Annotated in this window: 49 protein-coding genes and 1 pseudogene (1 of these 50 only partly in view); 26 read left to right on the top strand and 24 right to left on the bottom strand. The window is 69.8% G+C overall.

All coding sequences use genetic code 11. From position 1 onward, the window contains the following. Positions 1-143: 143 nt before the first annotated feature. Positions 144-1,325: an NAD(P)-binding domain-containing protein gene (locus AC3AGO_RS05925; RefSeq protein WP_487819054.1), complete on the bottom strand. Its 1,182-nt coding sequence runs from the start codon at positions 1,323-1,325 to the stop codon at positions 144-146. A gap of 96 nt (positions 1,326-1,421) precedes the next feature. Between AC3AGO_RS05925 and AC3AGO_RS05920 the strand changes: the two genes are divergently transcribed. After that, positions 1,422-1,856 (top strand): secondary thiamine-phosphate synthase enzyme YjbQ, encoded by a 435-nt coding sequence (locus AC3AGO_RS05920; protein WP_487819053.1) that lies wholly within the window; start codon positions 1,422-1,424, stop codon positions 1,854-1,856. Positions 1,857-1,887: 31 nt separating this feature from the next. On the opposite strand, the gene AC3AGO_RS05915 is transcribed toward AC3AGO_RS05920, so the two are convergent. Together AC3AGO_RS05915 and AC3AGO_RS05910 are read right to left on the bottom strand one after the other, a co-directional pair. Further along, entirely contained in the window at positions 1,888-5,877 is a 3,990-nt protein-coding gene (locus tag AC3AGO_RS05915) for a hypothetical protein (protein WP_487819052.1), read from the bottom strand. Between the two features lie 69 nt (positions 5,878-5,946). Further along, entirely contained in the window at positions 5,947-6,543 is a 597-nt protein-coding gene (locus AC3AGO_RS05910; RefSeq protein WP_487819051.1) for a sacsin N-terminal ATP-binding-like domain-containing protein, read from the bottom strand. Positions 6,544-7,603: 1,060 nt separating this feature from the next. Between AC3AGO_RS05910 and AC3AGO_RS05905 the strand changes: the two genes are divergently transcribed. The 3 genes from AC3AGO_RS05905 to AC3AGO_RS05895 all read left to right on the top strand — a co-directional run bounded on the left by AC3AGO_RS05905 (position 7,604) and on the right by AC3AGO_RS05895 (position 14,340). Continuing rightward, positions 7,604-11,038, top strand: coding sequence for an AAA domain-containing protein (locus AC3AGO_RS05905; protein WP_487824549.1), 3,435 nt, complete (start codon positions 7,604-7,606; stop codon positions 11,036-11,038). Next, the gene (locus AC3AGO_RS05900) at positions 11,022-12,416 is read left to right on the top strand and encodes a phospholipase D-like domain-containing protein (protein WP_487819050.1); all 1,395 of its coding nucleotides are present in this window, start codon (positions 11,022-11,024) and stop codon (positions 12,414-12,416) included. The genes AC3AGO_RS05905 and AC3AGO_RS05900 overlap by 17 nt, the downstream gene beginning before the upstream one ends. 268 nt (positions 12,417-12,684) lie before the next feature. Beyond that, positions 12,685-14,340 carry a helicase associated domain-containing protein gene (locus AC3AGO_RS05895; RefSeq protein ID WP_487819049.1) on the top strand — a complete coding sequence of 552 codons (1,656 nt, stop codon included), beginning with the start codon at positions 12,685-12,687 and terminating at the stop codon, positions 14,338-14,340. A 931-nt stretch (positions 14,341-15,271) separates the two neighbouring features. On the opposite strand, the gene AC3AGO_RS05890 is transcribed toward AC3AGO_RS05895, so the two are convergent. The 3 genes from AC3AGO_RS05890 to AC3AGO_RS05880 all read right to left on the bottom strand — a co-directional run bounded on the left by AC3AGO_RS05890 (position 15,272) and on the right by AC3AGO_RS05880 (position 18,320). After that, on the bottom strand, positions 15,272-16,300 hold the full coding sequence (locus tag AC3AGO_RS05890; protein WP_487819048.1) for a hypothetical protein: 1,029 nt from the start codon (positions 16,298-16,300) through the stop codon (positions 15,272-15,274). Between the two features lie 166 nt (positions 16,301-16,466). Continuing rightward, positions 16,467-16,868, bottom strand: a complete 402-nt coding sequence (locus tag AC3AGO_RS05885; protein ID WP_487819047.1) for a hypothetical protein — start codon at positions 16,866-16,868, stop codon at positions 16,467-16,469. A gap of 618 nt (positions 16,869-17,486) precedes the next feature. Continuing rightward, positions 17,487-18,320: a PIG-L family deacetylase gene (locus tag AC3AGO_RS05880; RefSeq protein WP_487819046.1), complete on the bottom strand. Its 834-nt coding sequence runs from the start codon at positions 18,318-18,320 to the stop codon at positions 17,487-17,489. Between the two features lie 623 nt (positions 18,321-18,943). Here AC3AGO_RS05880 and rutA point away from each other — a divergent pair. Together rutA and AC3AGO_RS05870 are read left to right on the top strand one after the other, a co-directional pair. Continuing rightward, on the top strand, positions 18,944-20,023 hold the full coding sequence (rutA, locus tag AC3AGO_RS05875; RefSeq protein WP_487819045.1) for a pyrimidine utilization protein A: 1,080 nt from the start codon (positions 18,944-18,946) through the stop codon (positions 20,021-20,023). 77 nt (positions 20,024-20,100) lie between these two features. Next, positions 20,101-20,664 (top strand): nuclear transport factor 2 family protein, encoded by a 564-nt coding sequence (locus AC3AGO_RS05870; RefSeq protein ID WP_487819044.1) that lies wholly within the window; start codon positions 20,101-20,103, stop codon positions 20,662-20,664. On the opposite strand, the gene AC3AGO_RS05865 is transcribed toward AC3AGO_RS05870, so the two are convergent. Continuing rightward, entirely contained in the window at positions 20,642-20,887 is a 246-nt protein-coding gene (locus AC3AGO_RS05865) for a hypothetical protein (RefSeq protein ID WP_487819043.1), read from the bottom strand. The genes AC3AGO_RS05870 and AC3AGO_RS05865 overlap by 23 nt on opposite strands. Positions 20,888-21,217: 330 nt before the next feature. On the opposite strand from AC3AGO_RS05865, the gene AC3AGO_RS05860 reads away from it, so the two are divergent. From AC3AGO_RS05860 to AC3AGO_RS05840, 5 genes and pseudogenes are all read left to right on the top strand, one after another. Next, positions 21,218-21,706, top strand: a complete 489-nt coding sequence (locus AC3AGO_RS05860) for a DedA family protein (RefSeq protein ID WP_487819042.1) — start codon at positions 21,218-21,220, stop codon at positions 21,704-21,706. Between the two features lie 138 nt (positions 21,707-21,844). Then, positions 21,845-22,684, top strand: coding sequence for a DUF8017 domain-containing protein (locus AC3AGO_RS05855; RefSeq protein WP_487819041.1), 840 nt, complete (start codon positions 21,845-21,847; stop codon positions 22,682-22,684). Beyond that, a pseudogene (locus tag AC3AGO_RS05850) lies at positions 22,681-23,417 on the top strand (DUF5829 family protein). The gene AC3AGO_RS05855 and the pseudogene AC3AGO_RS05850 overlap by 4 nt, the downstream one beginning before the upstream one ends. Before the next feature lie 328 nt (positions 23,418-23,745). Beyond that, entirely contained in the window at positions 23,746-25,470 is a 1,725-nt protein-coding gene (locus tag AC3AGO_RS05845) for a Glu/Leu/Phe/Val dehydrogenase dimerization domain-containing protein (protein ID WP_487819040.1), read from the top strand. A gap of 204 nt (positions 25,471-25,674) precedes the next feature. Further along, a complete protein-coding gene (locus AC3AGO_RS05840) occupies positions 25,675-27,129 on the top strand; it encodes a glyceraldehyde-3-phosphate dehydrogenase (protein ID WP_487819039.1) in 1,455 nt (484 codons plus the stop codon). 101 nt (positions 27,130-27,230) lie between these two features. On the opposite strand, the gene AC3AGO_RS05835 is transcribed toward AC3AGO_RS05840, so the two are convergent. Next, positions 27,231-27,626 carry a DUF5997 family protein gene (locus AC3AGO_RS05835; protein WP_487819038.1) on the bottom strand — a complete coding sequence of 132 codons (396 nt, stop codon included), beginning with the start codon at positions 27,624-27,626 and terminating at the stop codon, positions 27,231-27,233. A 57-nt stretch (positions 27,627-27,683) separates the two neighbouring features. Between AC3AGO_RS05835 and AC3AGO_RS05830 the strand changes: the two genes are divergently transcribed. Next, the gene (locus tag AC3AGO_RS05830; RefSeq protein WP_487819037.1) at positions 27,684-28,538 is read left to right on the top strand and encodes a LysR family substrate-binding domain-containing protein; all 855 of its coding nucleotides are present in this window, start codon (positions 27,684-27,686) and stop codon (positions 28,536-28,538) included. A 95-nt stretch (positions 28,539-28,633) separates the two neighbouring features. On the opposite strand, the gene AC3AGO_RS05825 is transcribed toward AC3AGO_RS05830, so the two are convergent. Continuing rightward, positions 28,634-29,314, bottom strand: coding sequence for an HAD family hydrolase (locus AC3AGO_RS05825; RefSeq protein ID WP_487819036.1), 681 nt, complete (start codon positions 29,312-29,314; stop codon positions 28,634-28,636). A gap of 147 nt (positions 29,315-29,461) precedes the next feature. Between AC3AGO_RS05825 and AC3AGO_RS05820 the strand changes: the two genes are divergently transcribed. Then, positions 29,462-30,991, top strand: coding sequence for an FUSC family protein (locus AC3AGO_RS05820; RefSeq protein WP_487824548.1), 1,530 nt, complete (start codon positions 29,462-29,464; stop codon positions 30,989-30,991). A 71-nt stretch (positions 30,992-31,062) separates the two neighbouring features. Then, a complete protein-coding gene (locus tag AC3AGO_RS05815; protein WP_487819035.1) occupies positions 31,063-32,130 on the top strand; it encodes a lactonase family protein in 1,068 nt (355 codons plus the stop codon). A 214-nt stretch (positions 32,131-32,344) separates the two neighbouring features. Here AC3AGO_RS05815 and AC3AGO_RS05810 read toward each other — a convergent pair whose 3' ends face one another. From AC3AGO_RS05810 to AC3AGO_RS05785, 6 genes are all read right to left on the bottom strand, one after another. Further along, positions 32,345-33,271, bottom strand: coding sequence for a sirohydrochlorin chelatase (locus AC3AGO_RS05810; RefSeq protein WP_487819034.1), 927 nt, complete (start codon positions 33,269-33,271; stop codon positions 32,345-32,347). A 110-nt stretch (positions 33,272-33,381) separates the two neighbouring features. Beyond that, the gene (locus tag AC3AGO_RS05805) at positions 33,382-34,422 is read right to left on the bottom strand and encodes an N-acetylglucosamine kinase (protein WP_487819033.1); all 1,041 of its coding nucleotides are present in this window, start codon (positions 34,420-34,422) and stop codon (positions 33,382-33,384) included. Continuing rightward, the gene (locus tag AC3AGO_RS05800; RefSeq protein WP_487819032.1) at positions 34,419-35,096 is read right to left on the bottom strand and encodes a uracil-DNA glycosylase; all 678 of its coding nucleotides are present in this window, start codon (positions 35,094-35,096) and stop codon (positions 34,419-34,421) included. Before AC3AGO_RS05800 ends, AC3AGO_RS05805 begins: the two co-directional genes overlap by 4 nt. A gap of 91 nt (positions 35,097-35,187) precedes the next feature. Beyond that, positions 35,188-36,297: a WD40/YVTN/BNR-like repeat-containing protein gene (locus AC3AGO_RS05795; RefSeq protein WP_487819031.1), complete on the bottom strand. Its 1,110-nt coding sequence runs from the start codon at positions 36,295-36,297 to the stop codon at positions 35,188-35,190. A gap of 131 nt (positions 36,298-36,428) precedes the next feature. Beyond that, positions 36,429-37,883, bottom strand: coding sequence for an FAD-dependent oxidoreductase (locus AC3AGO_RS05790; protein WP_487819030.1), 1,455 nt, complete (start codon positions 37,881-37,883; stop codon positions 36,429-36,431). 110 nt (positions 37,884-37,993) lie between these two features. Further along, a complete protein-coding gene (locus AC3AGO_RS05785) occupies positions 37,994-38,686 on the bottom strand; it encodes a DUF305 domain-containing protein (protein ID WP_487819029.1) in 693 nt (230 codons plus the stop codon). A gap of 233 nt (positions 38,687-38,919) precedes the next feature. Between AC3AGO_RS05785 and AC3AGO_RS05780 the strand changes: the two genes are divergently transcribed. Next, entirely contained in the window at positions 38,920-40,338 is a 1,419-nt protein-coding gene (locus AC3AGO_RS05780) for an LVIVD repeat-containing protein (protein WP_487824547.1), read from the top strand. On the opposite strand, the gene AC3AGO_RS05775 is transcribed toward AC3AGO_RS05780, so the two are convergent. From AC3AGO_RS05775 to AC3AGO_RS05750, 6 genes are all read right to left on the bottom strand, one after another. Next, on the bottom strand, positions 40,307-41,014 hold the full coding sequence (locus AC3AGO_RS05775; RefSeq protein ID WP_487819028.1) for a TetR/AcrR family transcriptional regulator: 708 nt from the start codon (positions 41,012-41,014) through the stop codon (positions 40,307-40,309). The two genes, AC3AGO_RS05780 and AC3AGO_RS05775, sit on opposite strands and share 32 nt — an antisense overlap. 205 nt (positions 41,015-41,219) lie before the next feature. Beyond that, positions 41,220-41,921 (bottom strand): HAD family hydrolase, encoded by a 702-nt coding sequence (locus AC3AGO_RS05770; RefSeq protein WP_487819027.1) that lies wholly within the window; start codon positions 41,919-41,921, stop codon positions 41,220-41,222. Continuing rightward, positions 41,918-42,634, bottom strand: a complete 717-nt coding sequence (locus AC3AGO_RS05765; RefSeq protein WP_487819026.1) for a phosphatase PAP2 family protein — start codon at positions 42,632-42,634, stop codon at positions 41,918-41,920. The genes AC3AGO_RS05770 and AC3AGO_RS05765 overlap by 4 nt, the downstream gene beginning before the upstream one ends. Before the next feature lie 33 nt (positions 42,635-42,667). Continuing rightward, entirely contained in the window at positions 42,668-43,606 is a 939-nt protein-coding gene (locus AC3AGO_RS05760; RefSeq protein ID WP_487819025.1) for a M56 family metallopeptidase, read from the bottom strand. A 157-nt stretch (positions 43,607-43,763) separates the two neighbouring features. Beyond that, entirely contained in the window at positions 43,764-44,393 is a 630-nt protein-coding gene (locus tag AC3AGO_RS05755; RefSeq protein WP_487819024.1) for a DUF5134 domain-containing protein, read from the bottom strand. 149 nt (positions 44,394-44,542) lie between these two features. Then, positions 44,543-44,935: a VOC family protein gene (locus AC3AGO_RS05750; RefSeq protein WP_487819023.1), complete on the bottom strand. Its 393-nt coding sequence runs from the start codon at positions 44,933-44,935 to the stop codon at positions 44,543-44,545. A gap of 86 nt (positions 44,936-45,021) precedes the next feature. Here AC3AGO_RS05750 and AC3AGO_RS05745 point away from each other — a divergent pair, with 86 nt between their 5' ends. Next, positions 45,022-45,555 (top strand): GNAT family N-acetyltransferase, encoded by a 534-nt coding sequence (locus AC3AGO_RS05745; protein ID WP_487819022.1) that lies wholly within the window; start codon positions 45,022-45,024, stop codon positions 45,553-45,555. Positions 45,556-45,695: 140 nt separating this feature from the next. On the opposite strand, the gene AC3AGO_RS05740 is transcribed toward AC3AGO_RS05745, so the two are convergent. Both AC3AGO_RS05740 and AC3AGO_RS05735 read right to left on the bottom strand, forming a co-directional pair. Continuing rightward, entirely contained in the window at positions 45,696-46,379 is a 684-nt protein-coding gene (locus tag AC3AGO_RS05740) for a glycerophosphodiester phosphodiesterase (protein ID WP_487819021.1), read from the bottom strand. Positions 46,380-46,591: 212 nt separating this feature from the next. Then, positions 46,592-47,254, bottom strand: coding sequence for a PadR family transcriptional regulator (locus tag AC3AGO_RS05735; RefSeq protein ID WP_487819020.1), 663 nt, complete (start codon positions 47,252-47,254; stop codon positions 46,592-46,594). A gap of 93 nt (positions 47,255-47,347) precedes the next feature. On the opposite strand from AC3AGO_RS05735, the gene AC3AGO_RS05730 reads away from it, so the two are divergent. From AC3AGO_RS05730 to AC3AGO_RS05710, 5 genes are all read left to right on the top strand, one after another. Next, the gene (locus AC3AGO_RS05730; RefSeq protein ID WP_487819019.1) at positions 47,348-48,526 is read left to right on the top strand and encodes an LLM class flavin-dependent oxidoreductase; all 1,179 of its coding nucleotides are present in this window, start codon (positions 47,348-47,350) and stop codon (positions 48,524-48,526) included. Beyond that, positions 48,523-49,530: an alpha/beta hydrolase gene (locus AC3AGO_RS05725; protein ID WP_487819018.1), complete on the top strand. Its 1,008-nt coding sequence runs from the start codon at positions 48,523-48,525 to the stop codon at positions 49,528-49,530. The genes AC3AGO_RS05730 and AC3AGO_RS05725 overlap by 4 nt, the downstream gene beginning before the upstream one ends. 81 nt (positions 49,531-49,611) lie before the next feature. Then, positions 49,612-51,009 carry a DUF6421 family protein gene (locus AC3AGO_RS05720; RefSeq protein WP_487819017.1) on the top strand — a complete coding sequence of 466 codons (1,398 nt, stop codon included), beginning with the start codon at positions 49,612-49,614 and terminating at the stop codon, positions 51,007-51,009. Positions 51,010-51,044: 35 nt separating this feature from the next. Further along, on the top strand, positions 51,045-51,821 hold the full coding sequence (locus AC3AGO_RS05715) for an SDR family NAD(P)-dependent oxidoreductase (protein ID WP_487819016.1): 777 nt from the start codon (positions 51,045-51,047) through the stop codon (positions 51,819-51,821). Further along, positions 51,800-52,891: a threonine aldolase family protein gene (locus tag AC3AGO_RS05710; RefSeq protein ID WP_487819015.1), complete on the top strand. Its 1,092-nt coding sequence runs from the start codon at positions 51,800-51,802 to the stop codon at positions 52,889-52,891. The genes AC3AGO_RS05715 and AC3AGO_RS05710 overlap by 22 nt, the downstream gene beginning before the upstream one ends. 58 nt (positions 52,892-52,949) lie before the next feature. Here the strand turns inward: AC3AGO_RS05710 and AC3AGO_RS05705 are convergent, their stop codons facing one another. Further along, on the bottom strand, positions 52,950-53,681 hold the full coding sequence (locus AC3AGO_RS05705) for a lysophospholipid acyltransferase family protein (RefSeq protein ID WP_487819014.1): 732 nt from the start codon (positions 53,679-53,681) through the stop codon (positions 52,950-52,952). A gap of 231 nt (positions 53,682-53,912) precedes the next feature. On the opposite strand from AC3AGO_RS05705, the gene AC3AGO_RS05700 reads away from it, so the two are divergent. The 5 genes from AC3AGO_RS05700 to AC3AGO_RS05680 form a co-directional block, all read left to right on the top strand. After that, positions 53,913-54,314, top strand: a complete 402-nt coding sequence (locus AC3AGO_RS05700; protein ID WP_487819013.1) for a TlpA family protein disulfide reductase — start codon at positions 53,913-53,915, stop codon at positions 54,312-54,314. Between the two features lie 100 nt (positions 54,315-54,414). Continuing rightward, positions 54,415-54,915, top strand: a complete 501-nt coding sequence (locus tag AC3AGO_RS05695; protein ID WP_487819012.1) for a flavin reductase family protein — start codon at positions 54,415-54,417, stop codon at positions 54,913-54,915. A gap of 190 nt (positions 54,916-55,105) precedes the next feature. Next, positions 55,106-55,891: an electron transfer flavoprotein subunit beta/FixA family protein gene (locus AC3AGO_RS05690; protein ID WP_487819011.1), complete on the top strand. Its 786-nt coding sequence runs from the start codon at positions 55,106-55,108 to the stop codon at positions 55,889-55,891. A gap of 84 nt (positions 55,892-55,975) precedes the next feature. Next, positions 55,976-56,938 carry an electron transfer flavoprotein subunit alpha/FixB family protein gene (locus AC3AGO_RS05685; protein ID WP_487819010.1) on the top strand — a complete coding sequence of 321 codons (963 nt, stop codon included), beginning with the start codon at positions 55,976-55,978 and terminating at the stop codon, positions 56,936-56,938. Positions 56,939-57,204: 266 nt separating this feature from the next. Continuing rightward, positions 57,205-57,671: the start of a DUF6986 family protein gene (locus AC3AGO_RS05680; protein ID WP_487819009.1), read on the top strand. 814 nt of this gene lie beyond the right edge of the window; only the first 467 of its 1,281 coding nucleotides appear in the window; it begins with the start codon at positions 57,205-57,207; the stop codon falls past the right edge of the window.

Here is a 57,671-nt window from a genome sequence, read left to right as displayed (position 1 = left end):
GATGAGGTCCATGGTGGTGCGTTCTCCTTGCATGGTCAGTGTTGGGACAACACGCCCTCCCCTCAAGGGACATGAAGGGGGGATGCGCCAACTGCGGTCTGCAGCCCGCCGCTTGCGCACCGTAAGCATCTGTCAGCACACAGTTAACGCGCAACTTCAGCGAGTACGGCCATACGTTCGGGCGAACGACCGCTCCCTTGTTCGCCTGTTCCCGTCCGTTCCGGGGCGTCCGGGGCGTCCGGGGCGCCCTGTGCGAGGGCGTTCGCGGTGGAGTCGAGCAGTGCGCGGACGTCCCGTACCGCGGCCCGTCCCGCACGGTTCGCGCCGATCGTGCTGGCGGACGGGCCGTAGCCGGTCAGATGGACGCGGGGGTCGCGCACCGCGCGCGTGCCGTCCAGCCGGATGCCTCCGCCCGCCTCGCGCAGCCGCAACGGTGCGAGATGGCCGGTGACGGGCCGGAAGCCGGTGGCCCACAGCACGGTGTCGGCCGCCATGTGCCGGCCGTCCTCCCACAACACCCCGTCCGGCACGAGCCGTTCGAACATCGGCTGCCGTACGAGTACGCCGGCGTCCCGCGCCCTCCGCATCGCCTCCGTCATCGGCAGCCCCGTCACCGAGACGACACTGCGCGGGGGCAGCCCCTGCCGTACGCGGTCCTCGACCAGTGCGACGGCCTCCCGGCCCTGGCCCTCCCCGAAGGGTCCCTCGCGGAACACGGGCGGCTGGCGCGTCACCCACGCCGTCTCCGCCGCCACCTCGGAGACCTCCAGCAAATGCTGTACGGCCGAGGTGCCCCCGCCGACCACGACGACCCGCTTGCCCGTGAACGCCTCCGCGTCCGGACCCGGGTACTGGGCGGTGTGCAGCTGCACACCGCGGAAGTCCCCCATGCCGGGTACCCGCGGCCAGAAGGGGCGGTCCCAGGTGCCGGTCGCGTTGATGACGGCCCGCGCCGACCACGTACCGTCCGACGTCTCCACGAGCAGCCGTCCGCCCTCGCCCTCGCGCACCGCGTGCACGTCGACGGGACGGCGTACGGGCAGCGCGAAGGCGCGTTCGTACTGTGCGAAGTACTCCCCGATGACCTCGGACGACGGGCGCTCCGGGTCCGCTCCCGTGAGCTCCATGCCGGGCAGCGCGTGCATCCCGTGCACCTTGCCGTACGCCAGCGTCGGCCAGCGGAACTGCCAGGCGCCGCCGGGCCGCGGTGCGTGATCCAGGACGACGAAGTCGCTCCACGGCGCGAAACCCGTGCGCCGCAGGTGATACGCCGCCGACAGTCCGGCCTGCCCGGCCCCGATCACCACGACCGCAACATTGTTCATGTTTCTACTAACGCCATGACGGCGGCCGGGCTTCCCGCACGACTCCTCGGGAGACGTCCCGAGAGCAGGCCTCCCGTGGGCAGGGAAAATGGAGCCATGACTGACGCACTGCAGACCCACGTCCTCCAGATCAGCACCGGATCCGGCGAAACGGTGGCCGATCTGACGCGAGACTGCGAACAGTTCCTCGCCCAGGCAGCGGGCGGCCGGGACGGCCTCCTCAACGTGTTCGTCCCCCATGCGACCGCCGGCATCGCGATCCTGGAGACCGGCGCGGGCAGCGACGACGACCTGCTAGCCGCCCTGCGCGACCTGCTGCCCGCCGACGACCGCTGGCGCCACCGGCACGGCAGCCCCGGCCACGGCCGCGACCACGTCCTCCCGGCCATCGTGCCCCCGCACGCCACCCTCCCCGTGCTCGGCGGCCGCCTGGAACTCGGCACCTGGCAGTCCATCTGCCTGGTCGACACCAATGGGGATAATCCGCGGCGACAGGTGCGGCTGAGCTTCCTCGGGGTCCTCGGATCCTGACGTCTGGCTGCGGACGTGTGCTTTGGCGGTACTACTGTGTGCTGGGCCATTCGTACACGGTCGACTCTACTGACAGGTCTCGAACTCCCTTGAGGTGGACGTCTGTTGGCGTCTCGACTTCGAATTGGTGTACGGGGTTGTTCACTAGGCGGAGTGTCGGCTTGCCGGTGCCCTTCTCCAGATGTGAGGCGATAACGAGCGTGTAGTTCTCGCCCTCGGAGCAGGCCCGTGCGAACTCCGAACGTGTCAGGGTGAGTTCGCTCGGGACAGCACCTCCGTGGGCCTTGATCTCGTAGTAGCGGCCGGCTGAATCGTAGGCATCGGCCCCCATGCCCGACGCACCCCGCTGATCGTCCAGCTCGACACCCTGCTCCCGTAGGATCCGGCGGAGCGCCAGGACGGTGAGTTCCTCCTTGTGGTCGTCTGTGTAGCCGGGTGGGGAGGCCTGGCGGTGCGGCGGCGCACCTCCGGGTCTGGGCTGGGGGAGTGGGCTTGCGTGTCGGCGGGGTGAAGGTGCCGCTATCTCCGGCATACGGGGAGGGGGATTGCCCGGTGTGGAAGGCGTTCCAGTGCGGGTGACCGTGCCGGGCAGCACCTCGAATTCGCCCGCGTCCACGAGGGGACGTGCGACCGGTGCGTGCTGCAGGCCGGCTTCGGTTTCAGGTCCGAGGTTTCCGGGCGACGCGGGCGCTGAACTGGTACGAGGCGGGATGACTCCGGCCGAGCCAGCGGCGCCAGCTGGGTCGGTGCCCTTGCCCCGCTGAGGGGCGGGCTTCCCGTTCAGCATCGCCGCGGAGGGAGCCAGTTGCGCTCGCCGACGCAACTCTTCGGCGAACCGCTGCCGCTCCTCGCGGTCATGCTGCCCTGACGATGTCAGTGCTGTTCCGGCCCGTGCCTCCACCAATCCTTCTTCCCAAACGTCCCGCCAGCTGTGGCCTACGCGAATCCGTTCTTCCGTGAAGTGGGCGGCGATGGCCGCGCCAGCACCCGACTTGGTGGTCAGCGCCGTGTGAGAGCGCAGGAACAGCGTGTTGCGGCCGCGGTCGATCTGCGCATCGACAGGGAGCTCGATGGGCTCGTAACCGTCTCCCGGTTCTAGGCGGACCCGCAGGCCGGGGAGCAGTCGGACTTCCAGGCCCGCCAGCCAGGTCCAGCCGGTGAAGGCCTCCGCTGTCTCGGGGTCGTCGCGCACCAGAAGGTCCTGGAGCGTGGCGACTCCTCGCCGGAAGTCTTCCGTGAGGCTTGCGTCGGCGGGTTGGTCAAGGGCCGGGCCTCCAGCACCGGCCCCGTCCAACCTTGCCTGCTCGTACGTGACTTGAGCGCTCGTGATGTCCAGGAGAGTGACGCGCAGTGGCCCGAGCAGTGCCGTGAACTGCTGGACGGTCCCTCCCGGCTTCCACAGGGGCAGCCGGTCCGTCATGGCTCGCTCGACTCCGGGGTCGACCACGGCGAACACTGATCGGCCCTTGCCTTTGATCCAGCCGGCTGTGGTCCACAGCGGCAGACTCCGCAGCCTGCTCTGCAGCCCTGGCGACATCGGCTTGTCGTGGGAGGAGATCATGTCTCGGAGGCGGCGCAGAGCCTGGAGCGTGACTCTTTGACGTTCGGCGTCGGGGGCCTCGCCTGCCCCGGAGATCTCCTTCAGTACGTCGATGAGGTCATCGAGCCCGGGTTCGGGGATGCCCAGCGCCTGCCACAGTGGGGCGACGTCCGCACCGGTCAAGGTGAAGGGACGGTAGCCGCGCAGAATCGCAGGGCCCTGAAAGCACTTGCCGGACTCCACCCAGCCCTGGTCAGTCAGGACGAGGTCCTCGAACAAGAACTCGTGGCGGATCTGCTTCTCCACTGCCGTGTGGGTTGTGTCTACCGAACGGTGTGTCAGGCGCCGAGCCAGGGATTGATAGACCAGCAGTGCCTCCGCCCTCAGGCTGTCCGACACGTCGGTGTCATCAGCTTGACGGTCCCGGAGCTCACGCAGCCGTTCCATGAGGCGCGATACGTCAGGGTCGCCGGAGACGCCCAGAGCGGTGAGGGCCTCTGTGCGGCTGGCCAAAGCACGGTGGATCGCTGGGTGGAGGTACCCGGGATCTTCCGGTCCGTACAGCGCCTCAGTATCCGGTGTGCGCAGGGTGAGCTCGCCCGGCGGTCGGAGCCGGCCTTGGCTGTCCTCCAACCAGGCGGTCTCTCGGAGCCGCCACACCCAGATTGCTGCCATCTCACCTTTGACGGACCACTTGTAGTGGCCTTGGGCCATGGGAACGACGCCCTGGTCTGAACTGCTCAGCGATGTGGCGAGGGTGCGTAACAGGGCGGCTGTACGGCGTCGTCGCTCGTTCACGTCCGTCTGGGCCGCGATGTTCTTGACCACCGCGACGAGGTCGCTGCTGATCAGGTCGTCCAGAGTGTGGTCGGCTCCCTTGTCGATCATCTGCTTCCACCGGCCTGTGACGGGCCACCTGCAGTCCCGTGCGAGGCCGAGACGGGGATCACCCGCGTACGTCTTGGTGTCCGCCGGGTAATAGACCTCGTGCACCGGAGTGAGTCGGGGGGCGTCTGCCACACCCAACAGCCGGAGGAAGGCGGTTTTGCTCAGACCGTCTGCCTGGGCGGCGGAGAGCAGCGATCGCGCATAGGAGCGACGCACCCAGATGAGACCGGGAGTCTTGCGTGCCGCGACCTCAAACCGGTCTCCGTCAGCGGTCTCCAGCGCCTGGGGGAGATAGGCAGCGCCGGGCTTCACCCGGCGGACTTGCTCGATCCCGTCTTTGTCGTAGGCGAAGCCGTTGAGGAGGATGGCCCGTCCGATGCCCGGACCGAGCGGGTCGCGTAGTTTCTTGGGCATCTCGCCGAGCGCCTGCTGCAGGGCGATGAGCCGGGCGGTCTCCGTCGCCTCGTCGCTGTCGGCAAGTCGTCCACCGGCTTCTCCGAGCCGGGAGACGATCTTCAGCACGGCTGCCGTGTCGTCGCGGCGCACCAAACAGCCCCGCCGACGCAGCCACGCGGTGACGGCTTTCGCCCAGGCGTTGTCCTCTGCGTAGGCGGGATGCAGGTCCAGAACGACGCCCAGCGCATCCAGGGGGCCGGTGGCCTCACTGGATGTTTCGGTGAAGGCGTTCTCAGCGGGCTGCGGTCGAAGCCGGCGCCCGTCGGTGGCGACCAAGCACGTCCGACTGGCCAGGGCATAATCGTGGCCCGTTTCGAGAGCCACCGCGGCGAGCCGCACGAATAGCGTGACGTCCTGCCATTCGTCGTCGGAGAACAAACCGAGCGCCTCCGTGACCCGTACCTCCTCGTGCAGATCTGCCGCGCCTGCCGCGCGCCAGTCCGCAACAACCTCCCGCCAGCGATCGACGTTGTCGCGCACTGAGGCGGGAAAGGTGTACGGGGCGTTGCCCAACCGGGCGATGTCACTATCCGGGAGGATCCCAGACAGAGCGGCCTCCTCGACTGCGAAATCGGCCAGTGTGGCTTCGGTACTCCCTTCTCCAACCGGCAAGGTGAGCTTGGCAGCGAGTGACTGCTGTGCGCGGGTGAGCAGCTCGGTGCGAATGCGGTCCTGGAGGAGGTTCGCCGACGCAGAGTCAGATGGGCAGGGGAGGGGAATGAGGTGCCATGCCGTGTGATCCACTCTCTCCAGCACATCACGCACTCCTGCCGCCCAGAGGTCGGCAACCACGGGCACAAGCTGCGCGTTGAGAGGGCTGTCGGCGAAGCCCTCGCGGCTGGCGACAGGGTCGAACTGGGTATGGACGCGGGCCGCCACATCCAACGGGGCGACGGGCAGGCTGGCATGCACGCTCCCCTTCGCCCCCCGCTCCAGGGGCAGCGCGATGCCCACGGGCACGATCGGTCCCAAAGCCTTATGGCTGCGTTCCCAGTCGGAGTGTGGTGCTACCTGTGCCGTATACACACGCCACAGCGCCCCGTCGGTCGTCCGAGCATGCTGCACATCCACGTCGTGCTCGACGCCGTCGATCACGAGCCGACGCCGTGTCATGTCCTCCCAGGACAGGGCCAGCACGGTGCTCTGCTCGGCCGCAGCTACGTTGAGGCAGCGGAGGTGACGCAAAAAGAGCAAGGAAGCGTCGTCCTAGTCCTCGAACCATTCGAGGAGCTGGGTTGCGGTCAGAGTGCCAGGGGACAGCGGGAGGCGGAAAACGGTCCAGTCGGGTCCGGAGATTCCATCGGGGAGTTCCGGCGGCGCCGCGGGTGCGAGGTTGGAACCGGAGAAGCGCACGTGGAAGGGGTGGCAGTGCACCTCCCACACCGTGGTGAGGGCCATCAGCGTGGATAGTCCGATGCCGAACCGACCGGTGGCTTCAGCATCGGCAGTCTTGCCGCTGAGCCAAGGCATGCCGAGCGGGAGGACATCAGCCAGGCCTAGGCCGGCTCCGTCGTGGGCGATCAGAATGTCGTCAGACCGCAGCAGGATGCGCAGGTGACCGGCTCCCGCGTCGTCGGAGTTCTGGATGAACTCGGAGAGGAACTGGAGTCTGTCGGTCGAGAGTGTCTTGGCGCCGTTCAGCGCGCCATCGGCCATCTTGCGGTGGACTCCATGACCGCTACGTAGCCCCTGGTCGAGGAGCCGGATGGCACGTGCCGCTTCTTCTGGGGTCGGCACCTCCACTTTCGTAGAGGTGTCCGGATCTTCCAGAAGCGCGTGTACCGCCGCAGTAAGCGCGTCCACGTTTGCATCCCTCCCCATTGGTGCCTTGCGGTGTCGACAAGCCTGGGGTCCGGGTTGGTTTCCGACCATCAGACGGGCGTAATCGCGCCATGTAGGTAAGGCGCCACGACGTGCGGTGCGGTTCGGCTAGTTGCCGCCCGCACCGCGGGGCAGGCAGGGGCGGATGGCATCACGCTCCTGCAAGGTGCCGAAAACGGCGGGAACTGGTCCAGGTCGCCCTTCGTTTACCAGGCCGGCCTGGTAAAGCGCCTCGTTGGCCGGAACGACCTGGTCGCGGAACCCGATGACCGCCCGGCCTATTCACGCCAGGGCGAAGACTGATTGACGCGAGGGGGCGTTCAGAGCCGTCGGCCCCAAGTTCTGGTGGTGTTGGCTGACGCCGGGCCGCGATGGGCCCAGGGCGTGGTTGCTGTGGCGGATGAAGCGGCTGCATCTCATAGCCGGTAGGCGAAGCGGAACGCGCCGCCCTCATCGCGGCAGGGTCCGCGGCCGCGCTCGCTGAACGGATTCGGCAGCATGTGCACATGTCGGTGCTCCGCGTCCAGTACCGAGTTGACCACCAGGATTCGCCAGCGGTCACTGCCGCCGTGCCTCTGCGCCGCCCGTACGGTAGTTGGTTTCACCGAGCTCGATCTGCCCGCCCGGCCCCTGGGTGGCCTTGACCTCGTAGAATCGCAGACTTCTGGCGGAGCCGACCCTGAAGTTCGTAGCCGAGGCTGTCGTCTCCGGCAGGCCCGGAGAACATGTGGGGCCGGTTGCCGGAGCCCCGACTGGTCTCGTCGGTCGCCCGATCCTGCTTGCGAAGCCACTGGTACGCGTCACACTCGCCCACGAAGCCGATCGCCGAGCGCTGCGCCGGCGACAGCCCGCGCTTCCCGTCCACGCCCACGCCCGGCCCTCGACCCGAGGGGGCGGCCGTTGGGGTCGTCTCATCCCTGATGAGCCGTTTCTTCGCCGGTTGGAGGCGAAGCCGAAACCAGCGGCGACTATCTACTGAAAAGGTGGTCAAGAACGTTAAAGTAGACAGCACTTGATGGGGGAGGAGCCGCGTGTGACCGGCATGATAAACGGGCGGTTTCATCTACTGCCGCAGGCGGAGAAGCGCCAGGGCGGTATGTCCGAGGTGCGCAAGGCAGTGGATGTCCTGAGCCCGGAGGGCGCGTACGCGGCGGTGAAACTGCTCAAGCGGCGTGACGACGAGGAGAGCACGCGGATCTTCCTCGACCGCGAGACTGCCTCGTTACAGGCGCTGAACCATCCGAACATCGTGCGGATGCTGGACTCGGGCTGGGACGAGACGCTGGAGCAATACTTCATCGTCCTGGAGTGGATTGACAGAAGTCTGAAGGACGAGATGAGCGGGGGTCGGCCGCTGGACTGGTCGGCCTACTTTGCCCGGATCGGGCGGCCGTTGGTATCTGCTCTCGCCTACGCTCACGAGCAGCGGGTGGAGCACCGGGACATCAAGCCTGGAAACGTCCTTCTGGCCAGCGACGGCACGGTCAAGCTCGCCGACTTCGGGATCGCCAAGGTCGTGGAGACGGCGGCGGCCGCGACGGACCACACGGTAGCTGACTACGGTTCCAGCCTGTACAAGCCGTTGGAGAAGAGCAGCGTCGGCTGGGTCAGAGACGTCTATGCCTACGCTGTCCTGACCATCCAGGTCCTGTCCAACAGCAAGGCCCGCGACTACCCCGGACTGCTGTCAGCGCTGGACGAGCTGGAGATGGACACCGATATCCGCGCGATTCTGAAGTCCTGCATCGACCTCGAACCGCAGGAGAGGCCAGCCAACGCCATCGTGCTGGAGCACCAGCTGCTGGAGGCGGAGCGACGGTGCGGCAACCGTGACGCGCGCCAGCGCAACTCGGTGTGGCTGAAGATGACCAAGAGCGCCGCAGAGAAGCTCGTCACCGTGCCCGAGGGGGAGGATCTCAGTCTCGACCAGGTCATGGCGCGCGCCAAGTCGGAAGTGATGTCCGATATATCAGGCACAGTGCACGTCGACTACGGCTGGAACCCAGCCACGAAAGAGGTCGATGCCGAGATGGTACGGGTCTTCGGCCGGAAGCTGTTCCTGCGCATGGTTGTCGACGACAACAACTCTGACCGGTGCGTCATCGTGTCCGCGGAAGAGCGGCCGGAGGAGTGGCTGGCGAAGCGCCGGGAGTTTGCCCTCAAGCTTGATCCGATTTTGAGTTGGACCTTCTACGATCCGGGCGAGGATCCGGCCAACCGCGGACTGAACGTGCTGCTGGCGGGCCTCGAAACGCATGTGCAAGCCCGCGAGGAGAAGGGCCGTGAGGACCGGCGGCAGAGCCTTGGGGACCTCTTCGACGGCTGGCGGCACGTCCTGGACGCCCGCGAGGAGATCGCGGCGAACGGGCGGCAGCCCGTCGCCTACGACAGGACGGAGGGCACCTCGTACACGCGGTCCTTCCGCCTGGGAGCCACCGAAACGGTGGTGGAGATCGGCGACGAGTGGTCGGTCGTGGAGTACCCCTACAGTCGTCCCATCGACCGGGGAGTCGTCACCGGTCGAACCGAGGACACTGTCCAGCTCCGCATGACTCGTGCCAAGACGGCGCTGCCGCGCTGCGGTTACCTGCTGCCCTTCCTTGGCCCCAGCCAGAGTGCCATCAACCGGCAGCGCGACGCGCTGTCCATAGTCGCCGCCCAGCAGAGCAGCAACCCCCATCTGGGCAAGATTATCGAGAATCCGCAGGGGGTGCCGATCCTGCCTCCGGCCGAGGTCACCTCCTGGGTACGCGCCGACCTTGACCAGAGCAAACGGGATGTGGTCGTGCGTGCGCTGGGGACGCAGGATTTGGTGCTGGTCGAGGGCCCGCCCGGTACCGGCAAGACCACAGTGATCGCGGAGATCGTTGAGCAGACCCTCAACCGCAAGCCGGACGCACGGATCCTCATCGTCAGCCAGACCCACATTGCCATCGACAACGCGCTGCGCCGTCTGGAGGAGGCGGGTATCGACGGCCTGGTGCGCCTGGGCCGCCCCGACGATCCGCGTATCGATCCCGCCGCGCAATCGCTGCTCTTGGACCGGCAGGTCAAGAGGTGGACGCAGAGCGTTCGGGCTCGGGCGGAGAGGCACCTGGAAGCAGTCGCGACCCGGCAGAAGCTGGAGGCACGGCACCTGAAGGCGGCACTCCTGCTGGAGGAGGCGGCCGCCGTCGCCACCGACCTCGCGCATGTCGAGGCCCGGCTCGCGGAATTGACCGCTCAGCCTCTGCCAGACCGCAGCACCTCCGCGCGGGAACTGGGAGAGGAAGCGGTCACAGTCGGCGCCCGCCGGGAGACACTCCTCGAACGGCGCGCGGCCCTGGCTGCCGAGATTCAGAGCGCCCTGGACGGTGACCTCACCTTGCGCGAGACCATGACCGCGCGGGAGTGTCGGGACGCCGTCGAGGCCCTGTTTCCGGCAGCGGGCGCCGGACAGGACCTCGTGCGGCTGCTGCGCCTGCAGGGTGAATGGCTTAAGCGGATCGGCAGCGACCCGCACCTGATCGCCAGTTTCCTACGGACCCGGAACGTGGTGGGCGGCACGGCCCTGGGCTTCTTGGGGCATCCGGCAGCCCGTAGCCTGGACTTCGACCTGTGCATCTTCGACGAGGCGTCGAAGGCGACTGCGACCGAGGCGCTGGTCCCGCTAGCCCGCGCGAAGCGGTGGGTGCTGGTGGGGGACACCAGGCAGCTGCCACCGATCGACGAGGACCTGCTGCGCAATGGCAAGGCCATGGAAGATCATCAGCTGACCCCGGAGATCGTGCAGACGACGCTGTTCCAGCACCTGGCGGACAATACACAGTCGCCGGTCAAGCACCTGCTGCGCGAGCAGTATCGGATGACGCCGGCCATCGGCAATATGATCAGCAGCTGCTTTTATGACAACGAGCTGCTCTCTCTCAACCCGCACGAACTGCCGGGATACAGGGGCATTAACCGGCCTGTGCTCTGGATGGACACCAGTTTCCATCCAGGGCGGCGTGAAACGGAGCGGTCCGGCACCGAGACCAGCGTCTCCAACCGGCTTGAGGCGCAGATCGCGGAGAAGCGTCTGGAGGTCATCGACTACGCGATTGGGAAGGGGGCTGTCCAGCCGCGCGGCGGCAAACCCCTGGAGGTTCTGGTCATCGCGCCCTACGGCCGTCAGGTCGAGACGCTCAAGAAGCAGCTGGCCAAGAAGAAGCTGAGGCACTTCACGCCCGAGGTGCTCTCCGTCGATGCCGTGCAGGGTCGTGAGTGTGACCTCGCGGTCTTCTGCGTGACCCGCAGCAACTCCGACGGCCGGTTCGGGTTCCTGGGGCAGCCCTACTGGAGGCGCATCAACGTCGCCCTCTCCCGCGCCCGGTTCGGGCTGATCATCGTCGGGGACGCCGGTTTCTGCCGCAGCAAACCCGGCGCCCTGCGCAACGTCCTCGACTACATGAGCAGCCACCCGGAAGACTGCGAGATCCGCGATGCCAACGTTCAGTGAGGACAGCCTGCTGGCCGTCCGTTTCGGAAATACTCGTACCGGCTTCGACCTCGTCGGCATCGTCGATGCGGCTCTGCCGGTGGCCCGCATCACCGCCGATGTCCTGGCCCAGGACAGCAAGGACATCCCCCTGTTGGAGGAGTACGTCCTGCGGCTCGTTGAACAAGGGGAGAGGACACCGGAATCGATCGCCGGGTTCCTCGGCCTGGACGTCACCATGGTCAACCAGACCGTGGCGGCTCTCTTCGGCTCCGACGACCTACGCTGGACCGCTCCCGTGCCCGGCACAGCGCCCGTTCCGCGGCTACGCCTGACGGAGAAGGGCCGCTTCACCGCGACGAAGGCGGCTGCCATCGTCCCGGTCCGGGTCAGCCAGTCCCTCGTCTTCGACCAGATGCTGTGGCGGGCCTCCCCCTACAGTCGCCGCAGCACCATCGCCCGAGACGTGGCCACCGAGGCCGGGATGATCATGTTGCCTGCCGCGCGGTCCGGTCCCGTCGAGGACGGCGAGGTGACCGCCGAGGAGATCACCACCCTTCTTCAGGAGAACGGCACCACCACCCGCGAAGTCCTGCAGGTAATAAGTATCGTCCAGACCCGGACCCGTCACGTCCTGCCGGTTAAGCTCCTCGTCTACGCGGACGCTGAACGCACTGACATCGAACTCGGAGTCGTCATTGACGGCGAACTGAGCGACCGCCACGAGATCGAACTGATCGGCTTCGGCGGCGCCAAGGGCCTCGGCATCAACGTAGAGCCCGAGCCTGAGCGCCCCCTGCTGGAACCCGACCTCGAAAATGCTCGGATCCCCCTGCAGGAGGTCACCCAGAAACGCGAAGAACAGGCCGCCGTCCAGCTCAACTCCCCGGCGCCCCTCCCCTCAGAGCCGAAGGCCCAAGAGCCGCAGGCAGAGGAGATCCGCGCAATCGGTGTCTTCGAGCACCCTGAGCTCCTCGACGAGGCCCTTACCAGCACCCGGAAACGCATCTTGATCATCTCGCCGTGGATCACCGGCGCGATCGTTACCACGACATTCGTCGGCAAACTGGAACGCCGACTGCAGCGGGGCGTGAAGGTCGACATCGCCTACGGCTACGACGACAGCGAGAACAGGACCGACCCGAACGCCATCAGAAGGCTCAACAACCTCGCTGCGCGATACCCCGAGAAGCTGCACGTGACACGCCTCAGAAGCAACCACGCCAAGATCCTCCTCTTCGACGACACCTGGGTGACTACCTCCTTCAACTGGCTCTCCTTCAAGGGCGACCCGGACCGTACCTACCGTGTGGAGGAGGGCACCCTGATCCGGAATCGGGATAAAGCCGATACCTACTACACCCGTTACCTCGAACTCATCGGTGACAACCGCCGATAGGCTCGCACCGGGGAGCCAGGTCTGACCGAACTGAGGCAGGTGGACGCCCCCCCCGGAGCCAGCCCGTCGCCCGGGTAGTCGCCGTGACGCTCATTTGACGCTGAGTACTCGGGCTTCGATCCGTCAACTTTGCCTCAGTCACGGAGAGCTCAGATTCCCTTATGTTAGGCATCGGCCGGGATCGGTCGGCCGGGAGTTGGTCGGGGGCCACCGTACGTACGCCACGTTCTAGCAGGGCTTGCGTGGGTTATAGCTGTGGAGGGATTTCTTGATCACGACGGGAGCCGACGGTACCCGGGTCTGCTCGGAGGCTGACGATCACCGCTGGCGGGACGACGGCCGCGGCCGCGGCTGCCCGTTCTGTGTCGGCCACCGCATTTCTTCCACCAATCGTTTTTCGGACCTCTACCCGGACGACGTCCCGAGGTTGGACACTGAGTGCTCCGGCATCACCGCAGACCAACTGCGCGTCGGCAGCAGCCAGGTGGTCTGGTGGACGTGCGACATTAATCCCGCGCACCCGTCGTTCCGGCGAGTTGTCAACGCTTTCACCGGAGGCAGGAAGGGCAACGGCACCAAGGCGTGTCCCGAGTGCCGCTTAGTGGGGACCTCGGTACAGGAGCTGCAGCTGAAGGCGGAGCTCGCCACCGTGCTACGCATCGATCAGGACCGCAGACAGGTGCAGGACGCCGACGGTCGCAGCGCGGCCGTGGACATTGTTGCCGTCGATGAGCACGGCAACCCGTCTTTTGTATTGGAGTTCGACGGAGTCTGGTGGCATGAGGGAAAAGAGGATAAGGACGCAGCTAAGGCAGCCCGGCTGCGCGCTGCGGGATTGTCTGTAGTGCGGATCCGCGAGGCGCGCCTGGCGCCACTGGATCCGACATTCGATGTAGTCATCGGGTTCCTGGATGCCGCTGAAGTCGCCGCCGCCGACGTGTTGGATCACTTGGCCGGGCTGGGATTGGTAGGAAAGACTGAGGCCAATCGCTATCGTGAGGATTCCTTCGCCGGTCCACAGAACCGACCTCTCGCCGCGCAGTGGATCCGCGACCGACTCGGGGAAGCCGCGCTTCGCGTCGAGCGGAACCTGCACAAGGAACGGTGGGCGCGGATGTATGCAGCACTCGTCGACTACGAGGCTATCGAAGGCCATTGCTATCCGAGTGATCAGGAAGTCATGGTCGGCGGTGTCGATCTGGCCCGTTGGGTCCGAAAACAGCGTGCCTTGGCGGCTAGTGAGTGCCTGGACGACGAGCGCGCCCGACGTCTTTCCTCCATTAACTCGTGGTCGGCCGAGAATGCCCACGACGCGTCATTTCGTCGACAGTGTGACCGTTTCCGAGCCTCTGTTTTGAACGAGTACGACGCGATGGAAACGCGCGAGGCGACCGTGTGGGCGAACAATCTTCGTATGACCCGCAAGCGGCTGGGCGACCGGGGCGAGGACCTGCCCGCATGGAAGCTAGCAGCACTGGCGTCGATACCCGATTGGAGCTGGTCCCCATTCGAGGAGGAATTCTTAACTAAGGTCATGATCCTTCAGGACTTCACTGACGATACCAAGCGCAGTGTCGGCAGCATTAAGCAGAGGGAAGAGTGGAGTGGGTATAGGATAGGCGTCTGGATAAACTCCTTCCGGAGCCGGCGGTCCACCTACGACGCGGAACGCAGAGCCGTTCTGGAAGAATTGCCGGGCTGGGTGTGGACACCACAAGAAGACGTTTGTAACGCTACATTAGCTGAATTGCGCATCTGGGTGGCCGAACACGGCCGGATTCCACGAGCACACGCTTCCAACGTCACCGAACGGCGACTTGGGGTGTGGAAGCGGAACAACAAGAGCAAGCGCCAAGGCTGCGCCGACGACCAGGCTGTCCGGCTACGGGCTCTGCTGACTGAGTACGACGAGCACATGCCCTGACAGGGTTGTCCTAATGGAGTTTCGCGAGATATCAACAAGTATAATCCTCATCGGCAGGTGAGGTTGTCGTTTCTTGCCTTGACGGCGAGGCCTGACCCTAAGCCGAGAGCGCGGTCGGACCAAACGACCCTGGTGCGCGCCGTGCGGCCCGCCATTGGCTGGCATCGGCCATATGGCGAAAGACGGGACGGAGGCCAGGGCGCAGCTGCGTAGGGGCGTGTCCGCCGCGCTCGGCTGGGGGGACGCACGTCCTGCTTCGCTGGGAAAGCCGTCTATCTGCAAGGCGAGATGGATCGAGTAGGGGGTTTACTGCCGCACTCATGTGCGCTTACAGGCGCCACCTCATGTACATATGTAATGAAAGGACTTCATAGTCCTCGACACGCCGCTGTGGTGGGCCGTGCAGTCGCTGACAGCCGGAGGTCGAGCTCGAGTGCGGTGTGCTTGGCCTGCTTGCCGGCACGGACCAGCGCGATGGCACGCGCCCGGAACTCCGGAGGACAGGGACGATGCATGGCTGCCAGCCTTCCGTGAAGGGCCGTCAGATAACCACCAGAATTGGAACCCAGGACGTGGGGCAGGTCAAACCTGTCACCCAAAGCTGCATCGGACCCCACTGAGGATTCTGGCCGGCCGCCATCTCGAACCATGAATGCGAGCTTCGTTGTTACGACGAAGCTCGCCTCCGCTCACCGGGACTTACTCAACGCGGCTTGATCGCACGTGAGGTCATGCAATGTCCGGCACATAAGGCCATTGACGACCTGCTGCGGAGAAGCCCGCCTGGCCGACCGACGCGAACGAAGTCGCCGCACTCGTCCTGGACGACGCCCTCGTTGACCTACCGGCTCCGCGCGGCTCCAGTGGGTTGCCGGCGTCGACATCCTGAGCGCTGGGGGTACGAACAGGCCGCGGAGCCACTCAGCCTTGGTCAGGAGCAACCGGGGAACTCGGGGATGGGCAGCGGGTTTGGGAGCGGGTGCCGCGTCCATCCGGTATCGCGGTCCCAGTGCAGGACATGGGTCTCATCCAACAGGGAGCCGACCCAGACACCGGTGACGCCGGGCGGCACGTTCGGGAGCCGCTGGGGCAGCAGGCTAGGGTCGGCAAGGCGGCGCCATGCGGGGAAGCGCATCCATGTCAGCCAGAAGAACACCTCACGGAGCGGCCGGTCGGACGCCGCGTTGAGCTTCGAGGCCAAGTCCTCGTGCAGCCCAAACTCGACTTCCAGCAGCTCCACCAATTCCGTTGAACAATCAGCATCAGCAATGGGGGGCGGTTTCGCGGGAAGTGGGGTCTGCAAGGTCAAGGTCCGTGCGAGGGCGATCCGCTCACTTACCTCCCGGCGGGCCAGTTCGGCCAATTCGGCTGCGGTGTGGCGACCGGGAAATAGCGCCCGCGTCACCTCGGCCCACTTCCGTTCATCCTCGGCCCGACGCTCTTCCAACATGGCGATGAAGCTCGGATTGAATGACCACTGCACCGGGCCCATCCGGGGCGGTTCCGGGACCGGAGAAGGCGGTCTGGGCTTCCCTTGCCGCAGGTTCTTCTCAGTCCTCTTGGCCCAGTGGGCCGGGTTGAATGTCGGCATCTGTTCGTACCCCGTCAGCAGCCCAGCGGTGACGAAGCCGGTACCGGTTTCACTGGACACCGAACAGCCGAAACTCACCCCAGCAGCACCCAGGGTCCCGTACGGGCATCCCTTTGCGTGCAATGGCTGCGCGATACAGGCCGTGCCGGGGCCGAAGCCGGTCACACCACGCCGTTCCAGTTCGGCCAGCGCTGGACTGATGACGGTCAGGGCATCTTTGAAGTGGGGGCTCCCCTTGCGACCTCCGTAGGTCGCCTTCGCCGTGATATCGAATACGACATGCCAGCTCAGACACAACTCGGGCATCGCACGCTCTTGCAGGTACGGTTCCCAGGAACGCCTGCTCTGCTCGGCCACACTGCTGGTCACCAGCGTGGTCTCAACCGCCCGATCACGACCGCACATGAGGTCGTAGCGACCGTTGCGGTCAGTCCGCCTCTCATGGAAATCACCACACAGAGGGCAACTGTCATACGGCTCAACGGTCTCCCCCGTGCAAAACAAGAGGACGCCTGCTGTCCTCAGCTCCACGGGATCACTGCTTCGGGGCATGACTCTCCTCTGTATCGGTGAGTGCATCCCAGGGAAGCGCAAGCTGTTCTAGTGGCAGACGAGCCACCGTCTTGACCATGTCGTCCCGGCAGTACCCGAGGCCTGCAGCGAGCAGAGTCCGCACATGATGATCGAGGCTCTCGATCACCAATGAGGGCAGCCCGAGGGCTTCAGGGATGGCCCACGAGTCCCACAGGAGGACATCCAGATCGGTATCGCCAACCGGCAGATGCGTATGCAACTCCCACGGAGGGACGGCCTGTAGAGGGCCCCGCACCGCTCGACTCCGCCGCGCGAGTAACCGGCGACCGGCCCGTTGCAGAGCCTGCAGCACGGCCATCTCGGCCACAGCCACCATCAAAGTCTCACGAGCGCTTTGGTCCATGATCTACCTAACGGATCCTTGAGGCGGGCTATGGCCGGAGAACGGCACCAGCGGAGCAGGTGCCATCCTGAGAGATTCGAGCCGCTCCCGCTGGCAGCCCGGCACCTTCTCATCGAGATCGCGAACTCCCTGCCGCATCAACAGTAGAAGCTGCGCCGAGAGCGCACGGTCGGATGGTTACCAGGCGCGATCACGCAAGGCGTTCAGCACCATCACTCCCGAAGCCAGCGGCCACTCCAAGACAGCGCTACCAAGCCCCCTCGCCCTCCACTCGGCTTCGGCCAGAGCGCACAGACCCAGCGTCCAGTCCCGGGCCGCCTGGGCAGTTGCCCAAGCGGCCCGTAGATCAGAGGTATGGTCTCCGCCAACCGCGCCAGTGCGTCGCTCACGTAGGTGCGCAGGTAGGACTTCAGCATGACGAAGCCAAGATTCACCGCGGTGCGCTTGCGCTGGGGAGTAGGGTCGGGGTTGTCTTTGCGGAGGTTGGCGGACACCAATGGGGATAATCCGCAGCGGAAGGTCCGGCTGAGCTTCCTCGGGTGACCCCGCGCAGGCCAGAGCGACGGGCAAGGCGCTCTTGCCGGAGTGGCCGAACCTGTGCCGGACCGGGGAGCCGGGTCAGCGCAATCCGGCGAAGAGATCGTTCTCGGGTACGGTCGCGCCGGTGGCGTCCTTGACGCGTACGAAGGTCTCCATGCCCATCAACTCGCCGAACCGCTCCTTGCCCATCTTGAGAAAGAAGATGTTGTCGCCCTGACTGGCGTGCGCGGCCAGGGAGTCGAACTTCTGGTCGCTGAACGCGGTGGTGTCCACCCACGTGGTGATCTCGTCGTCGGGGAGGCCCAGTTCGGCCATCGCGGCGGTCTCGGCAGGGTCGGGCTCCGGCATGTCCGGGTGGAGTTCACGCATGATCTCGCCGAACCGCTGAATCCCCGAGCGGGGCATCGTCGTCCAGTACACCTTCGGTGTCAGCTCGGTCATCTCCAGCGCCGCCATGGTGATGCGGTGGGCCTGGATGTGGTCGGGGTGCCCGTAGAAGCCGTTCTCGTCGTAGGTGACGACCACGTCGGGCCGGTAGTGCCGCATGAGTTCCGCGAGCCGGGCGGCGCCTTTCTCCACGGGGGTCTGCCAGAAGGATCCGGGGGCGTCGTTGCTCGGCCAGCCCGCCATCCCGGAGTCGGCGTAGTCCAGCATTTCCAGATCGCTGATCTTCAGTGCGCCACAGCTCGTCTCGAGTTCCTGACGGCGCATCACGGCGACGGCCGCCGGGTCGTGCCCGGGTTCGCCGGGTTTCACGCCCTCCGGTCCGTCACCGCAACCGCCGTCGGTACACGTCACGAGAACCGTGCGGATCCCTTCCGCCGCATATCGCGCGAGGACCCCTCCGGTGCTGGTGGCCTCGTCGTCGGGGTGGGCGTGCACTGCCATGAGCGTCAAGGGCCGGTCAGTCATGGAAAGTCCTCCTGCGGAAATACGTCGTGGTCCGGGTGCGCGGCGGGCGTACCGCGCTCCCGGGGGCCCGGATCCTGGTGGGGCGGACGGCCTTGCGCCCTCCGTGGCCCCCGCCCACGGCGCCGACCCCTCGGCCGATGCAACCGCTCCAGCCGCACCGGATGTTCCCGGCACGGCCGACAGCCGCGAATGCGCCGTCGCCACGGCGTGAACCTGCAGGTCGTGACCTGGCCTGGCCGGACTCGTGCTGCGGATCTCGCCGCCATTGCCGGGCCGGCGCCACGACCTGACCGCGGCCGCACCCATCGGACCATCCGGAGCTGAGAAGCGCCTTCAAGCGGGCCCGGTTCGGCAGGCAGGTCGCCGCTCCAACCGGCCGCAGCGTAGCGGCCGGTGCAGGCCCCCGTCCTGACTCCCCGTCAACTGCGCCCTCTATGATCATTTTGGCGTGTGACGCGACCGCGTAGGAGGAGCTTCCTGTCGGCTTGATGGCCCTTTCGTTTGTCAACGCGCCGCTTGCTGAGCGCAGTTGACAGGGTCCGTGTGCCGCGTTGTGCACGTGCGGCCTTCCGGGCACGGAAGGAGGGCTCTGTGCGACTCTCCCGACCTTTGAGGAGCGGTACATGGACATCGGTGTCTTCATCCCCATCGGCAACAACGGCTGGCTCATATCGAAGAGCTCTCCGCAGTACATGCCGACATTCGAGCTGAACAAGGCTGTGGTGCAGAAGGCCGAGGAGCACGGGCTGGACTTCGCCCTGTCGATGATCAAGCTCAAGGGGTTCGGCGGCGAGACGGAGTTCTGGGATCACTGCGCCGAATCGTTCACGATGATGGCGGGCCTGGCTGCCGTGACCGACCGGATCAAGCTGTACGCCTCCACGCCGATCCTCGCGCTGCCGCCGGCGATCGTCGCGCGCATGGCGGCCACGGTCGACTCCATCGCCCCCGGACGGTTCGGCGTCAACATCGTCACCGGCTGGGCCCCGGGGGAGTACACGCAGATGGGTCTGTGGCCCGGGGACGAACACTTCGGCAACCGCTACGCCCGGGCCGCCGAGTACGTCACCGTGATGAAGGAACTCTGGAGCGAGGGCGTCAGCGACTTCAAGGGCGACTTCTACGAGATGGACGACTGCGTCCTGTCCCCCCGGCCCGCGAGCGGCCACATCGATATCGTCGCCGCCGGTCAGAGCAGCACCGGCATGGCCTTCGCCGCCGAACACGCCGACTACAACTTCGTTCTGGGCAGCGGCGTCAACACCCCGCTGGCGGTCACCGACACCACCGTCGCGCTCGCGGACGCGGCGCGGGCGACCGGCCGCGACGTCGGAGCGATGACACTTTTCATGCTCATCGCCGATGAGACCGACGAGGCGGCGCACGCCAAGTGGCAGGCGTACCACGACGACGCCGACCTCGCGGCGCTCGGTTACATGGCGGAGGAGACGGCCGCGGACGCGACGGACGACGAGTCGGCCACCGCGCGGACCATCTCGCTGCCCGAGGGGGCCGTCAACTTCAACATGGGCACGCTCGTCGGCTCGTACGAGACCGTTGCGAGGATGCTGGACGAGATCGCCGAAGTCCCCGGCACGGAGGGCATCATGCTGGTCTTCGACGACTTCATCGAGGGCGTCGAGAACTTCGGTACGCGGATCCAGCCGCTGATGAAGTCCCGCGCGGAGCGCCAACTGTCCTGAGGGCCTTGCTGCCCGGAGCCGGAGCCGGGGCCAGATCCGGGTCCTGCGCCCGGCCGTTCGGGGCAGGACGGCCCAGCGTGCATCTCCACTTCTGCGGCGATCCGTGGGACAGTCCCGCCGCGCCGACCGGCAGTCGTACCGGGGCTCTGTTCACGCTCGGCTGTTCCATGAAGGGGGACACGATGTTGTCGTTGCGGGAGATCTCGGACCGGCTGGAGATCCAGGACCTCCTGGTCCGCTACTGCCACGCGGTCGACACCCGCCAATGGGACGCTCTCGACGACGTGTTCACCCCGGACGCGCTCATCGACTACACCGCCATGGGCGGCGTGCGCGGGGGCCTGGAGGAGATCAAGGAGTTCCTCGCCTCGGTCCTGGCGGGCTTCCCCGCGTACCAGCACCTGATCGCCAACTCGGCCCTCACCCTGGACGGCGACACGGCGACCGGGCGCACGATGTGCCACAACCCGATGGCGCTGCCGGGCGAGAGCGGCGACGGGAGCGGCGGGATGCTGTACTGCGGGCTGTGGTACCGCGACACCTTCGTCCGCGTCGACGGCGCGTGGCGCATCAAGGAACGCGTAGAGGAGAAGTCCTACATGCACGCCGTCCCGGCGGTCACGGCGCCGGTTCGCCGATGAGTTGAGGGACGAGGCGTTCGGCGCGGCGGGTGCAGCGGGGGCACTCCCAACCGACGTCGGCGCCGCACAGGGTCGCGGCCACCCTGCGTATCTGCTGGGTACGGGTCAGCGCGCCGCGGGCGGCGCGGATGAGCGTCGCGTCGTCGTGCACGGGCCCGTCGCACTGAGCGAACTCGGTCCCGGCCGGGCGGCGCCTCAGGAGCGTGGTCAGAGCGGTGTGCATGGGGTTCTCCTTGCGGGGGAAGCGAACGGCCTTCACCTGCGGAGAGAGCGGAACCCGTCGATCCTTACGCCATTCCGGGAAGGAATTTTCCGTGCGGTCCGCAGCCCCGGCGAAGGGGGCCGTGGGCGGAAGGCCCAGGGTGCAGCGGTACTCTGCGTCGAGTCCGGGAACCGGTGGCCCGGGCACGGACGCAGCGACGGAACCGGCAGAAGCAGATGCAGGTGAGGTATGGAGACCAGGCTCTCGCCCCTCGCGGGCCCGCTACGGCGAGACCCGCGGAACCGGTGACCGGGGAAGCGGTCCACGGCAGGAGCCCGAGGGCGGGACGCCGTGGCTGAGATCGCGCTCACGGCCGCCGGCCTCTACGTCATCATCCTGCTGCGGGCCGGAGGGACGTTCGCCCTCGGATGGCTCGCCGGCGCCGGTGCCCGGCGCAGCCGGCTCGCCGGGCGGATCTCCTCGGCCAAGTTCGCGCGCGCGGAAGGTGCGATCCAGCGGTGGGGGGCGCCGGTGGTGGCGCTCTCCTTCCTGACCGTCGGTTTCCAGACCGCCGCCAACTTCCTCGCGGGCAGCATGCGCATGCCCCTGTCGCGCTACCTGCCCGCGCTGTTCGTGGGCGGAGCGGCCTGGGCCCTGGTGTACGCGACCGCCGGGATCGGCGTACTGAAAATCCTGGCAAGACTGTTCGCCGAGCACACTGCGCTCGGTGTGGCCGCGGTCGCCGTTCTCCTCCTCGCGGCGTGCGCCCTGGTGCTGTACCGGCGCAAGAAGTCCGCGAAGGCCGACCCCGCCACCGCCCCGGCGACCGACGAATCCTGAGAGCCGCGCCCCCTGAACCTCGCGTTCCCCGCGGCAGCGGAGCGCGATGCGGTACGGCCCATCGCCCGCTGTGTGCCCCGGTGTTGGAGTGCCCACCGCGTGACAGGGCGGGCGCGCCGGTCGCATAGGGTTTCGATCATGTCTTTGTCAAAGAATTTCCAGCAAGGCGTCCCGGTCCGGCAGTCCGGCCCGGTGCCGTTCCGGCACAGGAAGAAGACACTGGTGGTGGCCATCGCCGTCGGGATGGCTGTCGCTCTGAGCGGGTGCGGCGGCGGCTCCGGCAAGTCCAAGAGCAAGAGCAAGGACAAGGGCGGCAATTCCTCGGTGTCGAAGGTGCCTTCGGGCGGCAAGGCCTCCTCGAAGCGCCGCGCGGGCAACAAGCCGATGGCGGCGGGCTGGCAGACGCAGACCGCGCGGAAGCACCACTTCCGTTACGACGTGCCCGCCAAGGCCAGGAAGTGGAAGGTCCTCGGCCCGGACATGGCGGCCTCCTACACGGACGGCGCGGGCAAGCCGATCGTCGTCATGACCGGGGCAGCGCACTACCGGGAGGGCGGCTGCGCGTCGAGCCCCAACCCCGAGGCTGTCGGCCAGGCGGGTCAGGGGCAGCTCGCCACGGTCGGTACGACGGGCGGCGGCAAGGACGGCAGCCTCCAGGTGAACGCCCGCAACTGGGCGGGCAATTGGGGCTTCGCCGCGTACGGAGGCCCGGACCACAAGCCCAAGGTCACGGTCAGCCAGGCCAAGCCGTGGAAGCAGGGCGGCATCACCGGTTACACCGCGACCGCCAAGGTCAAGGTCACCCACCGCCCGAGCCCGTGCGTCCCGCCGACCGCGGTCGTGCACAGCATCGCGCAGAAGCTCCCCGACGGGACCATGCACGGCTGGGTGCTCTACGCCGACCAAGGGGTGCCGAAGGCGCTGACGGGTGGCGAGATCAAGAAGGTCATGAAGTCCGTCCGCTCCACGGACAGCTGACGCTCGTTGTGCTCGCTGTGGCCCTCGCCACCGCTCTTGTCGGAGCGGTCGGGGGCGACACGAGGGAGGCGTGGGCAGAGGAGAGCGGGCCGCAGTCCGGCCGGCAGCTGCTGTTCTACAACCACGCCTACGGGGTGCTCGACCGGGTGACCGCCGACGCCGTCGAACACTCCGCCTGTCTGCGGGACTTCGCCAACTTCCAGGTCCGCACCACGACCGGCGCGGACGGGCGGACGTGGACCGGACGCTACCTGCTGGGCCGCGAGACGTACCTCGAACTGTTCGGGGTGGGGGATCTGCCCGGCCAGGACGGCGCTCCCGGCGCCGCCGGGACGGGGATCTCGACGGAGCGCGCAGCAACACCGAACCCGCAGCCCACCCCGGAGACGTCGGCCGCGAGCGCTATCTGTCCGACGACTACCGGCACCGGCTGATGCGTGACGTGACGTCCGTCCGGCTCGGGGTCACCGCGCGGGACCTCGCCAACACGGTGCCTCTACTGCGGGCCGGCGGGTTCGCCGTCCGGACGGAGGGCGACGGGGGAGTCGTGGCCCGGCGTGGCGGTACCGCGCTCCGGTTCGACGCCGTCCCCCGTGACAAGGCGGGGCTGCGACAGGTCACGTTCTCCCTCAACCGGCCTGTGAAGCAGCGGCACGAGGAGCGGATCGGCCGGTCCTCCCTCGTCGTCGGCCCCGGCGCCCGCGCCGTATGGACCTTCGGCGACGCCAAGTAGCGGACGCGGCAGGGGAAGTACGGCAGTCCCGCCGCACGGCAGCCCCGCGACGATCGGCCCGTGCCCCGTTTTGAGCAGCATTCCGAGGGCCACCCGGGTACCGGGCCGGATCGAACGGTCCCGGCCGTATCCGGGACGCAGGGCCGGATCCTCTCTTCCGGTGACCCCTCTTCTCGTGGCTCTTGGTCCGGACACACGGGCCTCGGTGACCTTCGGGACTGTGACTGTTCAGCCGGCTGCACAGAACTCCATTTGCCTTCTGTTCGATTACGTTGGCAGGGGCCGAAAAACCGGAACAGGACCCACCTCAAGCACGCCTTGACAAGGAATGGGTGCGAGCTCACAGTGGGCGCTACGTACAACGCAACGGGATGCGTTCTCTGCGCATTTCGATGAATCCCTCCGAACAATCACGACGACGCGCCCTGCGGGCGTAATTCGTCCTGCCCAAACGATCGGCCGGCTGCTCGCGGACGCGGGCAGCCGCCGGTATACGCGGAAGAATTCCACGCCGTCTCCGGGGCGTCGAAGAAGGGGGCAGTGTCCCAGGTCAGGTCCGTGCAATTCCCGCCCGCGAGAGCAAGTGCCTATCAGTGACCGAAAGGGTGAGTGCCAAATGACGCAAATTGCTGTCGAGACGCCGTTGCAGGTCCTTGAGCATGAACCTTTTTTGCAGGTTACGTGGCGCGACTCCCAGACCTCCGCTCGCGGGTTCGTCGTGATCGACCAGCTGGTGACGGGTATCGCCACCGGGGGTCTCCGTATGCGGCCGGGATGCACGCTCGACGAGGTCGGTGAACTCGCCCGGGAGATGACCCTGAAGATGGGCGCGTTCGGAATTCACGTCGGCGGCGCCAAGGGCGGCATCGACTTCGACTCCGCGGATCCGCGTGCGGAAGAAGTACGGGAGCGGTTCCTGCAGGGGGTCCGTCCGCTGCTCGAGCGCTTCTGGGTGACCGCGGGCGACCTCGGCACGCAGCAGGAGCAGCTCGACCGTGCCTTCGAACGGGCCGGTCTCGGCGACACCTCCTTCCACGCCGCCGTGGTCCGTTCCCCGGTCGAGGCCGATGTGCGCGACCGCATCCGGCAGGCCTTCGCCACCCGTACGGAGGGCCTCAAGCTGTCGGAGCTGGTGGGCGGTTACGGCGTGGCGGAGGCCGCGCTGGCGGCGCTGGAGCACCGCGGCCTGCCCGCCACGACTTCCCGGGCCGTCGTCCAGGGCTTCGGCGCGATGGGCGGTTCCACGGCGCTGTACCTCGCCCGTGCGGGCGTGAAGATCGTCGGGATCACGGACGCCCGGGGCCTCATCCTCAACACGTCGCGGGGCCTCGACGTGGAGCGGCTGCTGGCCGCGCGTACGCCCGCGGGTGTCATCGACCGTTCCGCGCTGCGCGAGGACGACGTGGAGCGCCCCGGCGACTGCTGGCTGGACCAGGATGTCGACGTCCTGGTGCCGGCTGCCGTCTCGTACGCGATCACCGCGGACAACTGCGACCGGATCCGCGGCAAGCTCGTGGTGGAGGCGGCGAACGTGCCCACCACCCCCGAGGCCGAACAGCGCCTGCTGGACCGGGGGATCACGGTGGTGCCCGACTTCATCGCCAACACCGGTGCCGCCGCCGGGGCCTGGTGGGTCATCCTCGGTGAAGTGGTCAGCCCGGCCGGTGCGTGCAGCCGGCTCTCCGCGCAGATCCGTCCGCTCGTCGGCGATCTGATGTATCAGTCCGACGCCACGGGGGTGTCGATGCGGACCGCGGGTGTGCGCTTCGCGAAGGAGAACTCGCAGCGCATGGTCAGCGAGTACGGCGGTCCTGTGGCGTTCCGTGACCTGTACGCCGGTCCGCTGGAGGAAGAGCAGCCGGCCGTCGAGGCGGCGGACTGGTATCCGAGCGCCCCGGAGACCACCGAAGCCCTGACCCACTCGCCGGAGGGCGCCTTCCCGGTGCTGACGGATCTGGGTGAGGCGCCGCCGGAGACAGGCCGGCAGCCTGCTGCCGCCGCCTACCCGGTGTACGGCACGGGACCGGCCGATCAGGCCGCCGGTCTGACCTGAGTCCTGAGCACCATCACGCACACGAGTACGTGCCCCGCGGCCGGTTCCGGCTGCGGGGCACGTCGTGCGTGGTGCCGAGTGCCGTGCGCAGTACGGCAGTTGACGGCGGGGCGCGGCCTCCGGTCCGCGGGGCGGGGCCGTGTGACAGAGCAAACCAGTAGAAGGGTTAACATATGAGCGCCGTCTAGCTCGAAAGATACTCCTGTGACTGTCAACGAAGACTCGTTCACCAACTGGAAGCACCGCGAGGAGATCGCGGAATCGATGATCCCGATCATCGGGAAGCTGCACCGCGAGCGGGACGTCACCGTCCTGCTGCACAGCCGCTCCTTGGTGAACAAGTCGGTGGTCAGCCTCCTGAAGACCCACCGATTCGCCCGCCAGATAGCCGGCGAGGAGCTCTCGGTCACCGAGACGCTGCCGTTCCTGCAGGCTCTCGCCGCCCTCGACCTCGGCCCCTCCCAGATCGACATCGGTCTGCTCGCCGAGGCCCACCGGGCCGACGACCGCGGCCTGTCGGTGGGGGAGTTCACCGCCGAAGCCGTCGCCGGCGCCACGGGCGACCACAAGATCGAGCGCCGTGAGGGGCGTGACGTCGTCCTCTACGGGTTCGGCCGCATCGGCCGGCTCGTCGCCCGGCTGCTCATCGAGAAGGCCGGCTCCGGCAACGGCCTGCGGCTGCGTGCCATCGTCGTCCGCGGGGGAGGGGAGCGGGCCGCCGAGGACATGGTGAAGCGCGCCTCGCTGCTGCGCCGCGACTCCATCCACGGCCAGTTCCAGGGCACGATCACCGTCGACGAGGCGAACAACAAGATCATCGCCAATGGCAACGAGATCCAGATGATCTATGCCAACGACCCCTCGGAGGTCGACTACACGGCGTACGGCATCAAGGACGCCATCCTCATCGACAACACCGGCAAGTGGCGCGACCGCGAGGGCCTGTCGAAGCACCTGCGCCCCGGCGTCGAGAAGGTCGTCCTGACCGCGCCGGGCAAGGGCGATGTCCCGAACATCGTGCACGGCGTCAACCACGACATGATCAAGCCCGACGAGCAGATCCTGTCCTGCGCCTCCTGCACCACCAACGCGATCGTCCCGCCGCTGAAGGCGATGGCGGACGAGTACGGCGTGACGCGCGGTCACGTGGAGACCGTCCACTCGTTCACCAACGACCAGAACCTGCTGGACAATTACCACAAGTCCGAGCGCCGTGGCCGCTCGGCGCCGCTCAACATGGTCATCACGGAGACCGGTGCGGCCTCCGCCGTGGCCAAGGCGCTGCCCGACCTCGAGGCGAAGATCACCGGCAGCTCGATCCGGGTCCCGGTGCCGGACGTCTCGATCGCGATCCTCAACCTGCAGCTGGAGCGCGAGACCACCCGCGAGGACGTCCTCGAGCACCTCCGCGACGTCTCGCTGACCTCGCCGCTCAAGCGTCAGATCGACTTCACCAGCGCCCCCGACGCGGTCTCCAACGACTTCATCGGCTCGCGCCACGCCTCGATCGTCGACGCGGGCGCCACCAAGGTCGAGGGCGACAACGCGATCCTCTACCTCTGGTACGACAACGAGTTCGGCTACTCCTGCCAGGTCGTCCGCGTCGTCCAGCACGTCTCCGGCGTGGAGTACCCGACGTACCCGGCTCCGGTGGCCTGACCCCGGCGCGACCGACAGATACGCCCCCACCTTCGGTCAGGGGTGGGGGCGTGTCCGCTGGTTCCGCGGCCGCCGGTGTCACCGGCGGCCGCGCACGTACGTCAGGAGCCGGACTGGCTCTCGCGTGCCGCCTTCTTCTCCTTGAGGCGCACGGCTTCCTTGCGGACCTCGGCCTGGGTGGCGCGCTCCTGCTGGAGCCACTCGGGGTTCTCCTGCTTCAGCGCGTCGATCTGCTCCGTGGTGAGCGGCTCGGTGACTCCGCCGCGGGCGAGGCCCGAGATGGAGACGCCCAGCTTCGACGCGACCACCGGACGCGGGTGCGGGCCGTCGCGCCGCAGCTCGCGCAGCCACTCCGGCGGATCGGTCTGGAGCGCGTTCAGTTCGGCCCGCGAAACGACACCCTCCTGGAACTCTGCGGGGGTGGCTTCGAGGTACACCTCCAGCTTCTTCGCCGCGGTGGCGGGCTTCATCGTCTGGGAGGTCTGGTGCGACGTCATGTGTCAAGGGTATCGATCGTGTGCGGTGGCTCTGACCACGGCCGGTAACCTGGCGGCGTGACTGGCTCGGAAGAATCCCCTTCGTTCCGGCTCGCCTATGTCCCGGGAGTGACGCCCACCAAGTGGGTGCGGATCTGGAACGAGCGGCTGCCCGGCGTCCCCCTGTATCTCGTCCCGGCGACCGCCGCCGAAGCGGCCGGTGTGCTGCGGGACGGCGGCGCCGACGCCGGGTTCGTACGGCTGCCGGTCGACCGGACGGTGTTCAGCGCCATTCCCCTCTACACCGAGACGACCGTGGTCGTGGTCCCGAAGGATCACGTGATCACGGCGGTCGACGAGGTGACCACCGAGGACCTGGCGGACGAGACCGTGCTCCATCCGCTCGACGACACGCTGGGCTGGGAGGACGGTCCGCCGGGGGAGCCCGCTTTCCAGCGTCCCGAGACGACGGGTGACGCGATCGAGCTGGTGGCGGCGGGCATCGGAGTGCTGGTCGTCCCCAAGTCGATCGCCCGGCTGCACCACCGCAAGGACCTCACCTTCCGGCCGGTCACGGACGCGCCCGAGTCGAGCGTCGCGCTGGCGTGGCGGCAGGACGCGACCACCGACATGGTCGAGGACTTCATCGGCATCGTCCGCGGGCGCACCGTCAACAGCACGCGCGGCCGCACACAGCCGCAGGACAAGCAGGACGGCGGCAAAAAGGTCGGCGGTAAAACAGCTGGCGGTAAGCCGGCCAAGGGCGGTTCGCAGGGCGGCGGGGGCAAGCAGGCGAAGGGCGCGCAGGCGCAGGGCAAGCGCCCCGGAAAGCCCGCGGCCGGCAAGCCTGCCGGCAAGGGCGCGCGGGGCGGTTCCGGCGGGCCGAAGGGCGGCAAGCCCGCCCAGCGGGGCAAGCCCCGCCGCCGCCCGTAACCCCGGCCCGTACGTCACTCCGGCCCGTACGTCACTCCGGGCGCGGGCCCGGAGCGGCCCGCGCCCGGAGCGCGGTCAGACAGCGGGCCCGGCCGTCAGCCTGTGATCCAGTCGTACGTCCGCTGCGCGTCGAACTCCGCCTGCCCGCCCGGGAACACCAGCCCCGCGGAGGCGAAGGCCGGATCGTCCACCGTGGCCGGTACGTACGGCACCGCGACGCAGCGCATCCCGGCACGCCGGGCTGCCTCCGCGCCGGGCGGGGCGTCCTCCAGGACCGCGCAGTCCGCGGGCGCCGCGCCGAGCTGCCGCGCCGCCTCCAGGAAGACGTCCGGCTCGGGCTTGCCCCGGCCGACGTCCTCGGCGGACACATGGGTGGTGAGCAGGCCGTCCAGCCCGGTGCCCGAGAGCACCGCCTCGATGGCGGCGCGGGACGAGCCGGAGGCGACCGCCATCCGGTGCCCCGTCGCGTACAGCCTCTCCACCAACTTGCGCATCTCCGGGAATACTTCGGTCGACGTCCGCGCTAGCTCCAGATAGCTGCGGTTCTTCTCCTCCAGCAACTGGCCGACAGAGACGTCGATGCCCCGCTCCCGCCGCAGGGTCTCCAGGGTTTCCCTGGTGCCGATCCCGATGAAGCGGGTGTGGTCCTCCCATGTGAAACCGGTGTCGCCGTGCAGGGCGAGCACGCGGCGCGCCGCCTCGTAGTAGTTGGGCTCGCTGTCGACGAGCGTGCCGTCCAGATCGAAGATCACCGCGGTGGAGGGGGAGTGGCTCATGGCGTCAAGGGTGCCAAGGGGCCGGGAGGATTTGGCCGCCGGGGCCCGGGGATGTTTTCCTCTGGCTGTATCACTATGCGGACAGGAGTGGTGGAGCAACAGGTGAAGCGCGATCCCGGGGACCGCCCCGTTCTGCTGAGTCCGGCAGTGTTCCGCCGGGTTCTCGTGGTCCCCGACCCGGGACGTCTGCGGCTGCGAACCGCCACCCGCGCCGTCCTCGGCATCGGACTCGCGGTCGCCGTCACGGCATCCGCCGGCTTCCACCTCGACGCGGTGATCACCGCGGGACTCGTGGCGCTGCTGGCCCTGTTCACCGTGAACGACTCCACCGTGCGCGGACAGGCCGTCACCACCGCGCTGTTCCCCGCTGCCGGGTTCTCCTCGCTCGCCGTCGCCGCCGTGCTGCACGATGTCGCGCCGGCCCGGGACGCCGCGTTCCTCGCCGTCGTCTTCTGCGGTGCGTACGCCCGGCGCTGGGGACCGCGCGGACAGGCGCTCGGGATCTTCGCATTCATGAACTTCTTCGCCGCGCAGTTCCTGCACAGCGTCCCGGCCCAGCTGCCGCTGCTGTTCGGCGCGTCGCTCGTGGCGCTGGCGGCGGCAGCGTTCGTGCGCTTCGCCCTGTGGCCCATCGAGCGCCGTACGCCGCCGCCCGCGCAGCCCGCCCCGCCGACCGCGCGCGGACTGCGCCGGCCCACCACGCGGCTGGCCTGCCAGGTGACCGCCGCCTGCGCCGTCGCCCTGGCGGCAGGACAGCTGCTGTCCCTGGACCGCTGGTACTGGGCGGTCGGCGCCGCCTGGTGGATCTTCGTGAACACCGCCTCCCGGGGCGAGACCCTGGTCCGCGGCTTCCGCCGGGTGCTGGGCACAGTCGCCGGCATCGCGGTCGGACTGCTGGTCGCCGTGCCGCTGGACGGTGCCGTGACGCCGACGGCCGCGATCGTTGCCGTGTGCGTCTTCGGCATCTTCTACACCGCGCCCGTGTCGTACAGCTGGATGATGTTCTTCGTGACCGTGATGGTCGGCGTGCTGTACGGGCTGCTGGGCGTACTGCACGCCGGTCTGCTCGGGCTGCGATTCCAGGAGACCGCCGTCGGCGCGCTCGGAGCCGTCCTGGCCGTCGCGCTGGTCCTGCCGGTCACCACCCACGAGGCGACCGACGCCTGGATCCGGCGCGCCGTGCGCTGCGTGCACGCCTGTACGCAGGAGGCCGCGCGGCGGCTCGCCGGAGACGTCAGCGCCGACCCCGCGCGGCGGATCGGCGAGCTCGAACTGCTGCTGGGCCGCGTGCGGATGACCCTCGCGCCGCTCGTCCACCCGCTCAACCCGCTGACCGCCAGGAAGGCCCGCGCCCGGCAGGTGCTGGCGCTGCTCGACGACTGCGCCCGCCAGGTCCGCGGGCTCGCCGAGGTCGCCGCCGACCCGCAGGCCTCCCACGACGCCCGGCTCACCGCCGCCTGCGAACGCGTGGAGGCCGCCGTACACCAGCTGGTGTCGCCCGGCCGCGGCCGTACGGAGGCACGGGCCGCCGCGGCCGTGGAGACGCCGTACGCACCGGACGGGCAGCACACCGCGCACGAGCGGGCGCTGGCCCATCTGCACGGCCTGGAGGCCGCGTTGGGCGAGCTGGCGGCGCCCGTCCACAGCGAACCGCGCGCCCCGCTGACCGCCGCCTGAGGGGCGCGCCGCCGGGAGGGCGCTGCTAACGTCGCGCGGGACCAACCGGCCCGGCGAAGGGACGTACCGCGGTGAGTGAGAGCGGACAGCACGAACGGGGAGCCTGGATCGGCTCGTTCACGTCGGCGGGGGGACGCGGCGTCACCACCGCGTCCGTCGACCCGGCCACCGGCGCGCTCTCGCCGCGGCACCACACGGAGTCGGCCGTGCCCGACCCGTCGTTCCTCGCGCTGCACGACGGCTTCCTCTACGCGGTCAGCGAGACCGAGGACGGTGCCGCCGCGGCGTTCTCCCTCGACGACGGCGGACGCCCGGCCCTGCTGGGCGCGCCCGTGCCGGTCCACGGCTCCGCGCCCACCCATCTGGCGCTCGCGGGCGGCCGGCTGTTCACCGCCAACTACACGTCGGGCAACGTCTCCTCGCTGCCCGTACGCGCCGACGGGAGCCTCGGTACGCAGGTGGCCTCGCACCAGCACGAGGGCAGCGGGCCCGACAAGGAGCGGCAGGAGGGCCCGCACGCCCACTCCGTGGTGCCCGCCCCCTCCGGCCGCTGGCTGCTCTCGGCCGACCTGGGCACCGACTCCGTGTGGGTGTACGCGCTGACGGGCGGCGGACAGGAGCTGCGGCCCCACCGCGAGGTACGGCTCGCCGCCGGTTCGGGGCCGCGCCATCTGGTGTTCCACCCGCGCGGCCACCGGGTGTACGTCGTGAACGAGCTGAACTCGACCGTGACGACGTGCCGTTGGGACGACGAATCGGGGGCGCTGGAGCCGGCGGGGGAGACGTCCACACTGCCGCCGGGTGAACCGGCCGAGGCCAACTACCCGTCCGGCATCGCGCTGTCCGGCGACGGCCGCTTCCTCTGGACGGCCAACCGCGGCCACGACAGCGTGGCGGCCTTCGCCCTGTCCCCCGCGGACGGGAAAACCGCGGACGGGCAGCCGGAGTTCGTGGACGCCGTGTCCTGCGGCGGGCACTGGCCGCGCGCGCTCACGCTGCACCCCACGGGCCGCCGGCTGTACGCGGCCAACGAACGCTCGGGCGACGTCACCTGGTTCGACGTCGACAGGGCGACAGGCGTGCCGCGCCGGGCGGGCTCCGTGGAGGCGCCCGCGGCCTCCTGCGTCGTGTTCCGCTGACCGTACGGCAGGGGCCGGTGCGGCTGCCGGACAGTGCGCGTACGACAGCGCGGAGGGGCGGCAGCCGGCGGACAGCCGGGCACCGCCCCTCCGCGCGGAGGAACACTGCTATGGGTTACGGCACCGTGCGTGACGGCGCTTGGTGTTATGGCGTGGCAATGGTGAACAAGGCAGAGCGGACCGGATAACGGGCGGGACGTGCTGCGGGGCGCCGTCAGCGCACCTGCATTCCCTGTTGTGCGGCCTGCTGCGCGATGCCCAGCTTGGCCGCGTACGTGGACGCCACCAGCTTGCCCACCGCCGGGTACGCGCCCAGCGGCTCGGCCGTCGAGCAGCCGGCCTCCTGGGCCGCCGCCTCCAGCAGACCCTCCGGCACCTCGGGGCCGATCAGACAGGGCGCCACGGCGAGGTGCTGGGAACCCGAGCCGCGCAGCTGCTCCGCGGTACGGGCGATCGCGCCCTCCTCGTCGAGCCCGGCGGCGAGCACCGGGACGGCGAGCCGTGCCGCCAGCAGCATGCCGGTGATACCGGCCGCCTGGACGGCCTCCTCGCCGCCGACGGCGGCGAGAATGATGCCGTCAGCGGCGGTTGCGACAGTGAACAGACGGGCGCGGTCGGCGCGGGCGAGACCGGCCTCCGACAGCTTCACGTGGACGCCCTCGGCCAGCAGCGGGTGTGGGCCGAGCACGTCGGTCAGCTCGGCGCCGGGGCCGCTGGTCAGCACGATCTGGCGCAACTGCCGCACGCTCGACGCGTCGGGGCCGGCCAGCAGCGGCACGACCACGGCCGACGGGCCCTCCTCGGGCTGCGGCTGCCCGGTGGTGGCGGCGTCCTGCGAGAGCGCGGCGGCGTTCTCCGACGTCGCCTGCGACAGAACGGCGTCCAGCGTCGGGAACTCGTCACCGTCGCCCTCGACATAGCCGATACGGGCATCGAGGCCGGGCAGCTCCGAGCGGGCTATGCTCAGCGTCTCCTCGGCGATGCTGCGCACGGCGGCAGTCGGCTTGCCGGGGACGGCCAGCACCAGCGCCGGTGCGTTCTCAGGAGCGACGACAGGCTCCGGCCGGCGGTGCCGTCCGGGCTGGCGTGGCCGTGGCATTCGTACAGGCAGGCCATTGTCCGGCCCAGTGGGGGAGCTCATGCGCCCGCATGCTAATGCCTTGACGGACCCGGCACCTCGAGCGGGGGAGAGCGGTCCGGTTATGTCCGTATTCGCACCGCGCGTCGAGCGACCGGAATGCGCCGATTCGCTCAAGTGATGGACAGAAGTGCCCGATCGGGTGGCAAACGTAGTGATCCGTGCGCCACTTGTGCCGCCACCAGCAGCGCGCCCTGCAGCGGATCGCCCGCCGCCTCCACGCGGCGGGCCTGTGGCAGCCGCGCCGTCAACTCCTGTTCCAGCGGCCCGAGCAGCGGCTCGCCCAGGTGCACGAGACCGCCGGTCAGCGACACCACGGGCGGACCGTCCGCCGTCGGGTCCCGCGGACACACCGCCGCCGCGCTGGAGGCCATCTCGCGGGCCGCGGTCCGCAGAATGCCGACGGCCACCGGATCGCAGCCGCCCGCCGCCGGACCGCCGTCACCTGCCGCGCAGCGGGCCACCTCCGGCGCGAACGAGGCCAGCACCGCGGCCCGGTCCGTACGCGGATACAGCCGGCCGGGCAGCCCGCTCAGCGGTGCGCCGAACACCGCCTCGGCCCGCTCGCGCAGCGCCGCCGAACCGCCCTCCCGGCCGTCGTACGCACGCAGCGCCGCCTCCAGACCGGCCCGGCCGATCCACGCGCCGCTGCCGCAGTCGCCCAGCAGATGCCCCCAGCCGTCGGCCCGCCGCCAGCTCCGCAGATCCGTACCCAGGGCGATCAGCCCGGTACCCGCGGCCAGGACGGCGCCCGGCCGCTCGCCGAGCGCCCCCGCGTACGCGGTGACCGCGTCGCCGGCCAGCGCGGTGTGCCGTACGCCGAACTCGCGTGCCAGCGCGCCCGGCAGCTCCGCGCGCAGCTCGTCCCCGAGAGTGGCCAGGCCGGCCGCACCGACACACGCGGCGGCGACGGTCCCGGGCGTCCCCGCGGACTCCAGCAGCGACCGGGCGGCGGGCACCAACTGGCCGAGCATGTGCGCCGCTTCGATACCGCCGGGGCCCGTACGCACCGGCTCCCACAGCGCCACCGACCCCGCCACGGCGGGCGGCGCCGGGTCACCGGCGACCGCCCGGGCCAGCGCGACGCGCATCCCCGAACCGCCGGAGTCGACGCCGAGCACCCACCCGGCCGCGGGACCGGCGGCGTCCGTCACGGCAGGCGCCAGTCCACCGGCGCGGCGCCCTGCTGTGCCAGCAACTCGTTGACCTTGCTGAACGGGCGCGACCCGAAGAATCCGCGGTCCGCCGACATCGGCGAGGGGTGGGAGGACTCCACCGCCGGGTAACTGCTCAGCAGGGGACGGAGATTGCGCGCGTCCCGCCCCCACAGCACCGACACCAGCGGCCGCCCGCGCGCCGCCAGCGCACGGATGGCCTGCTCGGTGACCTCTTCCCAGCCCTTGCCGCGGTGTGCGGCCGGCTTGCGGGGCGCCACCGTCAGCGACCTGTTGAGCAGCAGCACCCCCTGCTCGGTCCACGGAGTCAGATCGCCGTTCGACGGCCGCGGGTGACCGAGGTCGTCGTGCATCTCCCGGAAGATGTTCTCCAGACTGCCGGGCAGCGGACGGACGTCCGGCGCCACGGAGAACGAGAGACCGACAGCGTGCCCGGGGGTGGGATACGGGTCCTGGCCCACGACGAGGACACGCACCTCGTCGAAGGGCTGCTGGAAGGCCCGCAGCACATGTCCCCCGGCAGGCAGGTACGTTCTGCCCGCCTCGATCTCCGCGCGCAGGAAGTCGCCCATCGCGGCGACGCGTTCAGCGACCGGCTCCAGGGCCTTGGCCCAGCCCGGTTCGACGATTTCGTTCAACGGTCGTGCAGCCACGGCCGGTCACTCTACTGGCTCGGGCCCGGTGCTCCGGCACGATCCCCGCTTCCCGTTCGCGGCTGCCGCGGCCGTCCCCTCCCCGGCCTCCTCAGCCGATCACCGCCGCCCGTACGCACAGCACGTCCGGCAGGTGCCCGGCCAGCTGCTGCCAGCTCTCTCCCTCGTCGGCACTGGCGAACACCTCGCCGTTCCGGTTGCCGAAATAGACCCCCACGGGGTCCGCGTCGTCCGTCCACAGCGCGTCCCGCAGCACGGGGCCGTAGTGCGCGCTCTCCGGGAGCCCCGAGCCGAGCTCCTCCCAGGTCTCGCCCGCGTCCTGCGTACGGTGCACCCGGCAGCGGTGCTCCGCGGGGACCCGGTCCGAGTCGGCGTTCAGCGGGAAGATGTACGCCACGCCGCCGCGGTGCGGGTGCGCCGCCACGGGGAAGCCGAAGTCGGAGGGCAGGCTGTCGCCGATCGACGTCCAGCGGGTGCCGCCGTCGTCCGACCGGTACACCCCCCAGTGGTTCTGCAGATACAGCCGGTCCGGGTCCTCGGCGTCCCGCGCGATCTTGTGGACGCACTGGCCGTACTCGGGGAAGCGCATGCTCTCCGGCAGGAACGCCGCCTGCACACCGCGGTTGCACGGGTCCCAGCTCTTGCCGCCGTCCGCCGTGCGGTACGCCCCGCCGGTCGACACCGCGATCGTGACGGCCTGCGCGTCCCGGGGATCGACGAGCACCGTGTGCAGTCCGAGGCCACCGCCGCCCGGCACCCACTCCGCGCGCGTCGGGTGCTCCCACAGCTCCCGCACCAGCTCGAAGCTCTCGCCGCCGTCCTCGGAGCGGAACAGCGCGCCGGGCTCCGTGCCCGCGTACACCACGCCAGGTTCGCTCTTCCCACCCGGCTGCAGCTGCCACACGCGCTCCAGCGAAACCCCGGTGTCCTGGGGGAACTTCACGGCCGGGCGCTGCGGCTCGGTCCAGCTCGCCCCCAGGTCGTCGGAGTGGAAGACCGACGGCCCCCAGTGCGCACTGTCCCCGCCGGCCAGGAGCCGCGGGGTGCCCGGACGCCGGGTGTCGATCCCCACCGAGTAGACAGCCTGGGCATTGAAATGCGGGCCGTCGAACTCCCAGTCCGTGCCCTGCCGTTCACCGGCCTTCTTCCGCGCGAGGAACAGGCCTTTTCGCGTACCCACCGCGAGCAGTACATCCGTCATTGCGGACACCGCCTTCGAGACGTCGTTGTCTGAATACGCGAAGTCTGCACCCCGGCACTGACAATCGCCTCGGGGCGGGAGTTTTCGCAGGTCGGGCGGCGTGCCCGGGGCGCGGTGCCCGGCCGGGTCCGTCAGTCGCCGCGCCCGTCCGCGGCCGCGAGCAGCCCGGCCCAGTCGGGGATCTTCACCGTCGTACGGGACAGGCCGCGGCCCAGAGCCGCCTCGGCCTCCTCGATGCCGAGCCAGCCCGTCCAGGCGACCGGTGTCCTGCCCGCGGTCCCGCCCAGCGCGGTGAGCGTCTCCATGGGGTCGCGCGGCAACGGGCCGACGGTGCGCAGCAGTTCGTCCGCGTCCGCCAGCAGGGAGGTCACCGTCTCCTTGGCGCAGGGCCGGTTGGTGCCGATCACGCCGGTCGGCCCGCGCTTGATCCAGCCCGCCACGTACTCGCCGGGCGACGTCCGCCCTTCCCGCAGTACGCGTCCCTCGTGGTGCGGGACGGTGCCGGCGCGGGTGTCGAACGGCAGCCCCTGGAGCGGCACTCCGTGATAGCCGACCGAGCGCAGGACGAGCTGCGCCTCGATGTCCTCGTACGCGCCGGTGCCCCGTACGCCGCCGTCGCCGTCCGGTTCGGTCCGCTCGAAGCGCACCGCGCGCACCGCGCCGTGGCCGTCGTCCAGCAGCTCGGCGGGGCGCAGGAAGAACCGCAGGCCGATGTGGCGTGGTCGGGTTCCGGCGTCCTGCGGGGTGTCGCCGGCCCCGGAGGTGCCGGCCTCCGCCCAGCCGTGCAGGACGGCCATGTTGCGCCGTACCGCGCCGGGCAGTCCGGAGGGGTCGGCGTACGCCGGATCGCGCGACAGTTCGGCCTCGTCGACGTGCACTCCGGCCTCGCGCAGCGTGCCCAGTTCGCGCAGTTCCTTGGTGGTGAATTTCGCCTGTGAGGGGCCGCGCCGTCCGACCATCGTGACGTCGGTGACCGTGCTCGCGGAAAGACTGTCGAGGGCGCGGGCCGGCATGTCGGTGGGCCGCATGTCGTCGGCCCCGCGCGCGAGTACGCGGGTCACATCGACGGCCACGTTGCCGACCCCGATGACGACGGCGGAGGGTGCGTCCAGGGCGAAGTCCGTCTCCGCGGCGTCCGGATGGGCGCTGTACCAGGAGACGAACTCGGTGGCCGAATGGCTGCCGCGCAGGTCCTCGCCCGGGATGCCGAGGTGCCGGTCGGTGGCGGCGCCGACGCAGTAGACCACCGCGTGGTACATCCCCAGCAGCTCGGCCGGCGCGATGCCGCCCTCGCCCACCTGGACGTTGCCCAGGAATCGCACGCCGGGGTGTTCCAGCACCCTGCGCAGGTTCTGCTGCAGGGACTTGATCTTCTCGTGGTCGGGTGCGACGCCGTACCGCACGAGCCCGTACGGACAGGGCAGCCGGTCCAGCACGTCGACCGCGACGGGCGTGCTGCTCTCGCGTTCCACGAGGCCCTGCGCGGCGTACACCCCGCTGGGACCCGACCCGACGACGGCGACCCGCAGCGGGCCGTTCGGCACGGACGACACGGTGGTGCTCCTTCCCGCCGGGGTCTCCAGCATCGCACCGCAGCCCGGTCCGCGGGAGTGCCCGCGGCCCGGGCGTGCCGGTCCCGCGCGCGGGTGAGCGGTCCGGCTGTACGGGGAGCGCGTGCGTGCGCGGACGGGAGGCGTCAGGAGGGTTCGAGCAGTTTGTCCATGCGGTCGATCTCCGCGTTCTGCTGGGCGATCACGTCGGTGGCCATCTCGTTGACCCGTACGTCGTTGCCGCCGGACAGCAGCTCGGTCGCCATGGTGACCGCGCCCTTGTGGTGGGCTGTCATGAGTTTCAGGAAGAGCCGGTCGAAGTCCCCGTCGCGGGCGGCCCGCAGCCGGTCGAGGTCCTGGGGTGAGGCCATGCCCGGCATGTCCGCGGTGCCGCCGTGTGCGTCGTGCTCCCCGTGGCCGCTCTGTCCGCCGTGTGCGCCGTGCGCCTCGTGTCCCTCGTGGCCGCCGTGCTCTTCCCCGTCCGCCTTCTCGCTCTCGCCGTGCTGCTTCAACCAGCCCCGCATCATGGCGATCTCGGGTTCCTGTGCGGCCGATATTCGCTCGGAGAGCTTCCGTACCCTGGCGTTTTCGGCGTGCTTGTCCGCCAGTTCCGTCATGGTCAGCGCCTGACGGTGATGCGTGATCATCATGCGGACGTAGCGGAGGTCCGCGGCGTTCGGCTTCGTGTCGCCGCCGCGTGCCTTCTTCGCGGCCTGCGGCGAGAGAGTCTTCGCGGCCTCGCCCGGCTTCCCCGGGGCGACGACCGACGGCCCCGACGCGGAGGCGGTCTTCTCGGAGCCGCTCTGACAGCCGGTCAGCGCGGTGAGTGCGGCTGCCACCGCGAGAGCACCGGTGACGGTCAATGCCGGGGCGCGGCGGGGTCTGTGACGGTGGGTCACTCGAACCTCCAGGAGCACTCTGTTGTTATGCCCATGACGCGGGCCATACTTCACCCCATCCGTCGACCCTTCAACCATGAACGGTCGGAAACGGACAGAAGGAGGCAGCAGTGTTGTTGCTCAGACCCCCTGTGCGGCGTCGAAGAGTCGGTGTGGCCGCGGCCGTTCTCGGCATGCTGGCCGCTCTCCTGACCGCCGGACCCGCCCTCGCGACGCCCGACCCGGGTGACCAGCCGCAGAAGAGCCACAAGGTCACCGAACGGGACCGGGCCGAGACCGAAGCGGCCATCAAGAGCGGGAAGATCCCCGGCGTGGACGAGATCGTCCACAGCGACAACGTCACACACCTGCGCAACCTCCCCAAGGGAGCGCTGCAGGGCACCAATTCGGACCTCGCCTTCCAGGGCAGGTACGCCTTCGCAGGGAACTACGACGGCTTCACCGTCTACGACGTGAGCAAGCCGAAGTCCCCGAAGGTCGTCAGCCAGGTGCTCTGCCCCGGATCACAGAACGACGTCTCCGTCTCCGGGAATCTGCTCTTCCTCTCCACCGACTCCTCCCGCAGCGACGACTCGTGCTCCAGCACGACGCAGCCCGCCACGGAGAAGAGCTCCTGGGAGGGCATGAAGGTCTTCGACATCAGCGACAAGAAGAACCCGAAGTACGTGTCCGCCGTGGAGACTTTCTGCGGTTCGCACACCCACACGCTGGTGCCGGGCCGCAGCGCCGTGAACATCTACGTGTCCTCGTACGCGCCCAGTGACACGTTCCCCGACTGCAAGCCGCCGCACGACGGCATCTCTGTCATCGAAGTGCCGCGCAAGGCACCGGAGAAGGCGAAGGTCGTCGACTTCCCCGTGCTCTTCCCCGACGGCGGGTACAACGGCGACCCGGCCAAGCCGCAGAACAGCAAGACCACCGGCTGTCACGACATCACCGCCTACCCGCGGCAGAAGCTGGCCGCCGGCGCGTGCATGGGTGACGGCATCCTGCTGGACATCGCCGACCCGGCGAAGCCGCGCGTCATCGACCGCGTACGGGACACCGAGAACTTCGCCTTCTGGCACTCGGCGACCTTCAACGAACGCGGCACGAAGGTCGTGTTCACCGATGAACTGGGCGGTGGCGGCGCCGCCACCTGCAACGCGAAGACCGGTGACCAGAAGGGCGCGGACGGGATCTACGACGTGACGGGGAAGGGCGACCAGCGCAAGCTGACCTTCCGCAGCTACTACAAGATCCCGCGGCACCAGGCAGACACCGAGAACTGCGTCGCGCACAACGGCTCCCTGATACCCGCCAAGGGCCGCGACATCATGGCGCAGGCCTGGTACCAGGGCGGCGTGTCCATCTGGGACTTCACCGACTCCGCCAAGCCGAAGGAGATCGGCTACTTCGAGCGCGGCCCGATCTCCGACACCTCGCTGGTGGGCGGCGGCTCCTGGTCCGCGTACTACTACAACGGCCACATCTACTCGAACGACATGGCCAAGGGCTTCGACGTGCTGCGCATCGACGACAAGCTGACCGACAGCGCGAAGAGTGTGCGCATGGACGAGCTCAACGTCCAGACACAGCCCCAGTACCGCTGATCCGCCCGTCCCCCGCGTGCCGCGGGGGCATCGGCTGACGCGATCCGCCGGGAGCGCCGGGACCTTCCACCGGCGCCTCCGGCGGATCGCCCCGCTCCCAGTCCAGCCCGTACCGCGAGAACAGTTCCGCACGCAGCCGCGACGCCGGCATGGGCGCGCCCGGCAGCAGTACGGCCACCACCGCGCCCATCAGCAGTGCGCGCAGCAGGAGATAGTCGGTCTCCGGGTCCTCGGAACCGAACCGGGTCACTGTCGTGCGCAACAGCAGTGCCAGACGCTGCTGTTCGGCGCACTGGACGAAGCCCTCCTGCTGGAGGATGCCCGCCATGTGGGCCCGCATCAGCACCGGTCTGTCCCGGGCGAGCCCGAGGATCGCGTCGATCGCCCGGGCCATCAGCTCCTCGCCGGCGTCCGGCCCGTCGGGCAACGGCGCCCGCTCCAGGGCCTCGTCCAGGGTGAGGTGCATCAGCCGGTGCACGGCCGACTGGAACAGCTGCCGTTTGCCCGGGAAGTAATAGGAAATCAGTCCCCGTGCGGCGCCCGCACGGTCGGCGATGTCGCCGAGCGTGGTGGTCTCGTAGCCCCGGTCGCCGACGAGTTCGACGGTCGCCTGCAACAAGCGCAGACGGGAGCGCCGACGCAACTCTTCATTGACCGCGGCGCTCCGAGGGGACATGCTGTACTCCTGCGTTGACTGGCTCGCAGCCAATATACGCAGCCCGCCTACGGGCGCACCCACTGGCACCACCGTGTGCCCACCTTGAACCGCCGGCATGGGCGACACGGGGGATCGCCCATGCCGGTCCCGGCGAACGGAAGTTGCCGGCCCTGCCGCGACGTGAAGCGCCCGTGCGGCCGGGAAACCGGAGCCTCCGCGGTCATCACGCCGCCCCCACCATCCCGAGGACCGGGCGCAGGGCGTCCGGACGCGCGGTGGGCGGCAGGTGGGGGACGGGGTGGAAGGCGCAGCCCAGTTGGGTGGCGGCGCCGTCGGCCCGGGTGCTGTCGCCGACCATCAGGACGTGTTCCGGGGCGAGTCCGAGCGCCGCGCAGGCGGTGCGGAACAGTCGCGGGTCGGGCTTCTGGACGCCGTGTTCGTACGACAGGACGTACTCCCGCACGTACGGGTCGAGGCCGTGGGCGCGGAAGACCGGCCGCAGGTCCCAGCCGATGTTGCTGACCACGGCGACCGGCACCTCGCGCTGCCGGAGGGCCTCGAGGACGGGCACGGCGTCCGGGTACGGCTCCCACGCCTCCGGCGCCATGTGCCGTTCGTACAGCGCGTCGTAGAGCCCGTCGTGGGGGAGGGGGACCCGGCGGGCCAGTCCCGTGTAGAGGTCGCGGTGCCGGCGTGCGTCACGGTCCCGCTCGTCCCACAGCGCCCGCAGACCGTCCGGTACGGAGGCGGGCGTCGTACTGCCGGGCAGCGCTCCGGCCTCCTCCAGCGCGTGCGCGTACCGCGTCAACTCGGCCTCGGGCAGGGCGTGTCCCGTACTCTCCAGTGCCGCGCGCATCCAGCGCACAGCGGGCTCGACCCGCATCAGCGTTCCGGAGAAGTCGAACAGCACACCCCTGACCGTCATGCGCGCATCCTCCCCGCCGGCGCACCGCCCTGCCAACGGTGCCGCGCCGCAAGGGCGTTCCACCCGGCGATGGCCGCGACCGTCAGGGCGAGCCCCAGCAGGACGCCCGCCACGGTGTCGGTCGGCCAGTGCACGCCCAGCCACACCCGGGTGAAGCTCACGCCGGCGACCGACACGCATGCCACCGTCCACACGGTCCACCGCACTGCCGCACCGGCTCCCGCGCGGTGCACGAGCCACAGCAGCAGCGCGCACGTGACCGCGGCGGTCATGGCGTGCCCCGAGGGCAGCGCCGCATAGTGGGCCGAGTCGACGGGCTCCGCCCACCGCGGACGCTCCCTGCCGAACGCCCACTTGAGGCCCTGCTGGATGCCCGTGGTGACGGCGGCGGTGGCCACCACCCACAGGGCGAGCAGCCGTTCCCCGCGCACCAGCAGCCATCCTGCCGCGGCGGCCAGCAGGATCCGCATGGTCACCGGGTCCCACACCCAGTCCGTCAGCACACGGTTCGTGTGTGTCCAGCCGGGGTGGCGCAGCGCGGGCCCGTGCAGTCCTGTGACCGTTCTGCGGTCGAGGTCCAGCAGCGGCTGCCAGCCCGTCGCCACGAGGGTGAACACCAGGGCGGCCAGCGCCCCGAGCGGAACGGCCACCCGTACGCACAGCGCGCCGGGCGGGATGAAGTGCGCGGCCGGAGGGGCGAGCTGACGGTCCATGCGCCGATCTTCGTACACGGGCGGTGTCCGGGGCTATCGCAGCGCGGACAGCCCCGGGACGAAGGCGACGAGCACGGGGACGACGGGCACCATGGCGGCCACGGCCGTCATGCGCAGCCGGCTGGCGACGGGCAGCCGCGGCGCCGGGGTGAGCAGCCGGTGCACGCGCTGCGGCACCTGCGCGAGGGGTGTCGGGCAGGGCCCGAAGACCCCGCGGTCCTCGTTGAGTTCGACCAGGGCCAGGGCGATGGTCAGCCGTCCGTAGCGGCGCGAGGCGACGTCGTCGGCGGCCAGTTCCACCAGCCGGTGCACCTGGTCGCGGAAGGCGGCGAAGACCGGCACCCGCGGGAAGCCGACGGCGAGCGCCGACGAACAGTGCAGCAGCCAGTCGTGCCGCGCACGGGCGTGCCCCTGCTCGTGTTCCACGAGCGCGTCCAGCTGGCGGCCCTTGAGCCGGCGCAGCGCGGCCGTCGTGATGACCAGCTGGGGTGTCGTGTCGGGCAGCCACCAGGCGTCGGCCCGTTCACCCTCCAGCACCACCAGACGCTCACCGGAGGACGGTCCCTCGCCGGGCAACCGGGGGGAACGCTCGCGCAGTTCGGCCCGCCGGTGCCTGCGCCGTACGCGCGCGTCGCGGATCTCGCGCAGCAGCATCGCACCGGTCCAGGCCCCGCCGCAGGCGAGCAGCACGGCCAGTGCACCGGCCCACTGTCCGTACGCGCCCGTCGCGTACACCTCGACCACTCCGCGCGGTGCGGCGGCGAACACGTGGCCCCGTACGGCCTGCCAGGCCGCTGCGGCGGACAGCGCCATCGCCAGGACGCAGCACAAGAGCACGGCGGCGACGACGCATTGCCACATCCACAGACCGATCACCGGTTCACGGTCGGGCCATGAGGAACGTGTCAGCACGCGGGGTCCGACGGCGGCGGCCAGCCCGGCCAGAACCATCAGCGCCAGGGGGACCATCATGGGCGACACACTATGAGCCCGGAGCTACCCGGCGGTACGCCCGGTCGCGCAGAAGTGACGTATCCCTCACGCGACCCGGTGCGAGCACTCCGGCGCTCAGCACGCCGGGCAGGGGAAACCGCACAGGAGCGGGGAGCCGGACGCTCCTGTGCGGGGGTCAGAGTGTCACCAGCATGGCGAGCATTCCGGTGCCCATCGCGAGCCGGCAGGCGAGCGCGAAGCCGGGCCCGTCCCGTACGGCACGGCCCGCCCCGGCCGCCCGTAAAGCGCCGCTCGTGCCCCCGTACGCGGCCACGCCCCCGTACGCGCCGACGGCTCCCGTCGGCAGCAGCCGCGCCCCGGTGCGCAGCACGTACACCGCGAAGTACGCGAGCAGCACTCCGGTGAGCAGGGGAAGTCCCGCCGCCCCCGCGGCAGTTCCGTGCGCGTGGTGTGCCCCGCCGCCGGTGCCCTGCGCCATGACGAGCGCCATGTAGACCATCGCCAGCGCGCCGACCGCATGGTGCACATGGTGTCCCGCCTCCCTCCGCGCGTGCCGGTGTTCGTGTGCGAGGACGAGTTCCCAGGCGGCGGCCGCCGCGAACAGCACGGCGAACGCGGCCGGGGGCGTGGCCGGCACGGCACTGGCGGGTACTGCCATCACCGCCATGCCGAAACCCATCAGTGCCTCGCTCCCGGCCGCTTTCCGCTGCGCGGCGCGAGCCCCCCACACCCGCAGCAGACAGGAGGCGCCCGTCAGCGCACAGAGCGCCACCAGCAGCCAGCCGACAGTTGTCGGGCCGTGCATTGCCAACCACCCCGCATTCGCCTCCGCGGAGAGGATGCCCCCGCACACGCCCGCACACGGGAGCGCACGGGCGCAACGGGGGAGCACCGTACGGGCGTTGAGCGGTTGGCGGGGCGGGCGACGACGTCCCCGCGCGCGGGGACGACGGGTCAGGTGGTCGGCCGGTACCGCATGGGATGGTCGTCGGGCACCTGCACCACACAGATCCTGACCCCGTCGGGGTCCGCGATCCACATCTCGATCAGACCCCACGGCTCCTGCTTCGGAGGGCGCAGCACCTCGACGCCCGCCGCCGCGAGCTCCTCGTGCGCCTGCTGTGCGTCGGGCACCTGGATCCACAGCTTCATGCCGGGCGCGGGCGGTTCGTCGGCCCGTCCGGACACCTCCAGCAGGCCGCCGCCGAGGAAGTAGACGGTGCCGCGTTCGGGACCCTCGCCGAACTCCCGGTAGACGGAGAGGCCGAGCTTGTCCCCGTAGAAGGCGCGCGTCGTCACGGGGTCGGTGGGGGTCAGCAGCACACGGCTGCTCAGTACGTTCACCATGCGTCCGGACCCTAGTCCCCCTTCCGCGGGACGCCTGCCGGACGCGGCCGGTGCGGGCGCGTCAGGGCGGTATACAGTCACGACCCATGAGCGCCCCCGACATCACGTTCCGCACCGCGACGGAAGCCGACATCCCCGCACTCGTCGACCTGGTGGAGTCCGCCTACCGGGGCGACGACAGCCGGGCCGGCTGGACCACAGAGGCCGATCTGCTGGAGGGCCAGCGCACGGACCCCGAGGGGGTCGCCGTCGTGGTGAAGGACCCGGACTCGAGGATGCTGGTGGCCGTACGGGACGGTGAGACGGTCGCCTGCTGCCAGCTGGAACACCGGGGCACGCACGCCTACTTCGGGATGTTCGCCGTACGGCCGCAGCAGCAGGGCACCGGTCTCGGCAAGGTCGTGCTGGCGCAGGCGGAGCGCACCGCGCGCGAGGCCTGGGGTGCGACCGAGATGCAGATGACGGTGATCCGGCAGCGCGAGGACCTGATCGCCTGGTATGAGCGGCGCGGCTACTCCCGCACCGGCGAGCTGACCCCGTTCCCGTACGGCGACGAGCGCTTCGGCATTCCGCAGCGCCCCGACCTCGCCTTCGAGCTGCTGGTCAAGAAGCTGGTCTGAGCCCGTACGGCACGCGGACCCGACTCAGCGCGCGGACCCGATTCAGCGCGCGGGCCTGTCCGAGCGCGGGCCCGCCAAGCGCGCGGGGCCCGGCGTACGGCCGGGCCCCGCGCGCCGGTGCGACAGGGGAGCGGCAGCCGTCAGGCCGCCGCGGTCACCGCCCGGTGGATCTCCGGCATGTCGGTCACCACGCCGTCCAGGCCGAGTTCACGGGCGCGCGCGAGGTCGTCCTCCGTGTTCACGGTCCAGCTGATGACCTTGATGCCCGCGCTGTGGCAGCGCTCCACGATCTCCTCGTCGAGGTGCTCCAGTTCGCACGAGACCATGCCGGCGCCCAGCTCCCGGGCCCGCTCCGGCGCGGTGGGCGAGGACTTCCCGGTGACCAGGACGACGGGCACGGCGGGCAGCTGCTCGCGGATCTCGCGCAGCGCGTCGTCGTGGAACGAGATGACGGTGACGCGGTCCTGCAGCCCGCGCTCCACGATCACCCCGGCCAGCACCCGGGCCGCGGCCCGGTCCTTGATCTCGGCCTGCAGCGGCGCCTTCACGGCGTCCACGACCTCCTCGAACACCGGGATGCGCTCGCCCTCGCCCGCGTCGAGCTCGCGCAGCTCGGCGAGGGTGAAGTCGCCGATGGGGCCCTCCCCGTCGGTGGTGCGGTCCACCTCGGCGTCGTGCATCACCACCAGCGCGCCGTCCTTGCTCAGGTGCAGGTCCAGCTCGATGACGGGGAACCCTTCACGTTCGGCCCGGACGAACGAGCGCAGGGTGTTCTCGGGCTCGACTCCCATGACGCCGCGGTGGCCGACGGTGAGCAGTGACAAGAGAAGCTCTCGCTTTCGTGCAGGCAACGTACGCGTCCGGCCACACTATCGGCCCGCTACTGCGGCCGGGTGAATGACGGGTGCACTCTCGGATGACGCGGACTGGGTGCCGGCGACACCCAGGACGAAGCCGGTGATCAGGGCTGCGATGACGACTGCTCGGGTACTCACGCACCCGTCCTAGCGGTGCGACGGCGCCCCGTACCCGCTCGTCATCCGTCGGTGGGCGCGGCGTCCCGCGAAGCTGACGCGTCCGCGCCGTCCGCGTACGCCTGCCCCGCACCGCCCGCCGGTTCCGCCCCTCCCGACAGCCCGTCCAGGTCCGCGAGCATCGCCTCCGCGAGCTCCAGTTCCGCCGCGTGCTGCCGTTCGCTCCAGCGCAGCGCGATCCGCGGATGCTCCCAGCCCGTGCCGCCGCCGGCCCGCTCCAGGGCCTCGCGCACCTGCGCGAGTTCCTCGCGGGTGTGCTCCATGTGCTCGCGTATCCGGCTGCGCAGCCGCTCCGGGTCGGCGAGGTGGCCCAGCCAGATCCGCAGCACGAGGGGGTGCTTGAGGACGGGCGGCCCCGGATCCTCCTCGTCCGCCCAGCGGGCCAGCGCCGCACGCCCGTCCCCGGTGATGGCGTAACGGCGCTTCGTACGGGGCTCGTCGGGGTCCGAGCGGCGCGAGGTGGCGTAGCCGAGCCCCTCCAGGCGGCGCAGTTCCGCGTAGATCTGGCTGATCGCGGGCGACCAGTAGAAGAAGCGCAGCGAGGAGTCGGCCCACTTCTTCAGCTCGTACCCGGTGCGTTCGCCCGGGAAGGACAGAAGTCCGAGCACGGCCCACGCGGTGGGCGGGAGCCGGTCCGCGGAACGCCCGGAGTGCTGTCGTCGCATGTCTTGCCTTCTCTCGACCTGACTACTAGTCATATTGCGAATCGAAGTATTCCCAAGTGCTTCGCAGCGAAGTACCGGCAGGAGGCGGAGTCCATGAAGTTCTCCATGATCTTCGAGGCGCAGCTGGCCGATCCGACGGTCGAGCGCGAGCATCAGCTCTTCCGGGACAGCGTCGAACAGGCCGTGCTCGCCGAGGAGATGGGGTTCGACCGGATCTGGGCAGTCGAGCATCACTCCCTGAAGTGGTACGCCCACATGAGCGCCCCGGAAATCTTCCTGACCTGGGTCGCCGCGCGGACCAGCACCATACGCATCGGGCACGGCGTCGTCTGCATGCCGTTCGCCTTCAACCACCCGGCACGGGTCGCCGAACGCGCCGCCACCCTCGACCTGTTGTCCGGCGGCCGCGTCGACCTGGGTGCGGGACGCGGCGGCACACTGCAGGAGACCTCGCTGTGCGGAGTGGACCGGGACCGCACCACGCAGGAGGTCGAGGAGGCGCTGCGGATCATCGGGGCCGCCTGGCAGAAGGACGAGCTCGAACACCACGGGGAGCTCCTCGACATCGGTCCGCACCCGGTGCTGCCGCGCCCGGCCCAGGCCCCGCACCCGCCGCTGTTCCTGGCGTGCAGCCGCGCCGAGACCCTCGCGCAGGCCGCCGAACTCGGCGTCGGCGCCCTGGTGATGGGCTTCGCGGGCCCCGATTCGGTGGCAGAGATGCGCACGGCGTACGACGCGGCGCGCGCGGCGCGCGGCACCGACCGCTTCGTGTCCACCGAGGTCAACGACCACTTCTCGGTGCTCTGCCCGACGATCGTGCTGGACGACGCCGAACGGGCGCGCCGCGTCGGCGTACGGGGGCAGCGCTTCTTCGCGCAGTCCATCAGCCACTGGTACGGCGGCGGGGGCGTGCCCGACGAGGCCGTCGTCGAAGGGGCCGACGAGGCAGGGGAGATGAGGAAAGCGGCGGAGCAGGTCACCGCCCGGCTGCACGAGCAGAACATCCCCGTACGCCCCTCCTCGACCGCCACCTTCCACGCCGACCACGCCTACGGCAGCGCCGACGACGCGATCGCCTACGTCGAACGGCTGCGCGCGGCGGGCGCCGACGAGATCATGTGCCTGATCCAGATGGGCACCGTGCCGCAGGAGGCGTGCGTGGAGACCATCCGGCAGTGGGGCGAGAAGGTCATCCCGCACTTCCGGGAACTCGAGGCGCGCGAGGCACGGGCCCGGTCCGACGTCCACGGCAGCGAAGGAGCCCACCCGTGACCGAAGCACTCACCCCCGAGGACCGGATGACACCCGAGGCGCGCGCCGTGATGGACGCGCTGACCGCCGTCTTCCCCGACGTCGGCGGTGAGGTGACCGACGCCGCCGAGGCCCGCCGCATCCTCGCCGAGGCGCCGGCGCCGCCCTTCGACCCGATACCCGTCCGCGAGGTGACCGACCGCACCGTTCCCGGCCCGGAGGGCGCCCCCGACCTGCCGGTGCGGATCTACCGCCCGCGGCTCTCCGACCCCCAACAGACGTGCCCCACTGTGGTGTTCTTCCACGGCGGCGGCTTCGTCCTGTGCGGTCTGGACACCCACGACAGGCCCGCGCGCGGGCTGTGCAGCGAGGCCGGTGCCGTCGTCGTCTCCGTCGACTACCGCCTCGCGCCCGAGGCCCGCTTCCCCGAGCCGGTCGAGGACGCGTACGCCGCCGTCTGCTGGGCCGCCGAGCACATCGGCGAGCTCGGCGGGGCCCCCGACGCACTGGTCGTGGCGGGCGACAGCGCCGGCGGGAACCTCGCCGCCGTCAGCGCGCTCGCCTCCCGCGACCGCGGCGGCCCGCCCCTCGCCCTGCAGGTGCTGGTCTACCCGGTGACCGATCCGCACGCGGACACCGACTCGCGCCGCACGAACAGCGAGGGCTACTACCTCACCGGGCGGGCGATGCGGTGGTTCCACGAGCAGTACATGGGCCCGGACGGCGACGCGGAGCACCCCTACGCCGCCCCGCTGCGGGCCGACCTGTCCGGACTGCCGCCTGCGCACGTCGTGACGGCCGGCTGCGACCCGCTGTGCGACGAGGGCCGGGCCTACGCGGAGCGGCTCAGGGAGGCCGGGTCCGTGGTGAGCGAGGACCACCACCCGGGCATGTTCCACGGGTTCTTCGGTTTCGGCGAGGTACTGCCGGACGCCGCGCGCGCTCTCAGCGGCGCCGCAGAAGCCATCGCCGCCACGGCCTCGCACAGGAAAAACAGCGGCCGTGTGCCGGGGGTGAACGGATAGTTTCCCGCTGACCCCCTTGTACGGGAGGGCCTCACGTGGATACCGTGCTCTCACGCGAGGTTCTCCTGTGGAGGGGCATTCATGACGGAAATTCTTTCGCCGACAGGCGCAGCGGGGGATGTATCGTCCGCCGCGCGCGTCGTGGAACACCCCGCATGGCGGGACCTGAAGGAAGCCGTGGAGGAAATACGCCCGGCCCAGTCCGCCGACGGCTCCGTGGACTTCGACGGCGAGGGCGCGCCCTCCCGCGAGGCACTGGACGCCGCGGTGGCACGCGTGTGCGCCGCCGTCGAGCAGCTCGCCCCCCTGCTGCCGCACGACGCCGCGTACCACGAGGCGCTCACCGGCGATCTGCGCCGCTGGGCGGAACAGGGCTTCGGCGTCCCGGACTTCCTCGACTCGCTGCTCGCCTTCCAGCCCTCAGAGAACAGGGCGGACGGGCTCCAGCACCTGGTCGTCTTCCCGATGTACACGCAGAACGGCAATCCGGACCGCAATCTGGAGGCCGTCGTGCTGCGCATGGTGTGGCCCGAGTGGCTCGCCGAGCTGGAGCGCACCCGCTACGACAACCCCATGTTCTGCGGCATCGCCTTCGAGGACTTCACCGCCGGCTACGACACCAACTCAGCGGTGCTCTTCCCCGAGACCATCGCGGTGCGCGAGGCGCCCGCGCGGTTCACCTGGGGCGGCATCTTCTGCGACCGCGAGGCCGCCCGCTTCCGCCGCGTCGTGACCGCCATGTGCGAGGTCACCAGCCTCGAACTGCCCGACGACGCCCGGGAGATGCTCGCCGACCAGCAGCGCGCCCAGGAGACCTTCGTCCTGTGGGACATGGTGCACGACCGCACCCACAGCCACGGCGACCTGCCCTTCGACCCCTTCATGATCAAGCAGCGGCAGCCGTTCTGGATGTACGGCCTGGAGGAGCTGCGCTGCGACCTCACCGCCTTCCACGAGGCGGTCAAACTGGAGGCCGACGGCTACAGCCAGGGCCGTGACGTGCAGTACGCGGTGCTGCTGGAGCGGATGTTCCGCTTCCCGATCACCGGTGAGCGCAACCGCAACTACGACGGTCTGGGCGGCCAGTTGCTCTTCGCGTACCTGCACCAGCACGACGCGCTGCGCTGGACGGACAACAAGCTGACCATCGACTGGGACCGCGCCCGCGAGGCGACCGTCCGGCTGCGCGAGGAGATCGAGACGCTGTACCGGGCGGGCATCGACCGCCCCAAGATCGTGCACTGGTTCAAGGCGTACGAGCTGGTCTCCGGCTACCTCGCCCCGCACCCCGGCTCGGTCTGGGCGAAGGGCCCGGACGCACTCGATCTGTCGCTGCCACCGCGAAAACTCGTCGATGACGTGCTAGCGGACGAATTTCCCCTGAGCATGTTCTACGAGGCACTCGCGAAGAAGCTCCGCACCGTGATCGCGTCGACCAAGGGCATCACGGCCGACAGCCCCGCACTGGCGGCGGCGTGAGGGACACGGAAGCGGACATCGAGGAGGCGACCGGCATGACCAGTACCACCGGACAGAGCGGCAAGGGCGGCAAGGGCCGGCTGGAGGGCAGGGTCGTCGCCGTCGCGGGCGGCGCGGGCCCCGCCGGGCAGGCGACCCTGCTGAAGCTCGCCGAGGAGGGCGCCACGGTCGTGGCGGCGGACGCCGACGCGGCGCGCCTCGCGGAAGCCGTCGACGCGGCCCGCTTCGCGCACGGCGGCGCGACCGTCATCGGCGACACCGTCGACCTGCTCGACCTGGACGCGGCCCGCGAGTGGGCCACGCGTACCGAGAAGGAGTTCGGCCGTGTCGACGGCCTCGTCCATCTCGTCGGCGGCTGGCGCGGCTCCGCCACCTTCGCCGAGACCGACCTCGCCGACTGGGACACGCTGCACGCGCTGCTGATCCGGACCGCGCAGCACACGTCGCTGGCCTTCGAGGGCGCGCTGCAGCGCAGCGGCAACGGCCGCTATCTGCTCATCAGCGCCGCCGGCGCGTCCAGGCCCACGGCGGGCAACGCCGCGTACGCCGCCTCCAAGGCGGCGGCCGAGGCGTGGACGCTGGCGCTCGGCGACGCCTTCCGGAAGGCCGGGGGCGATGCCGGTCCGCCGGCGGCTGCTGCGATCCTGGTCGTGAAGGCGCTGGTGAACGACCAGATGCGGGCGGACCGGCCGAACGCCAAGTTCGCGGGGTTCACCGACGTGACCGAACTGGCCGAGGCCATCGCCGGGACCTGGAGCAAGCCCGCCGAGGAAGTGAACGGAAACCGCCTGTGGCTGACGCCGAAGCCCTGACCCCCGCCGACCCCACCGACGCCAAGCGCCGCCACGACCCGGCCGTCCGCGGGTTCGCCAGCGACAACTACGCGGGCACCCACCCGGAGATCCTGGCGGCGCTCGCCCTCGCCAACGGCGGTCACCAGACCGCCTACGGCGGCGACGAGTACACCGCGCATCTGCGGGACGTCATACGCAGCCACTTCGGCCCGTACGCCGAGGTGTACCCGGTCTTCAACGGCACCGGCGCCAACGTGGTGTCCCTCCAGGCCCTCACCGACCGGTGGGGCGCCGTGATCTGCGCCGACACCGCGCACATCCACGTCGACGAGTGCGGCGCGCCCGAACGCGTCGGCGGGCTGAAGCTGCTGACCGTCCCCACCGAGGACGGCAAGCTCACCCCCGAGCTGATCGACCGCGAGGCGTACGGCTGGGACGACGAGCACCGCGCCATGCCGCAGGTCGTCTCCCTCGCCCAGAACACCGAACTGGGCACGCTGTACACGGTCGAGGAGATCAAGGCGATCTGCGAGCACGCGCACGCGCTGGGCATGAAGGTGCACATGGACGGCGCCCGCATCGCCAACGCGGCCGCAGCCCTCGACGTCCCGCTGCGCGCCTTCACGTACGCGGCGGGCGTCGACATCCTCTCCTTCGGCGGCACCAAGAACGGCATGCTCTTCGGCGAGGCCGTCGTCGTCCTCGACCCCGGCGCGGCCTCCGCCATGAAGCACCTGCGCAAGCTGTCCATGCAGCTCGCCTCCAAGATGCGCTTCATCTCGGTGCAGTTGGAGGCGCTGCTCGCCGGCGACCTGTGGCTGCGCAGCGCCCGGCACGCCAACGCCATGGCACAGCGCCTCGCCGAGGGCGTGAAGACTGTGGACGGCGTCGAGATCCTGTACCCCGTGGAGGCCAACGCCGTCTTCGCGCGGCTGCCGCACGACGTGAGCGAGCGGCTGATGAAGCGGTACCGCTTCTACTTCTGGGACGAGCAGGCCGGCGACGTGCGCTGGATGTGCTCCTTCGACACGACCGAACAGGACGTCGACGGTTTCCTGTCCGCGCTCCGCGAGGAGATGGCCGCCTGACACGGCGTCCCGGGCCGGCCCGCGTCCGCGCGGGCCGGCCGGTCAGGTGCGGGTGCCGTCAGCCGCGTGAGTCGAGGAGTTTCGCCTCGGCCGGGGTCGGCGCCGTACCGCCCAGGTGGGCGGGCACCCACCAGGAGTCCGACTCGTTCTTCGGCGCCGCCGGGTACGCGCGCTGGGCGGCCTCCAGCAGCTCGTGGACGCGCTCGCGCAGCCGCTCGGTGACGCCGACGGCGGGCTCGTCCCGCTCCGGGTACAGCGCTTCGCCGACGCGGATGCTGACCGGGATGTGGTTGCGGCCGAAGTCCCGCTTGTGGCCCTTGGTCCACAGCCGCTGGGTGCCCCACAGGGCCATCGGCACCAGCGGCACCCCCGCCTCCTGCGCGAGCCGGACCGCGCCCGACTTGAAGTCCTTCAGGGTGAAGGAGCGGGAGATCGTCGCCTCCGGGAAGACACCGATGATCTCGCCGGAGCGCAGTGCTTTGAGCGCGTGCCTGTAGGCGTGCTCGCCCTGCGCGCGGTCCACCGGTATGTGCTTCATCGCGCGCATCAGCGGCCCGGACACCTTGTGCCGGAAGACCGACTCCTTCGCCATGAACCGCACCAGGCGTTTCGCGGGGCGGGCCGCCAGGCCGCTGAAGACGAAGTCGAGGTAGCTGATGTGGTTGCTGACCAGTACAGCGCCGCCGCGCTGCGGCACGTGCTCGGTGCCCTGCATGTCGAAGCGCAGGTCGAGCGCCTTGAACCAGGTGCGCGCCATGCCGATCACCGGCGGATAGACGAGGTCAGCCATCGGGGTCCCTTCATGTGGTTGCCTGCGGAGCTGCGGCCGGGTGCGGCGTCACAGCGGGTCCCGCCGGCTGCCCGCTACTTACGCAGGCGTAACTTCGGGCTTCCCGGAATGGTTCCTCACCCTGCGGACGGATGACCAGGTCCGGGGCGTACCGATCGGGAGATCCTCGTCACGTGCTCATGCAACGGACGTACATCACGGGTGTACAGAGAGGGGAATCCCATCGGCCGTGTGAACGCTGCAGACGAGGACGGGCTGCAGACGGATCTGCAGGCGGGGACGAGAGATCGGAGATACCGGGTGCGGGCGCGCGACGACGGCGAGCGGCTGACCGCCGAGGACATCGGTGTGGAACGGCTGGGGGAGCGGGCGACGCTGGTGCAGTTCTCCAGCGCGTTCTGCCAGCCCTGCCGGGCGACACGGCGCACGCTGACCGAGGTCGGCGGCATGGTCGAGGGCGTACTGCACGTGGAGGTCGACGCGGAGGCCCACTTGGAGCTCGTCCGGCGGCTGGAGGTGCTGGGCACCCCCACCGTGTTCGTGCTCGGTCCGGACGGCCGGGTCGTGCGCCGGGCGACGGGCCAGCCCCGTAAGGCGGACGTCATCGCCGCGCTCGGCGAGGCCGTCGCGTGACTGGTACGCATCCGGTGATCCGCCTCCCATCGCCCGTACCGGGCTTGACGCTCCGCACCCCGTATCGTCAGGGTGACGTTATGTGGTCAGGGAGCAGCAGGTGAGCGCGACGGAAACCGGAACAGATCTCCGCAGCGGCCTGCTGCGTGCCGCGTTCCGGCAGCACGCGGCCGGTGTCGCCGTGGTCACCGCATCCGGCGCAGGTAAACCTGCCGGCTTCACGGCCACTTCCCTCACCTCCGTCGCCGCCGAACCGCCGCTGCTGTCCTTCGGCATCGGCACCGGCGCGTCCAGCTGGCCGGCGGTGGCCGAGGCCGAGTACGTCGGCGTGCACGTGCTCGGCGAGGAACAGCGGGAGCTGGCCGCCACATTCGCGCGCAGCGGCGCCGACCGCTTCGCCGCCCCGACGCGCTGGCACACGGGCCCGCACGGTGTGCCGGTGCTGGAGGACGTCGTCGCCTGGCTGGTGTGCCGTGTCGTCGCGCGCGTTCCCGCGGGGGACCACCGTCTGGTGCTGGCCGAGGTCGACGTGGGTGAATCCACCGATGGCGCGCGGCCGTTGCTGTACCACCGTGGGCGCTTCAACGCGCTGCGTGATTGAGTGACGGGCGGACCGCCTGACAGACGGGCCCGAACGCTGTCCGCAGGGCCTGTTACGCGTTGGCAACGTCACAGTTCACCGGGCTTGAATCCGGGGAATGACGAGAGTGTACTGACGAGTAATATTGTGGACGGCAGCTGAGGTCCACGCGGACCGGAAACGTAAGACAAGCAGCAGTAGGAGAGCCGGCGTGAGCTTGAGGATCGTTGTCTGTGTGAAGTACGTGCCCGACGCCACCGGCGACCGGCACTTCGCCGAGGACCTGACCACTGACCGCGAGTCGGTCGACGGCCTGCTCTCGGAGCTCGACGAGTACGCGGTCGAGCAGGCGCTGCAGATTGCCGACGAGGCGGACGACGCGGAGGTCACCGTGCTGACCGTCGGCCCCGAGGACGCGAAGGACGCGCTGCGCAAGGCTTTGTCGATGGGCGCGGACAAGGCCGTGCACGTGGAGGACGACGACCTGCACGGCACGGACGCGCTGGGGACCTCGCTGGTGCTGTCCAAGGCGATCGAGAAGACCGGCTTTGACCTGGTCATCTGCGGTATGGCCTCGACCGACGGCACCATGGGCGTGCTGCCGGCCACCCTCTCCGAGCGGCTCGGTGTGCCGCAGGTGACGCTGCTGTCCGAGGTCTCGGTGACCGACGGCAAGGTCAACGGCCGCCGTGACGGCGACACCGCGACCGAGCACCTGGAGGCGTCGCTGCCGGCCGTCGTGTCGGTCACCGACCAGTCCGGCGAGGCCCGTTACCCCTCCTTCAAGGGGATCATGGCGGCGAAGAAGAAGCCGGTGGAGGCGCTGGACCTGGACGACCTGGACCTGGACGGCGACGACTTCGGTCTCGAGGGCGCCTGGACCAAGGTCGACGAGGCGAACGAGCGTCCGGCGCGCACCGCGGGCACGGTCGTCAAGGACGAGGGCGAGGGCGGCAAGCAGCTGGCCGAGTACCTCGCGGGCCAGAAGTTCATCTGAGCCCTGCTGTGACGCGGCTCCCCCGGCGGAGCCCGCTCCCCTCTCGCTCAACTCCCCTTTCTTTCCCGGCAGGAGAACATTCCCATGGCTGAAGTCCTTGTCTACGTCGACCACGTGGACGGAGCCGTCCGCAAGCCCACCCTGGAGCTGCTGACCCTGGCCCGCCGTGTCGGCGAGCCGGTCGCCGTCCACCTCGGCCCGGGCGCCGAGGAGGCCGCGAAGGTCCTCGGCGAGCACGGCGCCACCAAGGTGCTGGCCGCCGACGCGCCCGAGTTCGCCGACTACCTCGTCGTGCCGAAGGTGGACGCCCTGCAGGCCGCCTACGACCAGGTTTCCCCGGCCGCCGTGCTGGTGCCCTCCTCCGCGGAGGGCAAGGAGATCGCCGCGCGTCTCGCGGTGCGCATCGGCTCCGGCATCATCACCGACGCCGTCGACCTGGAGGCCTCGGACGAGGGTCCGGTGGCCTCGCAGTCGGCGTTCGCCGCCGCCTACACCACCAAGTCGCGGATCACCACCGGCACCCCGGTCATCACCGTCAAGCCCAACTCCGCGGCCCCCGAGGCCGCCCCGGCCGCCGGCGCGGTGGAGCAGCTGAGCGTGTCCTTCGGCGAGGCCGCCAAGGGCACCAAGGTCACTTCGCGTGCCGCGCGCGAGTCGAGCGGCCGTCCGGAGCTGACCGAGGCCGCGATCGTGGTCTCCGGTGGCCGTGGCGTGAACGGCGCGGAGAACTTCCACGTCATCGAGTCCCTCGCCGACTCCCTCGGCGCGGCCGTGGGTGCCTCGCGTGCCGCGGTCGACGCCGGCTGGTACCCGCACTCCAACCAGGTCGGCCAGACCGGCAAGTCCGTCTCGCCGCAGCTGTACGTGGCCGCGGGCATCTCCGGCGCGATCCAGCACCGCGCCGGCATGCAGACCTCCAAGACCATCGTCGCGATCAACAAGGACGCCGAAGCGCCGATCTTCGACCTCGTCGACTACGGCATCGTCGGCGACCTCTTCGAGGTCGTCCCCGCCCTGACCGAAGAGGTCAACACCCGCAAGGGCTGACCCCTTTCGGGTCTTTCCGGCACTCCGCCCCGCCCCCGGCCACGCAGCGCGCGTGTCCGGGGGCGGAGTCGTACCGGGGTCGTTCACGGGCCCGTCGAGAGGGCCGTGGGGACCGGCTCCGGGCCGCGCACACGGAGGGCGGGCCGGGGTCGGCGCAACAAGGTGTTGACCGGCGGGAGCGGCACGGATAACTTCGCTATGCGAATGATTGCTTCCGGCAGCCGGAAAAGTAGCCGGGACAGTACAGCGAAAAAGGGGAGTGCAGCGTGAGCGAGCAGCAGACGGTGACGACGAGCCTTGCGGGCACCGTACGCGAGGACATCGGGGCGCGGCTCGCCCCCGTCGACGCCGAGCTGGCCAGGCGTTACCCGGGAGACCCCGGTACGCGACAGCCGGTCCACACCGTCTACGTCCCGGGCAACGTGGTCACCCCGGACACCGTGCGCGAATGGGGCGACCAGGCGCTCGCGCTGCTCGGCGAACACGCCCCGGACGCCGCCTCGTTGGCCTCCGCCACCGGCATGGACCCGGAGCTCGCCGCCGCCGTGTACGACCGCGTGCGGGCCAAGCTGGAGCGCGAGCCCGTCGAGGACCTGCGCATCGACTTCGAGGACGGCTACGGCCCGCGCCCCGACGCCGAGGAGGACGCGGCCGCAGCCGACGCCGCCCGCCTGGTGGCCGCCGCGGCCGGACAGCCCGGCGCGCCCGCGTACATGGGCATCCGCATGAAGTG

Source organism: Streptomyces sp. BL1 (assembly GCF_057628045.1).
The sequence above is the reverse complement of the archived record's forward strand: the minus strand, read 5'-3'. Positions and strand labels throughout refer to the sequence as shown.

What these genes read in the sequence shown, in the direction of transcription:
- AC3AGO_RS05810 (WP_487819034.1), bottom strand. Translation starts at nt 33,271, where the DNA reads ATGAGCTCCCCCACTGGGCCGGACAATGGCCTGCCTGTACGAATGCCA.
- AC3AGO_RS05765 (WP_487819026.1), bottom strand. Translation starts at nt 42,634, where the DNA reads ATGGACCGTCAGCTCGCCCCTCCGGCCGCGCACTTCATCCCGCCCGGC.
- AC3AGO_RS05715 (WP_487819016.1), top strand. Translation starts at nt 51,045, where the DNA reads ATGACCAGTACCACCGGACAGAGCGGCAAGGGCGGCAAGGGCCGGCTG.
- AC3AGO_RS05900 (WP_487819050.1), top strand. Translation starts at nt 11,022, where the DNA reads ATGCCAACGTTCAGTGAGGACAGCCTGCTGGCCGTCCGTTTCGGAAAT.
- AC3AGO_RS05770 (WP_487819027.1), bottom strand. Translation starts at nt 41,921, where the DNA reads ATGACGGTCAGGGGTGTGCTGTTCGACTTCTCCGGAACGCTGATGCGG.
- AC3AGO_RS05755 (WP_487819024.1), bottom strand. Translation starts at nt 44,393, where the DNA reads ATGCACGGCCCGACAACTGTCGGCTGGCTGCTGGTGGCGCTCTGTGCG.
- AC3AGO_RS05790 (WP_487819030.1), bottom strand. Translation starts at nt 37,883, where the DNA reads ATGCTGGAGACCCCGGCGGGAAGGAGCACCACCGTGTCGTCCGTGCCG.
- AC3AGO_RS05735 (WP_487819020.1), bottom strand. Translation starts at nt 47,254, where the DNA reads ATGCGACGACAGCACTCCGGGCGTTCCGCGGACCGGCTCCCGCCCACC.
- AC3AGO_RS05865 (WP_487819043.1), bottom strand. Translation starts at nt 20,887, where the DNA reads ATGCACACCGCTCTGACCACGCTCCTGAGGCGCCGCCCGGCCGGGACC.
- AC3AGO_RS05880 (WP_487819046.1), bottom strand. Translation starts at nt 18,320, where the DNA reads ATGACTGACCGGCCCTTGACGCTCATGGCAGTGCACGCCCACCCCGAC.
- AC3AGO_RS05685 (WP_487819010.1), top strand. Translation starts at nt 55,976, where the DNA reads ATGGCTGAAGTCCTTGTCTACGTCGACCACGTGGACGGAGCCGTCCGC.
- AC3AGO_RS05920 (WP_487819053.1), top strand. Translation starts at nt 1,422, where the DNA reads ATGACTGACGCACTGCAGACCCACGTCCTCCAGATCAGCACCGGATCC.
- AC3AGO_RS05745 (WP_487819022.1), top strand. Translation starts at nt 45,022, where the DNA reads ATGAGCGCCCCCGACATCACGTTCCGCACCGCGACGGAAGCCGACATC.
- AC3AGO_RS05780 (WP_487824547.1), top strand. Translation starts at nt 38,920, where the DNA reads ATGCTGGCCGCTCTCCTGACCGCCGGACCCGCCCTCGCGACGCCCGAC.
- AC3AGO_RS05885 (WP_487819047.1), bottom strand. Translation starts at nt 16,868, where the DNA reads ATGGACCAAAGCGCTCGTGAGACTTTGATGGTGGCTGTGGCCGAGATG.
- AC3AGO_RS05730 (WP_487819019.1), top strand. Translation starts at nt 47,348, where the DNA reads ATGAAGTTCTCCATGATCTTCGAGGCGCAGCTGGCCGATCCGACGGTC.
- AC3AGO_RS05775 (WP_487819028.1), bottom strand. Translation starts at nt 41,014, where the DNA reads ATGTCCCCTCGGAGCGCCGCGGTCAATGAAGAGTTGCGTCGGCGCTCC.
- rutA (WP_487819045.1), top strand. Translation starts at nt 18,944, where the DNA reads ATGGACATCGGTGTCTTCATCCCCATCGGCAACAACGGCTGGCTCATA.
- AC3AGO_RS05855 (WP_487819041.1), top strand. Translation starts at nt 21,845, where the DNA reads ATGTCTTTGTCAAAGAATTTCCAGCAAGGCGTCCCGGTCCGGCAGTCC.
- AC3AGO_RS05835 (WP_487819038.1), bottom strand. Translation starts at nt 27,626, where the DNA reads ATGACGTCGCACCAGACCTCCCAGACGATGAAGCCCGCCACCGCGGCG.
- AC3AGO_RS05705 (WP_487819014.1), bottom strand. Translation starts at nt 53,681, where the DNA reads ATGGCTGACCTCGTCTATCCGCCGGTGATCGGCATGGCGCGCACCTGG.
- AC3AGO_RS05845 (WP_487819040.1), top strand. Translation starts at nt 23,746, where the DNA reads ATGGGTGCGAGCTCACAGTGGGCGCTACGTACAACGCAACGGGATGCG.
- AC3AGO_RS05905 (WP_487824549.1), top strand. Translation starts at nt 7,604, where the DNA reads ATGATAAACGGGCGGTTTCATCTACTGCCGCAGGCGGAGAAGCGCCAG.
- AC3AGO_RS05795 (WP_487819031.1), bottom strand. Translation starts at nt 36,297, where the DNA reads ATGACGGATGTACTGCTCGCGGTGGGTACGCGAAAAGGCCTGTTCCTC.
- AC3AGO_RS05750 (WP_487819023.1), bottom strand. Translation starts at nt 44,935, where the DNA reads ATGGTGAACGTACTGAGCAGCCGTGTGCTGCTGACCCCCACCGACCCC.
- AC3AGO_RS05825 (WP_487819036.1), bottom strand. Translation starts at nt 29,314, where the DNA reads ATGAGCCACTCCCCCTCCACCGCGGTGATCTTCGATCTGGACGGCACG.
- AC3AGO_RS05760 (WP_487819025.1), bottom strand. Translation starts at nt 43,606, where the DNA reads ATGATGGTCCCCCTGGCGCTGATGGTTCTGGCCGGGCTGGCCGCCGCC.
- AC3AGO_RS05925 (WP_487819054.1), bottom strand. Translation starts at nt 1,325, where the DNA reads ATGAACAATGTTGCGGTCGTGGTGATCGGGGCCGGGCAGGCCGGACTG.
- AC3AGO_RS05720 (WP_487819017.1), top strand. Translation starts at nt 49,612, where the DNA reads ATGACGGAAATTCTTTCGCCGACAGGCGCAGCGGGGGATGTATCGTCC.